Origin of the sequence: Roseateles sp. DAIF2 (genome assembly GCF_015624425.1) — a bacterium.
Lineage (GTDB): Bacteria > Pseudomonadota > Gammaproteobacteria > Burkholderiales > Burkholderiaceae_C > Kinneretia.
In genome coordinates this window covers 2,858,896-2,916,566 of record NZ_CP049919.1, presented here as the reverse complement: position 1 = coordinate 2,916,566, position 57,671 = coordinate 2,858,896, and the positions used below count along the sequence as shown (strand labels likewise).

38 protein-coding genes and 6 tRNA genes (2 of these 44 only partly in view) are annotated in these 57,671 nt (G+C 68.3%); 7 read left to right on the top strand and 37 right to left on the bottom strand.

Annotation, left to right across the window (positions count from 1 at the left end; genetic code table 11):
• Both lexA and G8A07_RS13275 read left to right on the top strand, forming a co-directional pair.
• Positions 1 to 230 carry the 3' end of a transcriptional repressor LexA gene (gene lexA / locus G8A07_RS13280; RefSeq protein ID WP_195797435.1) on the top strand. It extends 475 nt beyond the left edge of the window, so the window shows 230 of its 705 coding nt (coding positions 476-705); its start codon lies off the left edge, out of view; the stop codon is at positions 228 to 230.
• A gap of 3 nt (positions 231 to 233) precedes the next feature.
• Positions 234 to 533, top strand: a complete 300-nt coding sequence (locus G8A07_RS13275; protein WP_195797434.1) for a helix-hairpin-helix domain-containing protein — start codon at positions 234 to 236, stop codon at positions 531 to 533.
• 136 nt (positions 534 to 669) lie between these two features.
• Here the strand turns inward: G8A07_RS13275 and G8A07_RS13270 are convergent.
• From G8A07_RS13270 to G8A07_RS13155, 24 genes are all read right to left on the bottom strand, one after another.
• Positions 670 to 746, bottom strand: a tRNA-Asp gene (locus G8A07_RS13270).
• A gap of 38 nt (positions 747 to 784) precedes the next feature.
• Positions 785 to 860 (bottom strand) — tRNA-Glu (locus G8A07_RS13265).
• A gap of 36 nt (positions 861 to 896) precedes the next feature.
• A tRNA-Ala gene (locus G8A07_RS13260) sits at positions 897 to 972 on the bottom strand.
• 90 nt (positions 973 to 1,062) lie between these two features.
• Positions 1,063 to 1,139 (bottom strand) — tRNA-Asp (locus G8A07_RS13255).
• Between the two features lie 111 nt (positions 1,140 to 1,250).
• A tRNA-Glu gene (locus tag G8A07_RS13250) sits at positions 1,251 to 1,326 on the bottom strand.
• Between the two features lie 36 nt (positions 1,327 to 1,362).
• Positions 1,363 to 1,438 (bottom strand) — tRNA-Ala (locus G8A07_RS13245).
• Between the two features lie 112 nt (positions 1,439 to 1,550).
• Positions 1,551 to 2,972, bottom strand: coding sequence for a glutamate--tRNA ligase (gene gltX / locus G8A07_RS13240; RefSeq protein ID WP_195797433.1), 1,422 nt, complete (start codon positions 2,970 to 2,972; stop codon positions 1,551 to 1,553).
• Between the two features lie 4 nt (positions 2,973 to 2,976).
• A complete protein-coding gene (locus G8A07_RS13235) occupies positions 2,977 to 4,236 on the bottom strand; it encodes an O-succinylhomoserine sulfhydrylase (RefSeq protein ID WP_195797432.1) in 1,260 nt (419 codons plus the stop codon).
• The gene (gene purF, locus G8A07_RS13230) at positions 4,236 to 5,747 is read right to left on the bottom strand and encodes an amidophosphoribosyltransferase (protein WP_195797431.1); all 1,512 of its coding nucleotides are present in this window, start codon (positions 5,745 to 5,747) and stop codon (positions 4,236 to 4,238) included. Before purF ends, G8A07_RS13235 begins: the two co-directional genes overlap by 1 nt.
• Positions 5,748 to 5,806: 59 nt before the next feature.
• Positions 5,807 to 6,301 (bottom strand): CvpA family protein, encoded by a 495-nt coding sequence (locus G8A07_RS13225; RefSeq protein WP_195797430.1) that lies wholly within the window; start codon positions 6,299 to 6,301, stop codon positions 5,807 to 5,809.
• Positions 6,302 to 6,316: 15 nt separating this feature from the next.
• The gene (locus G8A07_RS13220) at positions 6,317 to 7,126 is read right to left on the bottom strand and encodes an SPOR domain-containing protein (protein ID WP_195797429.1); all 810 of its coding nucleotides are present in this window, start codon (positions 7,124 to 7,126) and stop codon (positions 6,317 to 6,319) included.
• A gap of 29 nt (positions 7,127 to 7,155) precedes the next feature.
• On the bottom strand, positions 7,156 to 8,490 hold the full coding sequence (gene folC / locus G8A07_RS13215) for a bifunctional tetrahydrofolate synthase/dihydrofolate synthase (RefSeq protein ID WP_195797428.1): 1,335 nt from the start codon (positions 8,488 to 8,490) through the stop codon (positions 7,156 to 7,158).
• Between the two features lie 78 nt (positions 8,491 to 8,568).
• Positions 8,569 to 9,441 (bottom strand): acetyl-CoA carboxylase, carboxyltransferase subunit beta, encoded by an 873-nt coding sequence (accD, locus tag G8A07_RS13210; RefSeq protein ID WP_195797427.1) that lies wholly within the window; start codon positions 9,439 to 9,441, stop codon positions 8,569 to 8,571.
• 23 nt (positions 9,442 to 9,464) lie between these two features.
• Entirely contained in the window at positions 9,465 to 10,262 is a 798-nt protein-coding gene (trpA, locus tag G8A07_RS13205) for a tryptophan synthase subunit alpha (RefSeq protein ID WP_195797426.1), read from the bottom strand.
• Positions 10,259 to 11,506 carry a tryptophan synthase subunit beta gene (gene trpB / locus G8A07_RS13200; protein ID WP_195797425.1) on the bottom strand — a complete coding sequence of 416 codons (1,248 nt, stop codon included), beginning with the start codon at positions 11,504 to 11,506 and terminating at the stop codon, positions 10,259 to 10,261. The genes trpA and trpB overlap by 4 nt, the downstream gene beginning before the upstream one ends.
• Before the next feature lie 12 nt (positions 11,507 to 11,518).
• Complete coding sequence (locus G8A07_RS13195; RefSeq protein WP_195797424.1) at positions 11,519 to 12,172, bottom strand: phosphoribosylanthranilate isomerase; 654 nt, start codon at positions 12,170 to 12,172, stop codon at positions 11,519 to 11,521.
• Positions 12,169 to 12,957, bottom strand: coding sequence for a tRNA pseudouridine(38-40) synthase TruA (gene truA, locus G8A07_RS13190; RefSeq protein WP_249937326.1), 789 nt, complete (start codon positions 12,955 to 12,957; stop codon positions 12,169 to 12,171). The genes G8A07_RS13195 and truA overlap by 4 nt, the downstream gene beginning before the upstream one ends.
• A gap of 70 nt (positions 12,958 to 13,027) precedes the next feature.
• Positions 13,028 to 15,742, bottom strand: coding sequence for a FimV/HubP family polar landmark protein (locus G8A07_RS13185; RefSeq protein ID WP_249937325.1), 2,715 nt, complete (start codon positions 15,740 to 15,742; stop codon positions 13,028 to 13,030).
• 250 nt (positions 15,743 to 15,992) lie between these two features.
• Positions 15,993 to 17,123, bottom strand: coding sequence for an aspartate-semialdehyde dehydrogenase (asd, locus tag G8A07_RS13180; protein ID WP_195797423.1), 1,131 nt, complete (start codon positions 17,121 to 17,123; stop codon positions 15,993 to 15,995).
• A gap of 109 nt (positions 17,124 to 17,232) precedes the next feature.
• Entirely contained in the window at positions 17,233 to 18,324 is a 1,092-nt protein-coding gene (leuB, locus tag G8A07_RS13175; protein WP_195797422.1) for a 3-isopropylmalate dehydrogenase, read from the bottom strand.
• Between the two features lie 4 nt (positions 18,325 to 18,328).
• Positions 18,329 to 18,979 carry a 3-isopropylmalate dehydratase small subunit gene (leuD, locus tag G8A07_RS13170; protein ID WP_195797421.1) on the bottom strand — a complete coding sequence of 217 codons (651 nt, stop codon included), beginning with the start codon at positions 18,977 to 18,979 and terminating at the stop codon, positions 18,329 to 18,331.
• 13 nt (positions 18,980 to 18,992) lie between these two features.
• On the bottom strand, positions 18,993 to 20,405 hold the full coding sequence (leuC, locus tag G8A07_RS13165; RefSeq protein ID WP_195797420.1) for a 3-isopropylmalate dehydratase large subunit: 1,413 nt from the start codon (positions 20,403 to 20,405) through the stop codon (positions 18,993 to 18,995).
• A gap of 7 nt (positions 20,406 to 20,412) precedes the next feature.
• A complete protein-coding gene (locus tag G8A07_RS13160; RefSeq protein WP_195797419.1) occupies positions 20,413 to 21,333 on the bottom strand; it encodes a LysR family transcriptional regulator in 921 nt (306 codons plus the stop codon).
• 27 nt (positions 21,334 to 21,360) lie between these two features.
• Positions 21,361 to 22,329, bottom strand: coding sequence for a tripartite tricarboxylate transporter substrate binding protein (locus G8A07_RS13155; RefSeq protein ID WP_195797418.1), 969 nt, complete (start codon positions 22,327 to 22,329; stop codon positions 21,361 to 21,363).
• A 282-nt stretch (positions 22,330 to 22,611) separates the two neighbouring features.
• Here G8A07_RS13155 and G8A07_RS27885 point away from each other — a divergent pair, with 282 nt between their 5' ends.
• Entirely contained in the window at positions 22,612 to 24,924 is a 2,313-nt protein-coding gene (locus G8A07_RS27885; RefSeq protein WP_249937324.1) for a TIGR03790 family protein, read from the top strand.
• A 31-nt stretch (positions 24,925 to 24,955) separates the two neighbouring features.
• On the opposite strand, the gene G8A07_RS13145 is transcribed toward G8A07_RS27885, so the two are convergent.
• The 7 genes from G8A07_RS13145 to scpA all read right to left on the bottom strand — a co-directional run bounded on the left by G8A07_RS13145 (position 24,956) and on the right by scpA (position 34,168).
• Positions 24,956 to 25,420 (bottom strand): VOC family protein, encoded by a 465-nt coding sequence (locus G8A07_RS13145; protein ID WP_195797417.1) that lies wholly within the window; start codon positions 25,418 to 25,420, stop codon positions 24,956 to 24,958.
• 134 nt (positions 25,421 to 25,554) lie between these two features.
• The gene (locus tag G8A07_RS13140) at positions 25,555 to 27,603 is read right to left on the bottom strand and encodes an acetyl/propionyl/methylcrotonyl-CoA carboxylase subunit alpha (RefSeq protein ID WP_195797416.1); all 2,049 of its coding nucleotides are present in this window, start codon (positions 27,601 to 27,603) and stop codon (positions 25,555 to 25,557) included.
• A 199-nt stretch (positions 27,604 to 27,802) separates the two neighbouring features.
• Positions 27,803 to 28,915: a hypothetical protein gene (locus G8A07_RS13135; RefSeq protein WP_195797415.1), complete on the bottom strand. Its 1,113-nt coding sequence runs from the start codon at positions 28,913 to 28,915 to the stop codon at positions 27,803 to 27,805.
• A gap of 106 nt (positions 28,916 to 29,021) precedes the next feature.
• Positions 29,022 to 30,554: an acyl-CoA carboxylase subunit beta gene (locus G8A07_RS13130; RefSeq protein WP_195797414.1), complete on the bottom strand. Its 1,533-nt coding sequence runs from the start codon at positions 30,552 to 30,554 to the stop codon at positions 29,022 to 29,024.
• Positions 30,547 to 31,560 carry a methylmalonyl Co-A mutase-associated GTPase MeaB gene (gene meaB, locus G8A07_RS13125; RefSeq protein ID WP_195797413.1) on the bottom strand — a complete coding sequence of 338 codons (1,014 nt, stop codon included), beginning with the start codon at positions 31,558 to 31,560 and terminating at the stop codon, positions 30,547 to 30,549. The genes G8A07_RS13130 and meaB overlap by 8 nt, the downstream gene beginning before the upstream one ends.
• Positions 31,557 to 32,000, bottom strand: coding sequence for a GNAT family N-acetyltransferase (locus G8A07_RS13120; RefSeq protein WP_249937323.1), 444 nt, complete (start codon positions 31,998 to 32,000; stop codon positions 31,557 to 31,559). The genes meaB and G8A07_RS13120 overlap by 4 nt, the downstream gene beginning before the upstream one ends.
• Positions 32,000 to 34,168: a methylmalonyl-CoA mutase gene (gene scpA, locus G8A07_RS13115; protein WP_195797412.1), complete on the bottom strand. Its 2,169-nt coding sequence runs from the start codon at positions 34,166 to 34,168 to the stop codon at positions 32,000 to 32,002. Before scpA ends, G8A07_RS13120 begins: the two co-directional genes overlap by 1 nt.
• 141 nt (positions 34,169 to 34,309) lie before the next feature.
• Between scpA and G8A07_RS13110 the strand changes: the two genes are divergently transcribed.
• Positions 34,310 to 34,957, top strand: a complete 648-nt coding sequence (locus G8A07_RS13110) for a GntR family transcriptional regulator (protein ID WP_195797411.1) — start codon at positions 34,310 to 34,312, stop codon at positions 34,955 to 34,957.
• Between the two features lie 4 nt (positions 34,958 to 34,961).
• Here G8A07_RS13110 and G8A07_RS13105 read toward each other — a convergent pair whose 3' ends face one another.
• Genes G8A07_RS13105 through G8A07_RS13095 form a run of 3 tightly spaced genes read right to left on the bottom strand, consistent with a single transcriptional unit; the run spans position 34,962 to position 37,960 of the window.
• On the bottom strand, positions 34,962 to 36,335 hold the full coding sequence (locus tag G8A07_RS13105) for a bifunctional 2-polyprenyl-6-hydroxyphenol methylase/3-demethylubiquinol 3-O-methyltransferase UbiG (protein WP_195797410.1): 1,374 nt from the start codon (positions 36,333 to 36,335) through the stop codon (positions 34,962 to 34,964).
• Positions 36,332 to 36,991, bottom strand: a complete 660-nt coding sequence (locus tag G8A07_RS13100) for an acyltransferase (RefSeq protein ID WP_195797409.1) — start codon at positions 36,989 to 36,991, stop codon at positions 36,332 to 36,334. Before G8A07_RS13100 ends, G8A07_RS13105 begins: the two co-directional genes overlap by 4 nt.
• A gap of 12 nt (positions 36,992 to 37,003) precedes the next feature.
• A complete protein-coding gene (locus G8A07_RS13095) occupies positions 37,004 to 37,960 on the bottom strand; it encodes a glycosyltransferase (protein WP_195797408.1) in 957 nt (318 codons plus the stop codon).
• Between the two features lie 563 nt (positions 37,961 to 38,523).
• Between G8A07_RS13095 and G8A07_RS13090 the strand changes: the two genes are divergently transcribed.
• Together G8A07_RS13090 and G8A07_RS13085 are read left to right on the top strand one after the other, a co-directional pair.
• Positions 38,524 to 49,311: a hypothetical protein gene (locus G8A07_RS13090; protein WP_195797407.1), complete on the top strand. Its 10,788-nt coding sequence runs from the start codon at positions 38,524 to 38,526 to the stop codon at positions 49,309 to 49,311.
• A 76-nt stretch (positions 49,312 to 49,387) separates the two neighbouring features.
• Complete coding sequence (locus G8A07_RS13085; RefSeq protein WP_195797406.1) at positions 49,388 to 49,867, top strand: acyltransferase; 480 nt, start codon at positions 49,388 to 49,390, stop codon at positions 49,865 to 49,867.
• Here the strand turns inward: G8A07_RS13085 and G8A07_RS13080 are convergent, their stop codons facing one another.
• From G8A07_RS13080 to G8A07_RS13070, 3 genes are read right to left on the bottom strand one after another with little or no spacing between them, the layout of a single operon-like run.
• Complete coding sequence (locus G8A07_RS13080) at positions 49,868 to 51,919, bottom strand: S9 family peptidase (protein WP_195797405.1); 2,052 nt, start codon at positions 51,917 to 51,919, stop codon at positions 49,868 to 49,870.
• A 42-nt stretch (positions 51,920 to 51,961) separates the two neighbouring features.
• Complete coding sequence (locus G8A07_RS13075) at positions 51,962 to 53,077, bottom strand: DegT/DnrJ/EryC1/StrS aminotransferase family protein (protein WP_195797404.1); 1,116 nt, start codon at positions 53,075 to 53,077, stop codon at positions 51,962 to 51,964.
• A complete protein-coding gene (locus G8A07_RS13070) occupies positions 53,074 to 54,045 on the bottom strand; it encodes a WxcM-like domain-containing protein (RefSeq protein ID WP_195797403.1) in 972 nt (323 codons plus the stop codon). The genes G8A07_RS13075 and G8A07_RS13070 overlap by 4 nt, the downstream gene beginning before the upstream one ends.
• A gap of 226 nt (positions 54,046 to 54,271) precedes the next feature.
• Between G8A07_RS13070 and asnB the strand changes: the two genes are divergently transcribed.
• A protein-coding gene (gene asnB, locus G8A07_RS13065) for an asparagine synthase (glutamine-hydrolyzing) (protein ID WP_195797402.1) crosses the window boundary here: on the top strand, positions 54,272 to 57,671 show its 5' portion. 68 nt of this gene lie beyond the right edge of the window; only the first 3,400 of its 3,468 coding nucleotides appear in the window; it begins with the start codon at positions 54,272 to 54,274; its stop codon lies off the right edge, out of view.

The following is a 57,671-nucleotide window of genomic DNA, read 5'->3' as shown; positions in this document are numbered from 1 at the left end:
TCGATGGCGACCTGCTCGCGGTGCAGAAGGCCAGCGAGGCCAAGAACGGCCAGATCGTCGTGGCCCGCATCGGCGATGAGGTCACGGTCAAGCGCTACCAGAAACGTCGCGACGGCATCAGCCTGCTGCCCGAGAACGCCGACTTCGAACCCATCCAGGTAACGCCGCAGGACGATTTCGCGATCGAGGGCCATGCGGTCGGCCTGATCCGCAACTCGCTGAGCTTCTGAGCGATGGCCGCAGCCGCCGCGAAGGCCCGGCATTGTGAGGACTGCGCGAGCCTCGAGCAGATTCCCAACATCGGCCCGGCCATGGCGGCCGACCTGCGCCTGCTAGGCATCCAAACGCCGCAGCAGCTGCGTGGCCGCGATGCCTTCGTGCTCTACCAGCAGCTGTGCGTGATCACCGAGCAGCGCCAGGATCCCTGTGTGCTCGACACCCTGATGGCCGCGGTCGATTTCATGCGCGGCGCGCCAGCCAAACCCTGGTGGCATTACACGGCGGAGCGCAAGCTGGTTTACGGGCAGGTTTGAACGACGCCACGGCCGATATTTACACCCGGACCCGGGCATCGCAAGGCGCGAGGAATCTCCACATGCCTTCGGCTATTGAATCCAAACCAGCAAAGAAAAAGCCCCGAGTATCTACATACTCGGGGCTTCAATATTTTGGCGGAGTGGACGGGGCTCGAACCCGCGACCCCCGGCGTGACAGGCCGGTATTCTAACCAACTGAACTACCACTCCGCAGTGGCGATGAATACCGTCTAGCGTATTCATCAAACTGGTACCTCGTAGGGGATTCGAACCCCTGTAGCCACCGTGAAAGGGTGGTGTCCTAGGCCTCTAGACGAACGAGGCAATAAAATCTACCTGAACCGCGCGCCACCAGAATTTTGGTGGAGGTAAGCGGGATCGAACCGCTGACCTCTTGCATGCCATGCAAGCGCTCTCCCAGCTGAGCTATACCCCCTTATCGGGTAACGCGCCGTTCAAGCGTATCTATTATATCTCATTTTAAATACAAACGGCCAACTTAATGGCCGTTTGCATCTGCAAACCTTGGCGGAGTGGACGGGGCTCGAACCCGCGACCCCCGGCGTGACAGGCCGGTATTCTAACCAACTGAACTACCACTCCGCAGTGGAATAAATTCGTAATCTTTTCAGATTATATATCAATAATCTGCTTCAATCACCAAGTTTATCAAACTTGTTCGTCTTTCGACGTATTTTCCAATCCAAAAAGAATTGGTACCTCGTAGGGGATTCGAACCCCTGTAGCCACCGTGAAAGGGTGGTGTCCTAGGCCTCTAGACGAACGAGGCAATATGCCTTCTTGAACTGCGCGCCACCAGAAAATCTGGTGGAGGTAAGCGGGATCGAACCGCTGACCTCTTGCATGCCATGCAAGCGCTCTCCCAGCTGAGCTATACCCCCTCAGGATCTACAGCGGCTTTTTGAATCCTTGCCTTGCGGCTTGGTTCTCCTGGCTGCTGCGATTCTTTGTGTGTCGCGCTGTTCAAGCGAGAAAAAGATTATAGAACGATTTTCAGACGCTGCGCAAGCGTTTGATGACAATTTCTTTGTCGAACAGTTCCAGCACCGCATCGACCGACGGTGTCTGCGCGCGACCGCACACCAGCACGCGCACCGGGATCGCCAGTTGCGGCATCTTCAGGCCGAAGGCGCCGATGGTTTCCTTGATCGCGGCCTGGATCGCGGCCTTGTTCCATTCGAGGTCGGCGAACTTGTCGGCCAGCGCCGCCAGCGCGGGCTTCACCGCGTCGGTGACATGCGTGGTCAGGTCTTCGGCCGCGGGCATCACCGGCGCGAAATACATGCTCAGCCAGTCGGCCAGCACCACCGTGGTCGCGCAGCGATCCTTGAACAGCGCGCAGGGGGCCACCAGGCGCGCGGCCGGTGCCGCGATGCCGCGCTTGGCCAGCTGCGCCTCGACCAGCGCGGCCAGGCGCGCATCGTCGGCCTGCTTGATGTACTGGCTATTGACCCATTCCAGCTTGGCCGGGTCCCATTGGGCCGGGCTCTTGGACAGGTGCGTGCCGTCGAACCAGCTGACCAGTTGCTCGCGCGAGAACAGCTCGTCGTCGCCATGGCTCCAGCCCAGGCGCGACAGATAGTTCAGCATCGCCTCGGGCAGATAGCCGTCTTCTTCATAGGCGGTGACGCTGACCGCGCCACGGCGCTTGGAGAGCTTCAGGCCGTCGTCGCCCAGGATGATGGGCAGATGGCCGAAGGCCGGCAGCGGCGCGCCCAGGGCCTTGAAGATATTGATCTGCCAGGGCGTGTTGTTGATGTGCTCGTCGCCGCGGAAGACCTGGGTGATCGCCATGTCCCAGTCGTCGACCACCACCGCAAAGTTGTAGGTCGGCACGCCCAGGGTGCCCTCGGGCGCGTCGGCCGCGGGCGGGCGCTGGATGATCAGGTCGTCGATCTCGCGATTGCTGATCGTGATGGTGCCCTTGACCAGATCCTCCCAGCTGACGTCGCCGTCGACCGGGTTCTTGAAGCGCACGACCGGCTTGATGCCCGCGGGCACCGGCGGCAGCACCTTGCCCGCCTCGGGGCGCCAGGTGCCGTCGTAGCGGCGCTTCTCGCCGCGCGCCTCCTGGCCGGCCTTCATCGCCTCCAGCTCCTCGGGCGTGCAGTAGCAGCGGTAGGCCGTGCCGGCGGCGATCATCTGGTCGATCACGGCCTGGTAGCGCTCCAGGCGCTGCATCTGATAGACCGGACCTTCGTCGTACTCAAGGCCCAGCCACTTCATCGCGGCCAGGATCTGTTCGACCGAATCCTGGGTCGAGCGGGCCACATCGGTGTCCTCGATGCGCAGCACGAACTGGCCGCCATGGTGGCGGGCATAGGCCCAGGAAAACAGCGCGGTGCGGGCCGTGCCCAGATGCAGGAAACCGGTCGGCGACGGCGCGATGCGGGTGCGGATTGCTTGTTGGCTCATGTGCTCAGTTCTTGTCGTTCAGCGTGGCCAGACCACGCAGCAGGTCGTCGGTGATGTCGTCCGGATGCTCGAGGCCCACCGCCAGGCGCACCAGGCCCTGGCCGATACCGGCGGCCTGGCGCTGCGCCTCGGTCAGGCGACCATGCGAGGTGGTGGCCGGATGGGTGATGATGGACTTGGTGTCGCCCAGATTGGTGGCGATCGAGATCACGCGGGTGCTGTCGATCAGGTGGAAGGCCGCGGCGCGGGCCGCCTCCGGGCCTTCGTCGCCATGGCGGCCGCGCAGGTCGAAGGACAGCACCGCCCCGCCCTGCCCGCCCTGCTGGCGCATCGCCAGCTCATGCTGAGCATGCGAGGCCAGGCCGGGGTAGTACACCCGCGCCACCTCGGGCCGGGCTTCCAGCCAGCGCGCCACCTTCAGCGCGTTCTCGCCATGCGCCTTCATGCGCACGGCCAGGGTCTCCAGGCCCTTCAGCACCACCCAGGCGTTGAACGGCGCCAGGGTCATGCCAGCGGTGCGGATCACCGGGCCGAACACATCCTTGATCAGGCGCTCGGGCCCGCACAGCGCGCCGGCCATCACGCGGCCCTGGCCGTCCAGATACTTGGTACCGGAGTGCATCACCAGGTCGGCGCCCAGCTCGGCCGGGCGCTGCAGCGCCGGCGTGCAGAAGCTGTTGTCCACCACCAGCAGCGCGCCCGCGCCATGGGCCATGTCGGCCAGCGCGCGGATGTCGCAGATGTCGGTCAGCGGGTTGGTCGGCGTCTCGGCGAAGAACAGTTTGGTCGTCGGCCGGATCGCCGCGCGCCATTCCTCAAGATCGGTCTGCGAGACGAAGGTCGTCTCGACGCCGAACTTGCCGAACTCCTTGGCGAACAGGTTGATCGTCGAGCCGAACACCGAGCGCGAGCAGACCACATGGTCGCCCGACTTCAGGAGGCCCATGATCAGCAGCAGGATCGCACCCATGCCGGTGGCGGTCGCGACCGCGGCCTCGGTGCCTTCCAGCGCCGCCAGGCGCGCCTCGAAGCTGCGCACCGTCGGATTGCTGGTGCGCGAATAGGTGAAGTCCTCCGACGCGGCGAAGCGCCGCGCCGAGGTCTCGGCGTCGGGCTGCACATAACCGCTGGTCAGGAACAGCGCCTCGGAGTTCTCGCCATGCTGGCTGGGCGCCAGCGCGGTGCGCACCGCCAGGGTCTCGGGGCGCAGGCCCGCCGGCAGCTCGGCGCGCGCCAGGCGCCGCGCCTCGTCGGTCGAGCTCATTACTGGTCCTGTCCGCTCTGCAGCGCCAGGCGGGTGCGGGCCGGGCCGTCTTCCTCGTCGCCCTGCGACTTGCGCTGCTCGCGCATGGTCTCGAAGTCCTCGGCCGAGACGTCGCCGGTGACATAGCTGCCGTCGAAGCAGGAGGCCTCGAAGCCGTTCAGCCCCGGCTGCAGCGCCGCCACGACGCGCTTCATCGCGTCGACGTCCTGGTAGATCAGCGCATCGGCGCCGATGTACTGGCGCACCTCCTCGATGCTGCGGCCATGCGCGATCAGCTCTTCCTTGGTCGGCATGTCGATGCCGTAGACATTCGGGAAGCGCACCGGCGGCGCGGCCGAGGCCAGGTAGACCTTGCGCGCACCGGCCTCGCGGGCCATCTGCACGATCTCCTTGGAGGTGGTGCCGCGCACGATCGAATCGTCCACCAGCAGCACATTGCGGCCCTTGAACTCCAGGCCGATCGCATTGAGCTTCTGGCGCACCGACTTCTTGCGCGCACCCTGCCCCGGCATGATGAAGGTGCGGCCCACATAGCGGTTCTTCACGAAGCCTTCGCGGTAGGGCTTGCCGATCTTGTGCGCCAGCTGCATCGCCGAGGGGCGGCTCGATTCGGGGATCGGGATCACCACGTCGATCTCGCTGGGCGGCATGGTCGAGATCAGGCGCTGGGCCAGGGTCTCGCCCATGTTCAGGCGGGCCTGGTAGACCGAGATGCCGTCCATCACCGAGTCCGGGCGTGCCAGGTAGACGAACTCGAACATGCAGGGATTCAGGGTCGGGCTCTGCGCGCATTGCTGGGTGTGCACCTGGCCCTGCATGTCGATGAACAAGGCCTCGCCGGGCGCCACGTCGCGGGTCAGCTTGTGGCCGGTGCCCTCCAGCGCCACACTCTCGCTGGCCACCATGAACTCGCCGTCGGCCGACTGGCCGAAGCACAGCGGGCGGATGCCGAAGGGGTCGCGGAAGGCCAGCAGGCCATGGCCGGCGATCAGCGCAATCACCGCGTACGAGCCCTTGATGCGCTTGTGCACCGCGCTCACCGCCTTGAACACCGCATCGGGCGTCAGCGGCAGGTCGCGCGCGACGCGCTCCAGCTCATGCGCGACCACATTGATCAGCACCTCGGTATCGCTCTCGGTGTTGATGTGGCGGCGGTCGATGTCGAACAGCTCCTTCTTCAGCGCATGGGCGTTGGTCAGGTTGCCGTTGTGAACCAGCACCAGGCCGAAGGGCGCGTTGACGTAGAAGGGTTGGGCCTCTTCCTCGTTGTAGGCATTGCCGGCGGTCGGGTAGCGCACCTGGCCCAGGCCGATATTGCCGGGCAGCGCGCGCATATTGCGGGTGCGGAACACATCGCGCACCATGCCGCGCGCCTTGTGCATGAAGCATTTGTTGCCCTGCATCGTGACGATGCCGGCGGCATCCTGGCCGCGGTGCTGCAGCAGCAGCAAGGCGTCATAAATCAGCTGGTTGACCGGCGCCTGGGAGATCACACCGACGATGCCACACATGGGACTGCTTCCTTGTTGTTAACTTGCTTACCAACGATCTTCGATGGCCGGGCCCTGCATCAGGCCCCGGCCGGAATGAACTTCACCAGCTCGGCCGGCAGCATCGGCGCCAGCCCGTGCAGGGTTGCATGCAGCACCGGCGCCAGCTGCGAGGCACGCCAGGTCTCGGTCTGCGAGGCCGGCGTCATGCTGACCAGCACCACCGCCAGCAGCGCAATCAGCACGCCGCGCAGCACGCCGAAACCGCCGCCCAGCAGCCGGTCCACGACCGACAGCGGCGTCGCATGGATCAGCGCCCGCACGAGCCGCGCCGTCAGGCCCCAGACCACCAGCACCGCGACAAAGCCCAGCACCAGGCCCAGCATGTGCACGGTCGAGGGGCCGAGGCGCGCGGCCGGCAGCCAGGGCTCGATCCAGGGTGCCACATAGGGACAGGCCAGATAGGCCACGATCCAGCCGACGATGGCCATCAGCTCGTAGACCAGGCCGCGCCACAGCCCCAGCAGCACCGAGATGCCCAGCACCGCCAGCAGCACGAGGTCGACCCAGCCCATGATGACCCCGCCCCGTCAGAGCGTCAGCACCGCGGTGGACAGGCCACCGCCGCGCACCTTGGCCGCCACCTTGTCGGCCTCCTCGCGGCTGGCGAAGGGCCCCACACGCACGCGGATGCGCTTGCCGTCGGCCGTCTCCACCGCCTGGGTGTAGGTCTTCAGGCCCAGGCGCTCGACCTTCATGCGCGCCTCATGCGCGGCCTTGTTGTCGGCATAGGCCCCGACCTGCACGATGAAGCGGCCCGCGCCCGCCGCCGCCGCCGAGGCCTCGGGCTTCTTGCCTTCCAGCAGGGCCTGCACGCGCGCGGCCTCCTTGCCGGCGGCGGCCTTGCCCTCGTCGGCGCTCGGCTTGGCCGCGGCCGGCGGCTCGCGCTTGGGCTCCGCCTTCGACTTGGGTTCGGGTTCCGGCTTGCTCTCGTGCTTGGGTTCGACGCGCGGCTCCGGCTTCAGCTCGGGCTTCAGCTCGGGCTTGGGCTCGGGCCGCGGCGCGGGAGCCACCACATTCTCCACCGGCGCGGCCGCCACCTCGACCGGCGGCTCCTGCGGCAGCGGTGGCTTGGCCACTGGCAGCGTCGCGGCCGGAGGAATGCTCAGCGGCGTGGCGGTTTCCTTGCGCGGGATGTCGATCGGCAGGTCCACCGGGATCGGGCGCGGCTGGGTTTCGAAGACCAGCGGGAAGCCGATCACACCCAGCCCCACCAGCAGGGCCACGCCGATCAGGCGGCGCCGGGCACGCAGGCGCAGCTGCTGGACATCGCCGCCGGCCGGCTCCGGCCTGGCCGCGGGGGCCACGTTGCGCTTGAAGAGAGACGACAGCAAACCCATGGATTCGATCGATGCGCGTGGCCGCGGCGTCAGGAGGAGGACGAAGCGGCGGGCTTGTTGGTGGAGGGCGACGCGGCGCTCATCAGGCGCGGCACGCCATTCTTGAGCACGCCACCCACGGTGTAGAAGGAGCCGAAGACCAAAATTCTATCAGCGGGGTCGGCCGCCGCCGCCGCTGCGGCCAGGGCCGACGCGGGGTCGGCATGCTGCTGCACACCGACGCCGGCGGGCGACTTCAGCTTGCCCTCGGCGCGCAGCGCCTCGAAACGCTCGGCCAGGGCCGCGGCGGTCGCGGCGCGCGGCAGGGGCAGGCCGCAGAAATGCCAGCTGTCCACCAGCGGCGCGATGCGCGCCAGGATCTCGGCCAGATCCTTGTCGGCCATCGCGCCGAACACCACATGGGTGCGCGGGAAGAAGCCCATCTGGTCCAGGTTCTGCGCCAACGCCGCCACCGCATGCGGGTTGTGCGCCACGTCCAGCACGAGGGCCGGCTGGCCCGGCACCACCTGGAAGCGCCCCGGCAGCTCCACCAGGGCCAGGCCGGTGCGCACCGCTTGCGCGCTGATCGGCAGGCGCTCATACAGGGCCTCGAACACCGCCAGCACGCCGGAAGCGTTCAGCAGCTGGTTGACGCCGCGCAGCGCCGGATAGGCCAGGCCCGAGAAGCGCCGGCCGCGGCCCGCCCATTGCCATTGCTGGCGGTCGCCGCCGTAGCTGAAGTCGCGGCCCAGCTGGCGCAGGTCGGCGCCGACCGCGGCCGCATGGGCGGCGATAGCGGCCGGCGGCACCGGGTCGCTGCAGACCACCGGGCGCCCCGGGCGCATGATGTGAGCCTTCTCGCGCCCGACCGATTCGCGGTCCGGGCCGAGGAACTCGGTATGGTCCAGGTCGATGCTGGTGATCACGCTGCAATCGGCGTCGATGCAGTTGACGGCATCCAGCCGCCCGCCCAGGCCCACCTCCAGGATCACCAGGTCCAGCGGTTCGGCGGCCAGCCGGCTCATGATGGCCAGGGTGGTGAACTCGAAATAGGTCAGCGCCAGATCGCCGCGCGCGCGCTCCACCGCCTCGAAATGCGGCAGCAGCGAGTCGGCCTCGACCGGCGCGCCGTTGACGCGGCAGCGCTCCTGGAAATGCACCAGATGCGGCTTGATGTAGAGCCCGACCTTGTAGCCCGCCTGCAGCGCGATCGATTCCAACATCGCGCAGGTCGAGCCCTTGCCGTTGGTCCCGGCCACCATCACCACCGGCGCCTCGAAACGCAGGCCCATGGCCTCGCGCAGGCGCTGCACGCGCTCCAAGGTCATGTCGATTTCCTTGGGATGCAGGCGCTCGCAGCGGGCCAGCCAGTCGTCGAGAGTCATCGTTGTCGTCACATCAAGCCAATTCAGAAACAAAGACGGCCAGGCTGTCTGGCCTGGCCGTGGCGGGCTGGGTCGGCCTCAGGCCACCGCGTCGGCGCTCTGCCGCTGCAGCATGGCCAGCTGGCGGGCGATGGTCTCGCGCAGCTCGCGGCGGTCGACGATCATGTCCACCGCGCCCTTCTCCATCAGGAACTCGGCGCGCTGGAAGCCCGGCGGCAGCTTCTCGCGCACGGTGTTCTCGATCACGCGCGGGCCGGCAAAGCCGATCAGGGCCTTGGGCTCGGCGATCACGATGTCACCCACAAACGCGAAGGAGGCGGACACGCCACCCATGGTCGGGTCGGTCAGCACGCTCACATAGGGCAGCTTCGCCTTGGCCAGCCGGGTCAGCGCCGCATTGCTCTTGGCCATCTGCATCAGCGACATCAGGCCTTCCTGCATGCGCGCGCCACCGGTGGCGGTGAAGCAGATGAACGGCACCTTCTGCTCCAGCGCGGTCTCGACGCCGCGCGCGAAGCGCTCGCCGACCACCGAGCCCATCGAGCCGCCCATGAAGTCGAACTCGAAGCAGGCCGCGACCACCGGCACGCTCATCACCGAGCCGCCCAGCACCACCAGCGCGTCGGTCTCGCCGGTGTTCTCCAGCGCTTCCTTCAGGCGATCGGGGTACTTCTTGCTGTCCTTGAACTTCAGCGCATCGACCGGCAGCACCTCCTGGCCGATCTCGTAGCGGCCTTCGCCATCGAGGAAGGCGTTCAGGCGCGCGCGCGCGCCGATGCGGTGGTGATGGCTGCACTTGGGGCAGACGTTGACGTTCTGCTCCAGGTCGGTCTTGTACAGCACCGTCTCGCAGGACGGGCACTTGATCCACAGCCCTTCGGGCACCGTGCGGCGCTCGTTGGGATCGGTCTGCTGCATCTTGGGCGGCAGGAGTTTCTCAAGCCAGCTCATGGAGGCTCTCCTTGTTCGGTGACTCAGGCGTCCAGCGCAGCGCGGATTTCGCGGATGAACTGGGCACCGGTTGCGGCGACATTATCCCTTGTCTGGGTTTCCAGCAGCTGGACCAGACGCGAACCGATCACGACGGCGTCCGAATGTTCGGCCACCGCCCGTGCCGTGGCGCCGTCGCGGATGCCGAAACCGACACCCACCGGCACCGCCACATGAGCCTTGATGCGCGGCACCATCGCGGCCACCGCCTCGGTGTCCAGATGCCCGGCCCCGGTCACGCCCTTCAGCGAGACATAGTAGACATAGCCGCTGGCCAGGGCGCCAATCTGCGCCATGCGCGCCTCGGTCGAGGTCGGCGCCAGCAGGAAGATCGGATCCAGCCCCTGCCCCTTCAACGCGGCCGCGAAGGCCTCGCATTCCTCGGGCGGGTAGTCGACGATCAGCACGCCGTCGACGCCGGCCGCCTTCGCATCGACCACGAAACGCTCGATGCCGTAGCGCTCGACCGGGTTCGCATAGCCCATCAGCACGACCGGTGTGCGCTCGTTGCCCTGGCGGAAGCGCCGCACATAGTCCAGCACGGTGACCAGGCCGATCCCGGCCTTCAGCGCGCGCTCACCGGCGCGCTGGATCACCGGGCCATCGGCCATCGGGTCCGAGAAGGGCACGCCCAGCTCGATCACGTCGGCGCCGGCCTGGGCCATCGCCTGCATCAGCTCGACCGTAGCCTCGGGATAGGGATCGCCGGCGGTGACGAAGGGAATCAGCGCCTTGCGGTTCTGCGCCTTCAGCGCGGCGAAGGTGGCGGCAATGCGGCTCATTGCGCACCTCCCTTCACCTTGTGGCCGGCCTGCGAGGGCTGGTCATAGACCTTGGCCCCCGAGAGATCGGCGACGGTGCCGATATCCTTGTCGCCACGACCGGACAGGTTGACCAGCAGCACCTGATCGGGGCTCAGGGTCGGCGCCAGCTTGATTGCGTGGGCCACCGCATGGCTGGACTCCAGCGCCGGGATGATGCCCTCGGTGCGGCACAGGCGGTGGAAGGCCGCCAGCGCCTCCTGGTCAGTGATGCCGACATACTCGGCGCGGCCGATGTCCTTCAGGTAGGCATGCTCGGGGCCGACGCCGGGATAGTCCAGACCGGCCGAGATCGAATGGGTCTCGATGATCTGGCCGTCCGCGTCCTGCAGCAGATAGGTGCGGTTGCCATGCAGCACGCCCGGCGAGCCGGCCGTCAGGGTCGCGGCATGCTTGCCGGACTCGACGCCCTGCCCCGCCGCCTCGACACCGATCAGGCGCACGCCCTCATGCGGGATGTAGGGATAGAAGATGCCGATGGCGTTGGAGCCGCCGCCGACGCAGGCGATCACAGCGTCCGGCTGGCGCCCGACCAGCTGCGGCATCTGCGTCAGGCATTCGTCGCCGATGATGCGTTGGAAGTCGCGCACCATCGCCGGATAGGGGTGCGGGCCGGCCACGGTGCCGATGATGTAGAAGGTCGACTCGACATGGGTGACCCAGTCTCGCATCGCCTCGTTCAGCGCGTCCTTCAGGGTCTTGGAGCCCGACTCCACGGGCACCACGGTCGCGCCCAGCAGGTTCATGCGGTAGACATTCGGGCTCTGGCGCTTGACGTCCTCGCTGCCCATGTAGACCACGCATTCCATGCCGAAGCGGGCGCAGATCGTCGCGGTAGCCACGCCATGCTGGCCGGCGCCGGTCTCGGCGATCACGCGCTTCTTGCCCATGCGCTTGGCCAGCAGGGCCTGGCCGATGGTGTTGTTGACCTTGTGCGCGCCGGTGTGGTTCAGGTCCTCGCGCTTCAGGTAGATCTGCGCGCCGCCGAGCTCGCGGGAAAGGCGGTCGGCATGGTAGATCGGGCTCGGGCGGCCGACGAAATGGGCCAGCTCGCGCTCGAATTCGGCGATGAACTCGGGATCCTTGCGGTAATGCTCGTAGGCCTCGTTCAGCTCGTCGAGCGCATGCACCAGGGTCTCGGCGACGAAGCGGCCGCCGTAGGGACCGAAATGCCCACGAGCATCCGGTTGGTCATAGGTCTTCATGGATGTGTCTCTTCAGGTTGGCGGCAGTGCTGCAATCTGCGCATCCGCGTCGCGGACCGCGGCACAGAACTGCCGGATCAGGGCGGCGTCCTTCAGGCCCTTGGCCTGTTCGACGCCGGAACTCACGTCAACGGCCCAGGGCCGTACCCGAAGCATCCCTTCGGCCACATTTCCGGCATGCAACCCACCAGACAAAACGACTGGAGAGGGCACGTTTCCTGGAATGAGCGACCAATCAAAAACCTTTCCACCGCCGCCATAACCCTCGACATGGGCGTCGAGCAGGATGGCTTGGGCGCAAGAGAACTGTTGGGCGAAGTCTAACAAATCAAAACCCGGCGTCATGCGCGCCGCGCGGATGAAGGGCCGCCCCGCCCGCGCGCAATCGGCCGGCGTCTCGTCGCCATGGAACTGCAAGAGCATCTGCGGCAGCGCGGCCTGGGCCTCGGCCAGCTGCGCCGCGTCGGCATTGACGAACAGGCCCACCGGCATCACGAAGGGCGGCAGGCGCTTGGCCAGCTCGGCCGCGCGCGCCGGCGTCACATGGCGCGGGCTCTTGGCATAGAACACGAAGCCGATCGCATCGGCCCCGGCCGCCACCGCGGCATCGACATCGGCCTCGCGGGTCAGGCCGCAGATCTTGATACGGGTACGGGCATGGGTCATGGCAGCCAATCCATCGCGGCGGTGCGCTCGGGCAGGTTCAGGTGGGCATCGTAGTAAGGCCCGACGAAATAGAGGCCGTCGGGGGCAAAGGTCGGCGCCGCGGCATCGCGGTTGCGCGCGGCCAGCACCTCGATCAGCCAGTCGGGATGGCGGTTGCCTGTGCCCACCGCCAGCAGGCAGCCCATCAGGTTGCGCACCATGTGATGCAGGAAGGCCGAGGCATCGAACTCGAAGCGCCAGTAGGCGCCGCGCTTGGTGATCTCGATCGCACGCAGCACCTTCACCGGCGACTTGGCCTGGCATTCGGACGAGCGGAAGGAGGAGAAATCATGCTCGCCCAGCAGATGCGTGACGGCCGCGCGCATCGCGTCGCCGTCCAGCGGGCGGAACACCCAGCCGACCGAGCCGCTCTCGATCGCCGGCCGCACCGCCGACTCCAGCAGCAGATAGGCATAGCGCCGGCCGCGCGCATGGTTGCGGGCATGGAAGTCGGCACCGGGAAAGGCGCACCACTGGATTGCGATGTCGGGCGGCAGGTAGCGGTTGGTGCCGCGCACCCAGGAGAAGGGCTCGCGCTCGACCGGCGAGTCGAAATGCACCACCTGGTTCAGGCCATGCACGCCCGTATCGGTGCGGCCGGCGCAGATGGTGCGGATCGGCTGGGCTGCGAACTTGGCCAGCGCCGCCTCCAGCGCATCCTGCACCGTGCCGCCGCCCGGCTGGCTCTGCCAGCCCTTATAGGCCTGGCCGCGATAGCTGACTCCCAGCGCCACCCTCGTCGTCAAAATTGCTCCCGGAAAAAGAAAAGCGCCCGGCCAGGCCGGGCGCTTCGCATTGTGCCTGCTCGCGCGGGACTCAGCCCAGCTCGTTGAGCATCGCCTGGACCTTGTCGCGCAGCGGGCCCTTGGCCTTGGCCATCAGCTCCTGCAGCACGTCGCGCGCGCCTTCGGTATCGCCGATCTGGCGGAACTCGTCGGCCAGCTCCAGCTGGCGCTGCAGCGGATCGCCGTCGCCATCGCCCTCCAGCGCATCGAAGGCCTTGGACAGCGGATCCTCGGCGGCCGGCTCGTCCCGCAGCAGCCCGTCGAACTCGGCCGGCAGCTCGTCGCCCAGGTCCAGGGTGGCGGTGCTGGCGGTCGGGATCGGCTCCTCCGGGGTGGCGGGCAGATCCAGGTTGATGGCCGAGAGGTCGAAGTCCAGCGAAGGCGCGGCCTCCGGCTCGGCATGCAGCGCGGAGGCCTGGGTGCTCTCCTCCTCGGGCAGGCGCAGATCGTCCAGATCGAACTCCAGATCGGTCACAGCGGCCGGGGCGGCAGCCGGCGGCGGCGGATTGTCGAGGTCGAAATCCATCGTCAGCGGTGCCTGATCGACCGTGCTGGCCAGGGCCTGGGTGGCCTGCATCGCCAGCGGCGAGACCGGCGGCACCGGCTTGTCCAGGTCCAGGTCGAGATCCAGGTCCAGCCCGCTGGGCAGGCCCGGGTCGCTGACCGGGGCGCGCTTCAGCGGCTCGGTCGCCAGATGGGCACCGGTGGCGGCGGCCACGGCAGCGACGGAGGGCAGGATGCTCTGCTGCGCGGTCTGCGGCATGGTGCTGGCACCCATCGGCTCCGGATGCACCTCGCGGCCGTCATCCAGCAGTGCGGGCGCGCCGCCGGGCTGGTACAGCGGGTTGTCCGCGTCGATCTGGCGGCCCAGCTCCTGGGCCTTGGCCCAGTCCTCGCCTTCGCCCTTGGTCTCGGCGAACAGCTGGATGGCCAGCTGTTCGAAGCCCTTGATGTCGCGGCGCTTGGCGTAGACCTCCAGCAGCTTCAGGCGGATCGCCAGGCGATCGGGATTGGAGCGCAGCGCCTCCTTCAGGATCTCCTCGGCCTGCAGGTCGCGGCCATAGGCCAGGTAGACATCGGCCTCGGCGACCGGATCGACATCGCCGATCGCGTCCAACTGGCTCAGCGAGTAGCTCATCGACGAGGCGCCGCCGGCGGCGTCGCGGGTGTCGACGCGCTGACCACCGCTGGCGCCAAAGAAGGAGTCCGGTTGCAGGCGGCTCTCGTGGAAGCCGGTGTCGGCCTTGGGCTTGCCGAAGCCCTTGCCGCCACGCAGGCGCATGAAGCCCAGGCCGCCCAGCAGCGCCACCAGCACGCCGGCGATCGGCAGCACCAGCGGGTTCTCAAGCAGGCTGTCCAGCAGGCCCGGCTCTTCCTGCGGCGCAGGTGCCGGCGGCGGGGTCAGCGGCGCGGGCTTGGAAGCGGCCACCGGCGGCTTGGAGGCGGCGACCGGCGGAGCCACCGGAGCCGGCAGCGGCGCGGCGGCCACGACCGGCGCGGGCGCCGGGGCGGGCGGCGTCGCGGCCGGGGCCGCGGCGGGCCCGGTCGTGGCGCTGCCGCCGGCGGGCTTGGTCTCGCTGGAGAGCTTCTTCAGCTCCTCCACATTGCGGGTCAGCTCGGCCACGCGGGCGGCGTCGGCCTTCTTCTCGGTTTCCTTGGACAGCTTGGCCTCGGACGCTGCGGCGCCCGGCTTGCCGGCCTTGCTGAGGGTCAGCTTGTCGGGGCTGGGCGCGGCGGCGGGCTTCCTGTCCTCGACGGCTGCCTGCACCTGGCCCTTGGCCTTGCGCTGGCTCTCGTCCAGGCGCAGCTCGGGCGCGCCGCTGGCCAGGCGCTGGCGGTAGGCGCCGAAATCGGCGCTCTGGGCCTGGATGACCTGGCGCGCCTCGTCGGTCGAGACGCTGGACAGGGTGTCGCTGCCGGGCACCTGCAGCACGACGCCGGACTTCAGCCGGTTCATGTTGTCGCCGATGAAGGCGTCCGGGTTGCTGCGGAACAGGCCCACCAGCATCTGGTCCAGCGAGATGCCGACCGGCTTGGTGCGGTTGGCCACGCGCGACAGGGTGTCGCCGGCGCGGACCTTGTATTCGCCCGGCCCGCTGGCGGTGGCCGGCGCGGGTGCCGGCTTCGGTGCGGCGGCGCGCGGGGATTCGGTCGGCGCGGGCGCGGGCGCCGGCGGCGCGGGCCGGGGTGCCGGGGCGGCGGCCACGACCGGTGCTGCCGGCGCACGCGGTGCGGCGGCAATCGGGCGGGCCTCAGATGGTGCCGAGGGCGGCACCGGCGCGGCGGCGGCCACGGCCGGCGTCACCGGCTCGGCGGGCGGTGCGGGGCGGGCCAGGTTCGGCGGATCGAACAGCAGCGTGTATTCGCGCACCAGTCGGCCGCTGGCCCAGGACAGCTCCAGGATCACATCGACAAAGGGTTCCTGCACCGCGCGGTCGCTGTTGATGCGCAGCACCTGACGGCCATCGCTGCGGCGCGTCAGCTGCACCTGGGTGCTGGTCAGCACCGAGTTGTATTCGACGCCACTGGAGCGATAGGACTCGGGTGGTGCGATGCGCACCTTCAGGGTGCCGGCCTCCTCGGGCGTCAGGGAGCTGACGTCGATCTCTGCCTTGAGGGTCTCGCCCAGCGCCGACTGCACGGTCAAACGGCCCAGTCCCAGGCCCCAGGAAGCCGTGCTGGCCAGTCCCAGGGCAGCCACGGCCACATGGGTCAGGGCAAAACGAGCGCTACGATTCAGTTTCAAGGCATCCCCCAAAGCAACAAGGCGGGCACCCTCCGGTGTCCGCCTGTCTTGACGACTGTTCTTGTGTTCCCAACAGCATTTGTCATGGCTGTTTTCCTGGCGTCTTGCGATCCGAAATCACAACAGCATCAAGCATATACGCTCAGGACCTCACGCAAAGGCTGAAATCAGCCAGGGAGACCCGGCTGATTCACCGGTCGTTACAGGCATGTGGCTTGCCGGCAACGACCGTCGGGGGATAACCCGGAGCTCAGCGATCCAGCAGGATGCGCAGCATGCGGCGCAGCGGCTCGGCCGCGCCCCACAGCAACTGGTCGCCGATCGTGAAGGCGCCGAGATATTCCGGACCCATCGCCAACTTGCGGATGCGGCCGACCGGGATGGTCATGGTGCCGGTCACCGCCACTGGGGTCAGGTCTTGCAGGGTGGCCTCGCGGTTGTTCGGCACCACCTTCACCCATTCGTTGTCGGCGGCGATCATCGCCTCGATGTCGGCCAGGGGCACGTCCTTCTTCAGCTTGAAGGTCAGGGCCTGGCTGTGGCAGCGCATCGCGCCGACGCGCACGCAGAAGCCGTCCACCGGGATCGCCGGCGAGCCGAAGCCTTCGCCGATGCCGAGGATCTTGTTGGTCTCGGCCATGCCCTTCCACTCTTCCTTGGAGGTGCCGTTGCCCAGGTCGCGGTCGATCCAGGGGATCAGCGAGCCGCCCAGCGGCACACCGAAATTGGCGGTCTCGTCGGCAGACAGGCTGCGCTGCTTGGCGATGACCTTGCGGTCGATCTCCAGGATCGCGCTCTTCGGGTCGTCCAGCAGCGCCTTGACCTCGGCGTTGAGCGTGCCGTACTGGGTCAGCAGCTCGCGCATATGCTGCGCGCCGCCGCCGCTGGCCGCCTGGTAGGTCTGGGTGCTCATCCACTCGACCAGGCCGGCCTTGTAGAGCGCGCCGACGCCCATCAGCATGCAGGAGACGGTGCAGTTGCCGCCGATCCAGTCCTTCTGGCCCTTGGCCAGCGCGTCCTTGATCACCGGCATGTTGACCGGGTCGAGCACGATGACGGCGTCGTCCTTCATGCGCAGCGACGAGGCCGCGTCGATCCAGTGGCCGTTCCAGCCGGTGGCGCGCAGCTTGGGGAACACCTCGTTGGTGTAGTCGCCACCCTGGCAGGTGATGATGATCTCGCAGCGCTTGAGCTGCTCGAGATCGAAGGCGTTCTGCAGCTTCGTCTCGTTCTTCGCCTGTGCGGGGGCGGCGCCGCCCGCGTTCGAGGTGCTGAAGAACAGCGGCTCGATCAGATCGAAATCGCGCTCGGCCTGCATGCGGTCCATGAGCACGGAGCCCACCATGCCGCGCCAGCCAACCAGTCCAACCAATGTCGTCATCGTGATACCTCTATCGCCCTAACAAAAGTTCAACAAGAAAAAACTTGAGACTCTTCTTCCCCCGGCTCGTTCGCCTGGGGGTGTAGGGGCGAGACGAACCGGAGCTGAACTAGCCCTTAATGGTTTTGGTGGTGGTGATGGCCGCAACCACGGCATCACCCATCTCGCGCGTGCCCACTTTGTGAGTGCCCTCACTCCAGATGTCCGCAGTACGCAGACCCTGGGCCAGCACGGACTGCACCGCCTGCTCGATACGAGCGGCGGCTTCGGGCTGATTGAGGGAGAACTTGAGCATCATGGCAGCGGAGAGGATTGTAGCCAAAGGATTGGCGATCCCCTTGCCCGCGATATCCGGCGCGCTGCCATGGCTGGGTTCGTACAGGCCCTTGTTGTTCTTGTCCAACGAGGCCGAGGGCAGCATGCCGATCGAGCCGGTCAGCATCGCCGCCTCGTCCGACAGGATGTCACCGAACATATTGCCGGTGACAACCACGTCGAACTTCTTCGGCGCCTTGACGAGCTGCATCGCGGCGTTGTCCACGTACATATGCTCCAGCTCGACGTCCGGATAGTCCTTGTGGACCTCGGTGACCACATCCTTCCAGAACTGGAAGGTCTCCAGCACATTGGCCTTGTCGACCGAGGTCACCTTCTTGTTGCGCTTGCGCGCGGCCTGGAAGGCGACATGGGCGATGCGCTCGATCTCCGGGCGCGAATAGCGCATGGTGTCGAAGGCCTCTTCCGCGCCCGGAAAATGCCCGTCCACCGCGGTACGGCGGCCGCGCGGCTGGCCGAAATAGATATCGCCGGTCAGCTCGCGGATGATCAGGATGTCCAGGCCGGCGACCAGTTCGGGCTTCAGGCTGGAGGCATGGGTCAGCTGCTCGTAGCAGATGGCCGGACGGAAGTTGGCGAACAGGCCCAGGTGCTTGCGCAGGCCCAGGATGGCCTGCTCGGGGCGCAGCGGACGGTCCAGCTTGTCGTACTTCCAGTCGCCGACGGCGCCGAACAGCACCGCGTCGGCATCCTTGGCCAGTTGCAGGGTCGAGTCCGGCAACGGATGGCCGGCTACCTCGTAGGCGGCGCCGCCGACCGGTGCGCTTTCCAGGGTCAGCGGCAGGTCCAGCACATTCAGGACCTTGACGGCCTCGGCGACGATTTCGGTGCCGATGCCATCACCGGGCAGAACTGCGATCTTCATCTTCTTATCCAATCAAACGATTATTGAGCCAGGGCTTGCTGGCGATGCGCTCGGCCTCATAGGCCTTGATCTTGTCAGCGTGGCGCAGGGTCAGGCCGATGTCGTCGAAGCCGTTGAGCAGGCAGTATTTGCGGAAGGGCTGGACCTCGAAGGCCAGCTCGGCGCCGTCCGGCTTCACGACCACCTGGCGCTCCAGGTCCACGGTCAGCTGGTAGCCGGGGAAGGCGAAGACCTCGTCGAACAACTGGGCGACCTGGGCCTCGGGCAGCACGATCGGCAGCACGCCGTTCTTGAAACAGTTGTTGAAGAAGATGTCGGCAAAGCTGGGCGCGATCAGCGCGCGAAAGCCGTACTGCTCTAGCGCCCAGGGCGCATGCTCGCGGCTGGAGCCGCAGCCGAAGTTCTGGCGCGCGATCAGCACCGAGGCGCCGGCATAGCGCGGCTGGTTCAGCACGAAGTCCGGATTCGGCTTGCGGCTGGCCGGGTCCTGACCGGGCTCGCCATGGTCCAGGTAACGCCATTCGTCGAACAGGTTCGGGCCGAAGCCGCTGCGCTTGATCGACTTCAGGAACTGCTTGGGGATGATCGCGTCGGTGTCGACATTGTCGCGATCCATCGGGGCCACCAGGCCCTTGTGCACGGTGAACTTTTCCATGATCTCGGTTTCCTCAGGCAATGCGACGGACGTCGACGAAATGGCCCTGCATCGCGGCCGCGGCGGCCATCGCCGGGCTGACCAGATGGGTGCGGCCGCCGGCGCCCTGGCGCCCTTCGAAATTGCGGTTGCTGGTGGAGGCGCAGCGCTCGCCCGGCTCCAGCCGGTCGGCGTTCATCGCCAGGCACATCGAGCAACCCGGCTCGCGCCACTCGAAGCCGGCGGCCTTGAAGACCTGGTCCAGGCCTTCGCGCTCGGCCTGTTCCTTCACCAGGCCCGATCCCGGCACCACCAGGGCCAGCTTGACGTTGCTGGCGATCTTGCCGCCCAGGCGGCGCACGACGGCGGCGGCCTCGCGCATGTCCTCGATGCGGCTGTTGGTGCAGGAGCCGATGAAGACCTTGTCGATGCGGATGTCGGCCAGGGCCTTGTTGGGCTCCAGATTCATATAACTCAGCGCCCGCTCGATCGCGCCGCGCTTGACGGCGTCCTTTTCCTTGTCGGGATCCGGCACCCGGTCCTCGATCGACAGCACCATCTCGGGACTGGTGCCCCAGGTGACCTGCGGCTTGATCTGGGTGGCGTCCAGCTCGACCACCTTGTCGAACACGGCGCCGGCGTCCGAGTGCAGGCCGCGCCAGTAGGCCACGGCCTGCTCCCATTCCACGCCCGTGGGCGTGAAGGGGCGGCCCTTGACGTAATTGATCGTCGTCTCGTCCACCGCCACCAGGCCGGCGCGCGCGCCCGCCTCGATGGCCATATTGCAGACGGTCATGCGGCCTTCCATGGAGAGCGCGCGGATCGCCGAGCCGCCGAACTCGATCGTGTAGCCGGTGCCGCCGGCCGTGCCGATCTTGCCGATGATGGCCAGCACGATGTCCTTGGCGCCGACGCCGGGCATGACCTGGCCCTCGACCTTGATCAGCATGTTCTTGGCCTTCTTGGCCAGCAGGGTCTGGGTGGCCAGCACATGCTCCACCTCGGAGGTGCCGATGCCGTGCGCCAGCGCGCCGAAGGCGCCATGCGTGGAGGTGTGACTGTCGCCGCAGACGACCGTCATGCCCGGCAGGGTGGCACCCTGCTCCGGGCCGATCACATGGACGATGCCCTGGCGCTTGTCGCTCATCTTGAACTGGGTCAGCCCAAAGCGGTCGCAGTTCTTGTCCAGGGTGTCGACCTGCAGGCGCGAGACCGGGTCGGCGATGCCTTCGCTGCGGTCGGTGGTCGGCACGTTGTGGTCGCTGACCGCCAGATTGGCCGAGAGGCGCCAGACCTTGCGGCCGGCCAGATCCAGGCCCTCAAAGGCCTGCGGGCTGGTGACCTCATGCACCAGATGGCGGTCGATGTAGAGCGTGGCCGTGCCGTCTTCCTCGGTGTGGACCACATGCTCATCCCAGAGCTTGTCGTAAAGGGTGCGTGCTGTCATGGCTGGCTTACCTCTTGGTCTTCATCATTGGATCGTCGTTCCTGCTCGCCGGGCATAGCGCGTCGACGAAACGTTGCACGACGGTGGGCAGGCGCTCGGCGCGCGCCACACCCAGAACATAGTCGCGCTGCGCCCAGGCTTCATCCAGGCGCAGCATCTTCACCGCGAACACCTTGGCGAAGCGCTCGGCCGGCGCCTGCGGCAGCACCGCCACGCCCAGGCCAGCTTCGACCAGTTGGGCGATCGCATCGAAGCCGCGCACCTGCAGCCGCGCGTTCAGCGTGCGGCCGCGCGCCAGCGCCTGTTCGCGCATCAGCTCCTGGGCGCTGGCGCCGGCATGCAGGCCGATCAGATCGTAGTCCAGCAGCGCATCAAAGCTGACCGCGGCCTGGCGCGCCAACGCATGCTGGCGCGGCACCAGCACCGCCAGGCGCGCTGCCCGGTAGGTCCAGGTCTGCAGCCGGTTGTCCAGCAGCGGCGGGGTGAACACCGCCACATCCGCCCTGCCCTCGGCGACGGCCGCCTGCGCCTCGGCGCTGGTCAGGTCTTCCAGGCTGATGCGGATCTGCGGATGGGCCTGGCTGAAGGCGGCCAGATCCGGTGGCAGGCATTCGGCGATCGAGCCGGCATTGGCGACGATGCGCAGATGGCCCTTGATGCCGCGCGCGAACTCCATCACCTCGCTCTCCAGCGCATGCAGCGAGGCATGCAGGGAGCGGATATGGCGCACCAGGGCGCGGCAGGCCTCGGTCGGCTCGACGCCGCGCGCGCGGCGCTCGAACAGCTGCACGCCCAGGCGCGCCTCCAGGTCCGACAGGCGCTTGCTCGCCGCCGCCAGCGCCAGATGCTCACGCTCCGCCCCGCGGGTGATCGAGCGGTTCTGCTCGATCGCCAGCACGAGGTTCAGGGTGGTCAGGTCCAGGCGCATTGGAGGTGGCGGTAGCTTGGTGCTTTTTTACTCGGGCGCAATGCCGGCGGCCTGCACCGCCTTGGCCCATTTGACCGTTTCCTTGGCGGCATAGACGCCCAGTTCGGCCGGCGTGCTGGGCGTCAGCTCGAAGCCCGAGGGCGCCAGCCTGGCCTGCACGCCCTTGTCGCTCAGCGCCGCGCGCACCCATTGGTTCATCTTCGCGACCATCGGCTCGGGCGTGCCGGCGGGCGCGTACATCGCGAACCAGGCGGTCATCTCGAAGCCCGGCGCGGCGCCCTGGGTCATCGGCGGCACGCCCGGCAGCATCGGATGGGGCTTGGCCGAGGTCACGGCCAGCGCGCGCAGCTTGCCGGCCTTGACTTGGGGCACGCCGGAGGCCAGGTCGCCGAACACCAGCTGGATCTGGCCGCCGATCGCATCCGTCATCGCCGGCTGCACGCCCTTGTAGGGCACATGGATCATCGCCAGCTTGTGGGCATGCACGAAGGCATGGCCGGGAATCAGGCTGCCGCTGGAGCCCGAGCCCCAGGCCAGCTTGTCCGGATTGGCCTTGATATGGGCCACCAGCTTGTCGGCCGTGTCGGCCGGCACCGCCGGGTTGACCAGCATGATGAAGGGGATCTCGCCCAGGCGGGTCACCGGCACGAAGTCCTTGATCGGGTCGTAGGGCAGGCGGCGGTACAGCGAAGCGTTGGCCGCATGCGTGGTGCTGGTGGCGATCAGGAAGCTGTAGCCGTCGGCTGAGGCCTTGGCGGCCTGGCCGGTACCCAGGGTGCCGTTTGCGCCGGGCTTGTTGTCGACCACGATGGACTGGCCGGCGGCCTTGCCCACATGCTCGGCCACCACGCGGGCCAGCTGGTCGGTGGCGCTGCCGGCCGGAAAGGGCACGATCCAGGTCAGCGGGCGCTGCGGCCAGCGCTTGTCCGGCGTCGCCAGCGCGGGCTGGCCGCCGATCAGCGCCAGGCCCAGGGTCATCATTAGCAGCCGCTGCATCAGCGGACGGCGTCGCAGAAAGGAGGCTTGATGGGGATTCATGCCGCACTGTAGTCTTCGTGGAGACATGCATTCTCCGACAAATACAAACAGAGCCTTCGCGGCACGCGAAATATCACCCAACTGCGGCAGAATCCCGCCGAGACGAGCTCAGGCCCGGCATGAGCGCAGCCAGCCGCCGCCGGTAGCTCCTTCGACTCATCGGCGGCACCTCGGCCGCTGGGCGGCGCGTCATCGCCCGACACTAAGCTGAAGCGCTTCGACATCATCCGCCGAAGCTCCATGCCCAACAACAAGTCTCTTGCCTGCGCGGCCCTTCTGCTGGCAGCCCTCCTGCCGATCCGCGCTGCAGCCGATTGCGCGACGCCGGACGGCTCGCCGACCGTTCGGTTTGGCACCTACGACTCCGCCATCCACAACCGGGCGGTCGATGGCAAATGCACCATCGATGACCTGCTTGACGACGAGCAGCCTTGGGGCAGCCAGCAGGCATTCCTGGACCATGCCGGTAAGGTTTTCAACGGCCTGCTGAAGGACAGTCTGATCAGCCTTGATGAGCGCGATCGACTGATGAGCGCGGCGCAGGCATCGGGCGTCGGCAACCGACTGATGGTCAAGCTGATCGCCTTCAACGATTTCCATGGGGCGATCAAGGCCGGAGAAGGCGCGGCAAGCAACCCCGGCGCGGCTCGCCTGGCAAGCCGAATTCGAGCCTTGAAAGCCGCCAACCCGCTGCACGCAGTCGTCTCCGCGGGAGATCTGTTCGGCGCCAGCCCCTTGAGCTCGGCCCTGTTCAGGGACGAGCCGACCATCGAGGTGATGAATCGCATCGGCATCGACTTTGCCGTCACCGGCGTTCACGAGTACGACGGAGGTCGGGACGAGCTACTGCGGCTACAACAGGGCGGCAACCACCCGAGCAGCGGCTTCTCCGGACGGGGCCGGTCGGCCGACCGGCGTCCCGATGGCCAGTTCGCCGGTGCCGCCTTCCAGCTTCTGGCCGCCAACGTCATCGACACCACCAGTCATAAGCCCTGGCTGCCCGCCGTAGGCTACAAGGAATTCATGGGTCACAAGATCGCCGTGATCGGCATCGCTCGCCGGAGCACCCCGGCCCATGTGCCGGACACCGGCATGGCCGGTCTGGAGTTCTGGGACGAGGCCGAAACGGCCAACGCCCTGGTGCCCGGCATCCTGGCCCAGGGAGTCAAGAGCATCGTCCTGCTCGTCCATGAGGGCGGGCTTGTCGCCGGCGGTGGTTCAAGCAATGCCTGCAACGGACTCTCCGGCCCGATCGTGGATATCGTCGGCCGATTGGATCCCGAAATCGACCTGGTAGTCTCCGGAGGTACTCACCTGGCCTACTCGTGCAACGTCAACAACCGCGCCGGACGCCCCGTTCCCGTTACCTCGGCGGGCCATCACGCCAGCCATCTGAGCGACATCGACCTCACGCTGGACACGAGCAGCGGCCATGTGGTGGCGGTATCCGCCAAGAACCATGCGGTCAGCACTGACGACCCGGAGACACCGGAGATCCAGGCCATCGTCTCCCATTACGCCGCGCTGGCTTCGGCCAGCCCTGCCGTAGGGCGGATCACGGCGGAAGGACTGGGTCTGGTCATCAACACCAACGACCCCTATTCGGTCAGCGTCGGCGAGTACTACGCCAGCCGCCGAGGCATACCCGAGGCCAACATCGTCCGGGTCGGCTTGCCGACCACGACGACGATCAGCCGGGCCAGCTTCGAAGCCCTGGCCTCCGAGCTGAGAAGCCGCCTGCCCGACACGGTTCAGGGCCTGGCGCTGGCATGGGTCAAGCCCTATGCGGTCGAATGCAACTCAATCACCTCGGCCCTGACCATGGGCTTTCAGCCCGAGATCTGCAGCAGCCCGCATGCCTGCACGGTGAGCAAGGCATCGCCCTACTTCAGCTACACCGGTGCCATGCCGTTCACCGACATCGGCCAGCGGCCCAGCATGCTGATCGCGGCCCGCAGCATCGAGAGCGCCAAGGCATTGATCGATCGCGGCATCGCGGCCGACCAGAGCATGCCCGCCGACCACCTGCCCTCGGCCAAGGCCTACTTCATCAAGACCTGGGATGGTTTTCGCAATGTACGCCAGGGCGATTTCCCAGCAGCGGGCCCCATCGGCCCCTGGGGGCTGACGGTCCAACGCGAAAGCCTGAACAGCGGCTACACCCAGGCGCCGATTTCCGAGGTGCTGATCTACCAGACCGGTCTCACTCGCGTGGACGGCCTGAACCAAGTTCAATGGCGCCCCGGAGCCCTAGCCGATCACCTGACCTCGTTCGGCGGCCGGCTGGATGCGGCGCCGGGCAGCGGACAGATGAGCGCGCTCGAATGGATCGAGTCCGGTGCCACTGCGAGCTATGGGACGGTCACCGAGCCCTGCAATTACAACGCCAAGTTCCCCCATCCGCGTCTGCTGACGCGCAGCTATATGCAGGGCGCCACGGCCTTGGAGGCCTATTGGAAGAGCGTCGCCTGGCCGGGCCAGGGGGTGTTTGTCGGCGAGCCGCTCGCCGCCCCTTTCGCTCCCTTGCTGGAACTGCCATCGGGCCGCCCCTGACTCGGGGGCAGCGACCGGTTCTCAAGAGCTGTCAAGCCAGCGCCGCCACCACCTCCGGCGGCGCCTGCACCAGCTCGATCAGCACGCCCTCGCCCCCGATCGGGAACTCGTCGTTGCTCTTCGGATGGATGAAGCAGATGTCGTAGCCGGCCGCGCCCTTGCGGATGCCACCCGGCGCGAAACGCACGCCGTGGGCCGTCATCCACTCGACCGCCCTGGGCAGGTCGTCCACCCACAGGCCCACATGGTTCAGCGGCGTGGCATGCACGGCCGGCTTCTTCTCGGGATCCAGCGGCTGCATCAGATCGATCTCGACCTTGTGCGGCCCGCTGCCGATCGCGCAGATGTCCTCGTCGACGTTTTCGCGCTCGGAGACGAAGTTGCCGGTGACTTCGAGGCCCAGCACATCGACCCACAGCTTGCGCAGGGCCTGCTTGTCGGGACCGCCGATCGCGATCTGCTGGATGCCGAGGATCTTGTAGGGCTTGTTTGTCATTTCATTCCTTGCTTGAGCAGACAGTCCAAAGCTAGCGGGCCGAGGTCGCAACTCAGCGGCGCCCGAGGATCCGGCTATGCCGGGCCTGCGGGCGCGCCCCCTTGAGGGGGCCGGCAAAGCCGGTAGGGGGTGGGCTATTCAAATCTCAGGATCGGCTGATCCACCGACAGGCTCTCGCCCGTCTTCGCCAGCACCTCGGCGACCTTCACATCGCGCTCGGCGGTCAGGATGTTTTCCATCTTCATCGCCTCGATCACCGCCAGGCGCTCGCCGGCCTGCACCAACTGGCCCGGCTGCACCGCGACCTGGACCAGCAGGCCCGGCATCGGCGACAGCAGCTGCTTGCTGGTATCGGGCGGCGCCTTGTAGGGCATCAGGGTCTGCAGCTCGGCGGCGCGCGGCGACAGCACGGTCACCTCGATCGCGCGGCCGTTGTGCTGGATACGGTAGGCCAGTGGGTTCTTCGGCGTACCGCGCTCGGCCTGGGCGGTGAAGGGCCGGCCGTTGACCGTGCCGGCGATGCGGATGTCGTTCAGGCGCGAGGCGCTGACGATGCGGTAGCTGCGCTCGCCGACGCGGACCTGGGCCTCGCCCAGGTGACCGACGAACTCGTCGATATGCAACGCATGGCGGCTGCTCTTGCCGCCGCCCTCATGGACCAGGGCCACATAGTCGTGCCCGATCTTCACCTCATGGCCGGGCAACTGGCCGGTGATGCCGGCCTCGCGCTCGCGCGCCTTGCGGCGGATGAAGCCGGCCAGCGCGACCAGGAAGTCCGGATCGTCATGCGGCACATCCTCGGCCTTGAAGCCACCGGCGTAATGCTGGGCGATGAAGCCGGTGTTGAAATTGCCCGAGCCGAAGTCCGGATGCGCCAGCAGGGCCGACTGAAAGGGGATGTTGCTGGAGATGCCGCGGATCACGAAGCCGTTCAGCGCCTCGCGCATCTTGGCGATCGCCTCGGCGCGGTCCTGGCCGTGCACGATCAGCTTGGCGATCATCGAGTCATAGAACATCGGGATCTCACCGCCCTCGTAGACGCCGGTATCGACGCGCACGCCGAAGCGCCGTTCGGGCGCGCCCTGCTCCATCGAGGTCTCGGGCGGCTGGTACTTCACCAGGCGGCCGGTCGAGGGCAGGAAGTTGCGGAAGGGATCCTCGGCATTGATGCGGCACTCGATCGCCCAGCCCTCGCGCTTGATGTCCTGCTGCTTGAAGGACAGCGCCTCGCCCGCGGCGACGCGGATCATCTGCTCGACCAGGTCCAGCCCGGTGATGCATTCGGTCACTGGATGCTCCACCTGCAGCCGGGTGTTCATCTCCAGAAAGTAGAAGCCCTGATCCTTTCCGACCACGAACTCCACCGTGCCGGCGCTCTGGTACTTCACGGCCTTGGCCAGCGCCACCGCCTGCTCGCCCATGGCCTGCCGGGTCGCCTCGGAGATGAAGGGGCTGGGCGCCTCCTCGATCACCTTCTGGTGGCGGCGCTGGATCGAGCATTCACGCTCCCACAGGTAGACCACATTGCCCTGGCCATCGCCCAGCACCTGGATCTCGATATGGCGCGGCTCCTCGACGAACTTCTCCATGAAGACGCGGTCGTCGCCGAAGCTGTTCCTGGCCTCGTTGCGGCAGCTGCTGAAACCCTCGAAGCACTCCTTGTCGTTGAAGGCTACGCGCAGGCCCTTGCCGCCGCCGCCGGCGCTGGCCTTGATCATCACCGGGTAGCCGATGCCCTGGGCGATCTCGACGGCCGCCTCGGGCGTCAGGATCGGCTCGTTGTGACCCGGGATGGTGTTGACCTTGGCCTCGTTGGCCAGCTTCTTCGAGGCGATCTTGTCGCCCATCGCCGCAATGCTGTAGTGCTTGGGGCCGATGAAGATCAGCCCCTCCTCTTCGACGCGGCGTGCGAAGTCCTCGTTCTCGGACAGGAAGCCGTAGCCCGGGTGGATGGCCTCGGCGTCGGTGCTCTTGGCGGCGGCGATGATCTTGTCGGCCACCAGATAGGACTCGCGCGAGGGCGCCGGTCCCAGCAGCACGGCCTCGTCGGCCAGCTCGACATGGCGGGCGTCCTTGTCGGCCTCGGAATAGACGGCCACCGTCTTGATGCCCATCTTCCGGGCGGTCTTGATGACGCGGCAGGCGATTTCACCCCGGTTGGCGATGAGGATCTTCTTAAACATTCTTGGCTCCCGGGGTGAACTCGCCTGCATGCCCGGCTGCGCCGGTCACCATGCAATTTGTCGCTGACGCGACCGCGCCTGTGGCGCGAGCACCCCGGTTGGCGATGAGAATCTTCTTAAACATGAGGGGCTCCGGCAATGACCGCGGCACGGCTGCTTGAGGTCAACAAGTTCTTGGACATGGGTGCTATACCTTCGGTCACGGGATCTGCCCATCGCTTAACGGTGTCGGCAGGCGCAGCCAATCGCCGCAATCCGCTTCCGCGCAGGCCTGGGCGGCCACTAGCTGCAGCTGGGCGGCATCCTTGAAGGGCTGCTCGCCGCGCCGCCCCTGCACGCGCACCGCCAGCAATCGGGCGCCGGGCTTCCACTGGGCCAGGCCCTCGCCGTCCAGCACGGCATAGACGGATCCATAGCGATGACCGGTGTCGCGCGCGCTCACCGTGGCCTGCTTGGCGCTCAGCACCTCTTCGAGCTGCACCTGCGTCACCACCACCCGCCCCTCGTAGCGGAACGGGTTCTGCGCGATGTCGCTCAGGCTGGCCCAACCCTGGGCCTGGTGCTGCTGGAAGAAGCCGCGCAGGCGGCGCTGATTACCCTCCTGCTCGCCCTGTCGCTGCTGCTTGGCCTGCTGCTGGCGCTGCTGCAGCGCGGCGCTGTTCGTGTAATGCTGTAGGGCCTCGCCGGCGACCGTTGACACATGGGCCTCGGCCACCACGCTGATCGGGTTGCCGAAGCGGTCGGTTTCGAGATCGGGCGTAAACACGCTGCGCACGCTCAGGCGCTGGCGCTGCGATTCCGAGCGCGTCGGGTCGCCCTTGCGGCCCAACTCGCTCCCGCAGCGCGCCTTCAGCTTGTCGACCGCCGAGCGCAGCAGGGCCTCGGCATTGCGCTCCTCCGCCATCGCGGCCATCGGCGCGTTGACGACCCAGAGCGTGCGCGGCTGGCAGGGGTCGGGATGATCGGTCAGGTCGCCGCGCGCATCCACCTTGAGCCGCGTCGCGGGCAGGCCGTCGAGCGCGGGCAAGGGGCCGAGATCGAACAGCGCGGCGTCACGCCCCCATTCGCGTGCGCTCAGGCCGGCATCCGGCGCCGGCAGATAGACGCCGCCGCTGAATCGCCCTTCCCAGACAACCTGCTTGCTAGGGGCATGGCGCAGAGTCCAGGCCGCGCGCCCCTTGCCCTCCGCCAGGCCGTTCTTGCAGGCGCCCTGGTACTGGAACAAGTAGTCGTTGCTCGCCAGATAGCCCTGCGCGACGACGGCGCATCCGCTGCCTGCATCCTTGATCGTGCCCGCCTGCGCCGACGTCACCGCGCCGAGCACTACGACTGCCAGGCCGAGCGCACGACGCCAGGTTAATATGGAGACGGCAAAAAGCTTCGGTGCTGACATCATGGTGTTGCTCCCAGGTCGGATCTCAGAGCGGGATATTGCCGTGCTTGCGCCACGGGTTGTCCAGCTTCTTGTCCTTCAGCATCACCAGCGAGCGGCAGATGCGCTTCCTGGTCTCATGCGGCTGGATCACGTCATCGATGAAGCCGCGCGCGCCGGCGACGAAGGGGTTGGCGAAGCGGGCCTTGTACTCGGCCTCCTTGGCAGCCAGCTTGGCTGGATCGCCCTTGTCCTCTCGGAAGATGATCTCCACCGCGCCCTTGGCGCCCATCACCGCGATCTCCGCATTCGGCCAGGCGAAGTTGACATCGCCGCGCAGATGCTTGGAGCTCATCACGTCGTAGGCGCCGCCGTAGGCCTTGCGGGTGATCACGGTCACCTTGGGCACCGTGCATTCGGCATAGGCATAGAGCAGCTTGGCGCCATGCTTGATGATGCCGCCGTACTCCTGCGAGGTGCCGGGCATGAAGCCGGGCACGTCGACGAAGGTGATCACCGGGATGTTGAAGGCGTCGCAGAAGCGCACGAAGCGCGCCGCCTTGATGCTGCTCTTGATGTCCAGGCAGCCGGCCAGCACCAGCGGCTGGTTGGCGACGATGCCCACCGTCTGGCCCTCCATGCGGGCGAAGCCGGTCAGGATGTTCTTGGCGTAGTCGGGCTGCAGCTCGAAGAAGTCACCGTCATCGACGACCTTCAGGATCAGCTCCTTCATGTCGTAAGGCTTGTTCGGGTTGTCCGGCACCAGGGTGTCCAGCGACAGGTCCAGGCGGCTGCCGGGGTCGCCGCTCGGGCGCGTCGGCGCTTTTTCGCGGTTGTTCAGCGGCAGGTAGTTGAAGAAGCGCCGCAGCATCAGGATCGCCTCGACATCGTTCTCGAAGGCCAGGTCCGCGACGCCGCTTTTTCCCGTGTGGGTGGACGCGCCCCCCAGCTCCTCGGCCGTGACCTCCTCATGCGTCACGGTCTTCACCACCTCGGGGCCGGTGACGAACATATAGGACGAGTCCTTCACCATGAAGATGAAGTCGGTCATCGCCGGCGAGTAGACCGCGCCGCCGGCACAGGGGCCCATGATCATGCTGATCTGCGGGATCACGCCCGAGGCCATCACATTGCGCTGGAACACGTCGGCATAGCCGCCGAGAGACGCCACGCCTTCCTGGATTCGCGCGCCGCCCGAGTCGTTCAGGCCGATCACCGGGGCGCCGACCTTCATCGCCTGGTCCATCACCTTGCAGATTTTCTCGGCATGGGCCTCGCTGAGCGCGCCGCCGAAGACGGTGAAGTCCTGGCTGAAGGCGAAGGCGATGCGGCCGTTGATCAGGCCGTAGCCGGTGACGACGCCGTCGCCCGGGATCTTGTTGTCCTCCATGCCGAAGTCCACGCAGCGGTGCTCGACGAACATGTCCCATTCCTCGAAGGAGCCCTCGTCGAACAGCAGTTCGAGCCGCTCGCGCGCGGTCAGCTTGCCCTTGGCATGCTGGGCCGCGATGCGCTTCTCGCCGCCGCCCAGCCGCGCCTTGGCGCGCTTGTCTTCGAGCATCTGCTGGATGTCATGCATGGTGTTCGTCTCCGGAGAATTTGCTGAGAAGCAGGCGGGCAGCGGTCGAGGCCGCCAGCGAGCCATTCAATACCTGGGCCGTCGTCTCGGCCAGCACGGCGCGCACCGCGGGCGCGCGGGAAAACTGTTCGCGCAGGCCGGCATGGATGCGCTCCCACATCCAGGCCTGGGCCTGGGCCTGGCGCTTGGCGGCGAAGCGGCCGTTGGCCTGCTGCACGGACCGGAAGGCCTCGACCTCGGCCCAGAAGCGTTCGATGCCATCGGCCTTCAGCGCCGAGAGCTGGATCACCTTCGGATGCCAGATCGCCTGGTCGTGATGCGCATGCTCGGGATGGCCGTGCAGCCCGTACAGGCGCAGGGACGAAGCGATCTGCGCCTGCGCGCGCGTCGCGGCGGCGGCATCCAGGTCGGCCTTGTTGATCACGACCAGGTCGGCCAGCTCCATCACGCCCTTCTTGATCGCCTGCAGGTCGTCGCCGGCATTGGGCAGCTGCAGGAGGCAGTACATGTCCGTCATGCCCGCCACCGCGGTCTCGCTCTGGCCGACGCCGACCGTCTCGACGATCACCAGGTCGTAGCCGGCCGCCTCGCAGACCAGCATCGCCTCGCGCGTCTTCTCGGCCACGCCGCCCAGGGTCCCGCTGCTGGGGCTGGGGCGGATATAGGCGCGCTCGTCCATCGACAGGCGCTCCATGCGCGTCTTGTCGCCCAGGATCGAGCCGCCCGAGACGCTGCTGCTGGGGTCGACCGCCAGCACCGCGACGCGATGCCCGGCCTCGATCAGGGCCAGGCCCAGGGCCTCGATGAAAGTGCTCTTGCCCACGCCCGGCACGCCGGAGATGCCCAGGCGCAGCGAGCGGCCGCTGCGCGGCAGCAGCTCGGTCAGCAGTGCATCGGCCTGGGCGCGGTGGTCGGCCCGAGTCGATTCCAGCAGGGTGATGGCCTTGGCCATCGCGCGTCGCTGGGCCGGGCCGGGGCTTCCGGTGATGGCGGCGGCCAGGTTCATGCCTGGGATGCCTTCCAGCGGTAGTCGATGTCGAACTCGCTCTCGCCAACCGCGGTGAAGCCATGGCGCAGGTAAAAGCGGTTCGCGTCGCTGAGCTTCAGCGCCGACAGGGTCACGTCTTGCCCCTGGCGCTTGACCCAGTCCAGCGCCCAGGCACCAATGCCCTCGCCCTGATGGCCCGGCAGGATGTAGAGATGTTCCAGCTTGACCGAACCATCGGCCGCGGGCTTCAGGGTCACGAAACCGATGCGCTCGCCGTCACGCTCGATATGCCGCATCGCCGCCGGCTCGAACTGTGCGGCCAGGCGCTCGCGGGCGCGCTGCGCATCGAAGCGGCCCAGCCGCTCCAGGCTCTCGCGCAGCGCCGCGATGCGCAGGGCGACCATGGCCTCGAAGTCCCCGGCCGCGACCGGCGTCAGCGCCAGCTGGACCGGCGTCATCAGACCGCCACCACCGACTTGCGGATCTGCTCCAGCACGTCCTTGGCGCTGGCCGGGATCGGCGTGCCGGGGCCGTAGATGCCCTTGACGCCGGACTCATAGAGGAACTCGTAGTCCTGCTGCGGGATCACGCCGCCGACGAAGACGATGATGTCATCCGCGCCCTGCTCCTTCAGCGCCTTCAGGATGGCCGGCACCAGGGTCTTGTGGCCGGCGGCCAGGGTCGAGACGCCCACCGCGTGCACATCGTTCTCGATCGCCTGGCGTGCGCATTCCTCGGGGGTCTGGAACAGCGGGCCCATGTCGACGTCGAAGCCCAGGTCGGCATAGGCGGTCGCCACCACCTTGGCACCGCGGTCATGGCCGTCCTGGCCCAGTTTGGCGATCATCACGCGCGGGCGGCGACCCTGCTCCTCCGCAAAGGCCTTGATCTCGTCCTGCAGCTTGGCCCAGCCCTCGGCGCTGTCGTAGGCCGCGGCGTAGACGCCGGTGACCTTCTGCGTGTCGGCGCGATGCCGGCCGAACACCTGCTCCAGCGCGTCGGACACCTCGCCGACCGTGGCGCGCAGGCGGATCGCCTTGATCGCCAGATCCAGCAGATTGCCTTCGCCGCTGCGTGCGGCCTCGGTCAGCGCAGCCAGCGCGGCCTGGACCGCCGCAGCATCCCGCTTGGCCTTGATCTCATTCAAGCGCGCGATCTGGCTGTCCCGCACCTTGACGTTGTCCACGTCCAGGATCTCGATCGGGTCCTGCTTGGCGAGCTTGTATTTGTTGACGCCGACGATCACGTCCTTGCCGCTGTCGATGCGCGCCTGCTTCTCGGCCGCGCTGGCCTCGATCTTCAGCTTGGCCCAGCCGCTGTCCACCGCCTTGGTCATGCCGCCCATCGCGTCGACCTCCTCGATCAGCGCCCAGGCCTTGTCGGCCATCTGCTGGGTCAGGCTCTCCATCAGGTAGCTACCGGCCCAGGGGTCGACGACATTGGTGATGTGGGTCTCTTCCTGGATGATCAGCTGGGTGTTGCGCGCGATGCGGGCGCTGAACTCGGTGGGCAGCGCGATCGCCTCGTCCAGCGAGTTGGTGTGCAGGCTCTGCGTGCCGCCGAACACCGCGGCCATGGCCTCGATGGTGGTGCGCACCACATTATTGTAGGGATCCTGCTCGGTCAGGCTCCAGCCCGAGGTCTGCGAATGGGTGCGCAGCATCAGGCTCTTCGGGTTCTTGGCGTCGAAGCCCTTCATGATCCGGCACCAGAGCAGGCGCGCGGCCCGCATCTTGGCGATCTCCAGATAGAAGTTCATGCCGACGGCCCAGAAGAAGGAGAGGCGCCCGGCGAACTCGTCCACGTCCAGCCCCGAGGCGATCGCCGTCTTCACATATTCCTTGCCATCGGCCAGGGTGAAGGCCAGCTCCAGCGCCTGGTTCGCGCCCGCTTCCTGCATGTGATAGCCGGAGATCGAGATCGAGTTGAACTTCGGCATGTTCCGCGCGGTGTAGCCGATGATGTCGCCAATGATGCGCATCGAGGGCTCGGGCGGGTAGATATAGGTGTTGCGGACCATGAACTCCTTCAGGATGTCGTTCTGGATGGTCCCGCTCAGCTTGTCCTGCGACACGCCCTGCTCTTCCGCCGCCACCACATAGCCGGCCAGCACCGGCAGCACCGCGCCATTCATCGTCATCGAGACGCTGACCTTGTCCAGCGGGATGCCGTCGAACAGGATCTTCATGTCCTCCACCGAGTCGATCGCGACGCCGGCCTTGCCGACATCGCCGGTCACCCGCGGATGGTCGCTGTCGTAGCCGCGGTGCGTGGCCAGGTCGAAGGCCACCGACACGCCCTGCCCGCCGGCGGCCAGCGCCTTGCGATAGAAGGCATTGCTTTCCTCGGCGGTCGAGAAGCCGGCGTACTGGCGGATGGTCCAGGGCCTCACCGCGTACATGGTCGCCTGCGGGCCGCGCAGGAAGGGCTCGAAGCCCGGCAGGGTGTCGGCATGCGGCAGGCCCGCGGTGTCGGCCGCGGTATAGAGCGGCTTGACCGTCAGGCCCTCGGGCGTCACCCAGTTCAGCGCGGCCACATCGCCGCCCGGCGCCGACTTGGCGGCGGCCTTGTGCCATTGCTCCAGGCTGGCGGCGGCGAACTCGGACGGATTCTTGGACTCGGACATGGTTGACGGCTCCTGCGATCCGGGCATCATACCGGACTCGTGATTCATAATTATGAATTCAAAGCTGACTAGAATCTGATCCGCCATCGGCCTCGAGCCGCCATTCGCCCGCCTTCGCCCCGCCCGCTTCTTTCTTCCTCCATGACCCTGACCGCCCCGCTCGCTCCCCGCGCCCTCTACCAGGAGGTGGCCGAGCGCCTGCGCCAGCAGATCTTCGGCCGCGAGCTGGAGCCGGGCAGCTGGATCGACGAGCTCAAGCTCTGCGCCGAGCTGGGCATCAGCCGCACGCCGCTGCGCGAGGCGCTGAAGGTGCTGGCGGTCGAGGGCCTGGTGACGATGAAGGTGCGGCGCGGCGCCTATGTCACCGAAATGAGCGAGCGCGATGTGCGCGAGGCCTACCAGCTGCTGGCCCTGCTGGAGAGCGACGCCGCGGCCCGGGTGGCCGAGCGCGCCAGCGCGACCGAGCTGGCCGAGCTGCAGGCCCTGCACGAGCAGCTGGAGACCCAGGTGGCGCAGCGCGACGCCTTCTTCGCGACCAATGAGCGCTTTCATCTGCGCCTCCTGGAGATCGAGGCCAACCGCTGGCGCCAGCAGATCGTCACCGACCTGCGCCGCGTGATGAAGCTGAACCGCCACCACTCGCTGTTCAAGCAGGGCCGGCTGGCCGAGTCGCTGGCCGAGCACCGCGCGATGATGGCCGCGCTGGCCCGCCGCGACGCCGAGAGCGCCGCGCGCCTGGTGCGCGAGCATTTCGAGAATGGCCTGAGCGCAGCGACGCCCGGCGAGTGAAGCGTCAGGCGGGGACGGCGCGCACCACGTACTGCATCGGCAGCGCGTCCCGCACCGCCCCCTCCGGATCGCGGCCCAGCGCGATCGCCATCGCGCGGATCGCCGGCAACACCTGCTCGCGCGCCGGCTCGTCGAACACGCGCGGCAGCCCGGCCTCGATGCGGAAGCCCGCCGACTGGAACAGCTCGAACAGGGTCACGCGGGTGAACCAGCGCAAATGGGTGCGGTCCAGCAGGCCGGTGTCCTCGTAGCGGAACTCGCCCAGCGCCAGCCGCGCCTGCAGGCTCCAATGCTGCGCATTCGGCACGCTGGCGACCACGCAGCCATGGGCCGGGATCACCTTGCGGATGCGCGACAGCACCTTCCAGGGGTCGCGCAGATGCTCCAGCACATCGCCGAACACCCAGCAGTCGCGGTCGCGGTACTCATCGAACAGGCTCGCGCTGCCACCCTCGATGTCCAGCGCGACCACGCCGTCGCAGTAGCGCCGCGCGATTTCGGCGGCCTTGGGGTCCAGCTCCAGGCCGAGGTAATGGCAGTCCGGCCGTTCGCGCTTCACCACATGGGCCAGGGCCCCGGTGTTGCAGCCCACCTCCAGCACCGCGCGGGCCGTGGCCGGCATCAACGCATGCAGGTCCGGGTTGTGGCCCTGCGGCGGCGCCTCGGGCGCGCGAGCCGGCGGCGCGGGCTGGCCGGCGGCCTGCCTGGCCTGCACCTCGGCCATCCATTCTTCCAGGTGGTAGCCGCCGGTGGCCTGGCTGGTGCCCATGCCGATATGGTCGACATAGACCTTCTGCGTGCCCATCAGCACATCGTTCTTGGCCCAGTCCACATTGCGCAGCAGCTCGGAGCGGCCCGCGTCGTGCAGGGCCAGCATCGGGGCCACCATTGGCGCGCCATGCTTGATCGGCAGCGGCCATTGCCGCATCACCTCGACATTGCACAGCATGCAGGGCGGATGCAGATAGTCGACCGCGCCATAGCCATAAGGGATGTCGAAGCCCTCGCGGTTCACATAGGCCACGCCGCCGGCGCCATAGTCCTCGGGGCCCAGCTGCTCGGCCAGCGACTCCAGGAAGCCGTCGCGCAGCACCACGATGTCGGTGTCCATGAACAGCACCCGGCCCTGCAGGCCCAGGTGCTGGATCGCCCAGGCCATGCCGGGGCCATGGTGGATGTTGTAGCCCATCGCATGCAGCTGGACGTTCTCGAAGTCCGCCACCAGGGCCGCAATCTCGGCCGCCGGCCCCGGCTCGGAACCGTCCACCACATGCACCGGGTTCGGGTAGAAGCGCCGCAGCGAGCTCAGCAGCCCGCGCAGCAGGTGCGGCGCGTTGTAGGACACCGCGACGACCGGAATCTGATGGATCGGGTTCATGCAGACTTGCCTTCCTCTTGCTGCGTCTTCGCGCGGCCGATCACGGCCGCCGGGTTGCCGGCAATGATGCTCAGGGGCGGCGCCTCGAAGCCGGGCGGCACGACCGCGCCGGCCGCGATCACCGAGCCGGCGCCGATCTTCGCGCCCTTCAGGATCGTGACGCGCGAACCGATGAAGACATCGTCGCCGATCTCCACCGCCGCCGGCCGCGGATCGGGCTGGCGGCGCCGCTCGAGCACCAGGTCGTGCGAGTTGCTGTCCATCACATGCAGCTCCGGCCCGATCAGGCAGCGCGCGCCGAAACGGATCGCCGCGCCCTCGGAGATCAGCACGCAGCGGTTGTTGAACACCGTGTCCGGCCCGATCTCGATCAGCGAGTCCGGCGTGCGCGCCTCGACATAGCTGGCGCCGTAGCTGCCCGGCGAGCGTGGCACGCCGAACACCGCCGTGCTCGCCAGCCGCAGCCGACCCTGGCCCTTGAAATGGGTCGGCGTCAGCAGGTTCAGCAGACGCTGGCCCTCGCCGAAGATCTCGATGCGCGTGCGGTCCGAGACATGGAAGAAGTAGTGCACCAGCAGCAGCCGCACCCAATGGTCCAGCTCAAAGGGGTTGCTGCGGCCGATCGCGGCGCGCAGGCGTTCGAAACGTTGTTGCATGCCAGGCCCGCCTCAGAACTGGTGCAGGCGCAGGAAATCGCCCCAGGCCGCCTCGAACAGCGGCCCGGCCTCGGCATCGCCGCCCGCCAGCCGCGCCAGCAGGCCCGCGAAGGGCACCATGTCGGGCTGCTCGGCATAGCGCTGCTGCAGCGCCAGCGCGATGCCCTGATAACACTGGCGCGCCGCCGCCTCATCCAGCCGGCCCAGCTTGTGGGCGCCGCGCGCCAGCGCCGCATAGCCCAGGTGCGCGGCCTTCATGTGTTTGCCGAAGAACTGGGCCGAATGGCCCTCGCCACCGGTGCGGAAAGCGCCCAGCCGCTCCTGCAGATAGGCCACCGGCTCGCGCAGGCTGACATCCAGGAAGAAGCCCAGGTCCCACAGCCCCGCGTAGGAGACGCCGGCAAACTCATGCGTGAACAGCAGCTCCGCATGCTCGCGGCGGAACAGGCAGTTGGAGAACTCGCCGAACCAGTTCTGGCACAGCGGCACGGTGCTGGCGAACATCGCGCTGGCATCCAGCGCCAGCATGCGCTGCTCGGCACGCCAGACGCCCGGCGGGATCGGCATGCCCTCGATCGGCTGACCCTGTTCGTTGGCGTTCCAGCGCGCACTGATGCTGGCGCCGAAGCGGCCGCGCGCATGGGCTTCCAGGTGCCGGTCGAAGAAGTCCGGGTAGAGGATGTCGTCATCCAGCAGCAGATGGCCCAGCTCGGTACTGCCGCCCCAGAGCCGGATCAGGTGCTTGAAATTCTCGTAGGCGCCGGCGCGCGGCCCGCGCACCAGCTCGATCGGCAGGCGGCCGCGCAGCCGGGCCATCGCCGGCGAGGCCAGCAGCTCGCCGAACTCGCCGTTCGGGCTGTCGTCGGAGACGATGATGCGGTCGCAGAGGCGCGACTGGGTGCGCAGCCCGGTCAGCAGCTCCGCCATGTATTTGGTCTTGTAGGCGGGGATCAGGGTGGTGATTTGCATGGGCGAACGCTCGCATCCCTTGGACTGGGCGATGCCGCATTACACAGCCCGCATGTGTCGGCCCATAAATTAATTAGGCAACAAATGCTCCAGTTTTTGCCGCGATTGCCGATAGCGCCCCGCCCCTAGCATCCCGCCATCATTCAGCCGTGATGGATTTGGCATGAGCCTTCCCCACCGCCCGGCAGTTCCGCCCGGGCAGGATTTCCAGCCATGACCCGGTGGCAGCCCCCAGCGCCGCCGTCCGCCTGTCGCCCCGCGGCGCCGGGTGCCATCCCCTGCCGCGCCTCAAGTTTGGCGCGCAGACACCGAAAAAACGATCCAAGTGCAAGGCTTTTGTCGGCCCCCGTCCCCCGCGGATGGGCGCCCGCGGAGCTCTGCGCCTGGGCAGTTTTTCTCGATTACGGCGGGGCCGTGCGACCGACCCGATGCGAAAAGCGGTCGCTGCGAAGGAACACCAGTAACCTTGCCGGGCTGCGTAGAACCGCCCGGTCCGGACTGAACAAACCAGCCGTCTCTGAGCAGTCGGGGCGAACCAGCAATAAACAAGTAGTGAGCGAACCATGGCCTCTTTGATCCCGAATCTTTCGACAGCTCAGATCGCTGCGCTGACCACCCAGACCCTGGCCAAGCTCACCACGGAGGATTGGGCCGCCTTCAGTTCCGACCAGATCGCCGCGCTGACCACGCGCCAGGCCTTCTCGCTGGGCACCTTCGCGATCAACGCCCTGTCCAGCGACCAGATCGCCAAGTTCCAGAGCGAGGACATCCGCGCCTTCAACACGGCCGCGATCCGCGCCCTGTCGACCGACAAGCTCGGCGCGATGAACTCCGACCAACTGGGCGCCCTGCACACCGGCCAGATCGGCGCGCTGACCACCACCCAGATCGGCGGCCTCGGCACCGATGACCTGAACGCGCTGAGCAGCGACCAGTTCCGCGGCTTCAGCTCTTCCCAGATGGGCGGCCTGCGCACCGACCAGATCGCCAAGCTGGAAAGCGACGACCTGCGCGCCCTGAACACCGGCGCGCTGCGCGCCCTCTCCAGCGACCAGCTGGGTGCGCTGGGCTCCGACCAGATCGCCGCGCTGAGCAGCAACCAGGTCGGCGCGCTGACCACCTCCCAGGTCAAGAGCCTGGCCAGCGACGACCTGAACGCGCTGACCAGCGACCAGTTCCGCGTGCTGAACTCGGCCCAGATCGCCGCCCTGAGCACCGACCAGCTGAAGGCCGTCACGACCGACGACCTGGCCGCCATCTCCACCGGCGCGCTGCGCGGCCTGACCTCGGCCCAGATCGCCGCGCTGACGACCGACCAGATCGTCGCGCTGACCACGGCCCAGGCCGCCACGCTGAGTTCGGCCCAGGTGCTGGGCCTGCGCACCGACCAGATCGCCAAGCTGGAAAGCGATGACCTGCGCGCCCTGAACACCGGCGCGGTGCGCGCCCTCTCCAGCGACCAGCTGGGTGCCCTGAGCAGCGACCAGATCGGCCAGCTCGGTACCAACCAGGTCGTATCCCTGACCACCGCCCAGATCAAGGGCCTGGCCAGCGACGACCTGAACGCTTTCACCACCGACCAGTTCCGCCTGTTCAACTCGGCCCAGATCGGCGCCATCGGCACCGACCAGCTGAAGACCCTGACCAGCGACGACCTGACCGCCATCGGCACCGCCGCGCTGCGCGGCCTGTCCTCCAGCCAGATCGGCGCGCTGACCAGCGACCAGATCCAGGCGCTGACGACCGCCCAGGCCGCCAGCCTGACCTCGGCCCAGGCCGTCGGCCTGAGCAGCGACCAGATCGCCAAGCTGGAAAGCGACGATCTGCGCGCGCTGAACACCGCCGCGCTGCGCGGCCTGAGCACCGACCAGCTGGGCGCCCTCACCTCCGACCAGCTCGCCAGCCTGACCACCAACCAGGTCAATGCGCTGAGCTCGTCCCAGCTGCGCGGCCTGTCCAGCGACGACCTGAACGCCTTCACGACCGACCAGTTCCGCGCGATGAGCTCGGGCCAGGTCGCGGCCCTGGGCACCGACCAGATCAAGACGCTGACGACCGACGACCTGTCCTCGATCAGCACCACCGGCCTGCGCGGCCTGAACTCGGCCCAGCTGGGCGCGCTGTCTTCCGACGGCATCGTCGCGCTGACCACGGCCCAGGCCGCCTCGCTGGGCTCGGCCCAGCTGCAAGGCCTGACCTCCGACCAGATCGCCAAGCTGGAAAGCGACGATCTGCGCGCCCTGAACACCGCCGCGCTGCGCGGCCTGAGCACCGACCAGCTCGGCGCCCTGGGCTCCGACCAGATCGCCAGCCTGACGACCAGCCAGGTCGCCTCGCTGAGCACCGGCCAGCTGAAGGGCCTGGGCAGCGATGACCTGAATGCCTTCACGACCGAGCAGTTCCGCGCGATGAACTCCGGCCAGATCGGCGGCCTCGGCACCGATCAGGTCAAGACCCTGACCACCGACGACTTCGCCGCGATCGGCACCGCCGCACTGCGTGGCCTCAATTCCGCCCAGGTCGGCGCGCTGACCAGCGACCAGGTGCAGGCCCTGTCCACCGCCCAGGCCGCCTCGCTGAGCTCGGCCCAGGTCGTGGGCCTGGGTTCGGACCAGCTCGCCAAGCTTGAGAGCGATGACCTGCGTGCCTTGAACACCGCCGCCCTGCGTGGCCTGGGCACCGACCAGCTCGGCGCCCTGACCTCCGACCAGCTCGCCAGCCTGACGACCGGCCAGGTTGCCAGCCTGACCTCGACCCAGCTGAAGGGTCTGGGCAGCGATGACCTGAACGCCTTCACGACCGAGCAGTTCCGGGCGATGAGCTCGGGCCAGATCGGCGCCCTGGGCTCCGATCAGGTCAAGACCCTGACGACCGACGACCTGTCGGCCATCAGCACCGCCGGCCTGCGCGGCCTGAACTCGGCCCAGCTGGGCGCCTTGACCAGCGACCAGATCGTGGCGCTGACGACCGCCCAGGCGGCCAGCCTGACCTCGGCCCAGATCACCGGCCTGGGCTCCGACCAGATCGCCAAGCTGGAAAGCGACGACCTGCGCGCGCTGTCCACCGCGGCCCTGCGCGGCTTCTCCAGCGACCAGATCGCCGCCCTGACCAGCGACCAGCTGAGCCAGCTGTCGACCGCCCAGATCGCCGCCCTGGCCACCCTGCCGAACCAGTTCGGCGGCCTGGACAGCAATGACATCCGTGCCCTGACCACGGCGCAAGCCGCGGCCCTGACCTCGGCCCAGCTCAAGGCCCTGTCCACCGCCCAGATCGCGGCCTTCGAGACCGATGACCTGCGCGCGCTGAACACCGGCGCCCTGCGTGGCCTGGGTACCGACCAGCTCGGCGCCCTGGGCTCCGACCAGCTGGGTGCGCTGACCACCAACCAGGTCAACGCGCTGACCTCGACCCAGATCCGCGGCCTGGCCAGCGATGACCTGAACGCCTTCACCACCGACCAGTTCCGTTCGATGAGTTCGGGCCAGATCGGCGCCCTGGGCACCGATCAGATCAAGACCCTGACCACCGACGACCTGTCCTCGATCAGCACCGCCGGCCTGCGCGGTCTCTCGTCGAGCCAGATCGGCGCCCTGACCTCGGACGGCATCGTTGCGCTGACCACGGCGCAAGCCGCCTCGCTGGGCTCGGCCCAGCTGGTCGGCCTGACTTCCGACCAGATCGCCAAGCTGGAAAGCGATGATCTGCGCGCCCTGAACACCGCCGCGCTGCGTGGTCTCGGCACCGACCAGCTCGGCGCCCTGGGCTCCGACCAGATCGCCAGCCTGACCACCGGCCAGGTGGCCAGCCTGACCTCGGCGCAGCTGAAGGGCCTGGGCAGCGATGACCTGAACGCCTTCACGACCGAGCAGTTCCGCGCGATGAACTCCGGCCAGATCGGCGCCCTGGGCACCGACCAGGTCAAGACCCTGACCACCGATGACCTGTCGGCCATCAGCACCGCCGGCCTGCGTGGCCTGAGCTCCAGCCAGATCGGCGCGCTGACCAGCGACCAGATCGTCGCCCTGACCACGGCTCAGGCGGCGTCGCTGACCTCGGCTCAAGTCACCGGCCTGGGTTCCGACCAGATCGCCAAGCTGGAAAGCGATGATCTGCGTGCGCTGAACACCGCGGCCCTGCGCGGCCTGGGCACCGACCAGCTCGGCGCCCTCGGTTCCGACCAGATCGCCAGCCTGACCACCGGCCAGGTCGTGTCGCTGACCTCCGGCCAGCTGAAGGGTCTGGGCAGCGACGACCTGAACGCCTTCACGACCGAGCAGTTCCGCGCGATGAGCTCGGGCCAGATCGGTGCCTTGGGCTCCGATCAGGTCAAGACCCTGACCACCGACGACCTGTCGGCCATCAGCACCGCCGGCCTGCGTGGCCTGACGTCCAGCCAGCTCGGCGCGCTGACCAGCGACCAGATCCAGGCGCTGACGACCGCTCAGGCGGCCAGCCTGACCTCGGCCCAGATCGTCGGCCTGAGCAGCGACCAGATCGTCAAGCTCGAGAGCGACGACCTGCGCGCCCTGTCCACCGCCGCGCTGCGCGGCCTGAGCTCCGACCAGATCGCGGCCCTGACCTCGGACCAGATCGCTCAGCTCTCCACCGCCCAGGTGGCCGCGCTGGCGACCCAGCCGAACCAGATCGGCGGTCTGGACAGCAATGACATCCGCGCCCTGACCACGGCACAAGCCGCGGCCCTGACCTCGGCCCAGCTGAAGGCCCTGTCCACCGCCCAGGTCGCGGCCTTCGAGACCGATGACCTGCGCGCCCTGAACACCGCCGCCCTGCGCGGCCTGGGCACCGACCAGCTCGGCGCACTCGGCTCCGATCAGCTGGCGGCCATGACCACCAACCAGGTCAATGCGCTGACCTCGACCCAGATCCGCGGCCTGGCCAGCGATGATCTGAATGCCTTCACGACCGACCAGTTCCGCGCGATGAGCTCGGCTCAGATCGGCGCCCTGGGCACCGATCAGATCAAGACCCTGACCACCGACGACCTGTCCTCGATCGGCACCGCCGGCCTGCGCGGCCTGAGCTCCACCCAGGTCGGCGCGCTCTCGTCCGACGGCATCGTTGCGCTGACCACAGCGCAAGCTGCCTCGCTGGGCTCAGCCCAGCTGGTCGGCCTGACTTCCGACCAGATCGCCAAGCTGGAAAGCGATGATCTGCGCGCACTGAATACTGCCTCGCTGCGAGGTCTGGGCACCGACCAGTTGGCTGCGCTGACCAGCGACCAGATCGCCAGCCTGACCACCGCCCAGGTCGCCAGCCTGACATCGGCGCAACTGAAGGGTCTGGGCAGCGATGACCTGAACGCCTTCACGACCGAGCAGTTCCGCGCGATGAACTCCGGCCAGATCGGCGCCCTGGGCACCGACCAGGTCAAGACCCTGACGACCGACGATCTGTCGGCCATCAGCACCGCCGGCCTGCGTGGCCTCACCTCCAGCCAGATCGGCGCGCTGACCAGCGACCAGGTCCAGGCGCTGACGACGGCCCAGGCCGCGTCGCTGGGCTCGGCCCAGGTCGTGGGCCTGGGGTCGGACCAGATCGCCAAACTGGAAAGCGACGATCTGCGCGCCCTGAACACGGCGGCCCTGCGTGGCCTGGGCACCGACCAGCTCGGCGCCCTGACCTCCGACCAGCTCGCCAGTCTGACGACCGGCCAGGTCAGCAGCCTGACCTCGACCCAACTGAAGGGCCTGGGCAGCGATGATCTGAACGCCTTCACCACCGAGCAGTTCCGGGCGATGAGCTCGGGCCAGATCGGCGCCCTGGGCTCCGACCAGGTCAAGACCCTGACCACCGACGACTTCGCCGCGATCGGCACCGCCGCGCTGCGTGGTCTCAACTCCAGCCAGATCGGCGCGCTGACCAGCGACCAGATCGTCGCCCTGACCACGGCACAGGCCGCGTCGCTGACCTCGGCCCAAGTCACCGGCCTGGGTTCCGACCAGATCGCCAAGCTGGAGAGCGACGACCTGCGCGCGCTGTCCACCGCGGCCCTGCGCGGCTTCTCCAGCGACCAGATCGCCGCCCTGACCAGCGACCAGCTGAGCCAGCTGTCGACCGCCCAGATCGCCGCCCTGGCCACCCTGCCGAACCAGTTCGGCGGCCTGGACAGCAATGACATCCGTGCCCTGACCACGGCGCAAGCCGCGGCCCTGACCTCGGCCCAGCTCAAGGCCCTGTCCACCGCCCAGATCGCGGCCTTCGAGACCGATGACCTGCGCGCGCTGAACACCGGCGCCCTGCGTGGCCTGGGTACCGACCAGCTCGGCGCCCTGGGCTCCGACCAGCTGGGTGCGCTGACCACCAACCAGGTCAACGCGCTGACCTCGACCCAGATCCGCGGCCTGGCCAGCGATGACCTGAACGCCTTCACCACCGACCAGTTCCGTTCGATGAGTTCGGGCCAGATCGGCGCCCTGGGCACCGATCAGATCAAGACCCTGACCACCGACGACCTGTCCTCGATCAGCACCGCCGGCCTGCGCGGTCTCTCGTCGAGCCAGATCGGCGCCCTGACCTCGGACGGCATCGTCGCGCTGACCACGGCGCAAGCCGCCTCGCTGGGCTCGGCCCAGCTGGTCGGTCTGACTTCCGACCAGATCGCCAAGTTGGAAAGCGATGATCTGCGTGCCTTGAACACCGCCGCGCTGCGTGGTCTCGGCACCGACCAGCTCGGCGCCCTGGGCTCCGACCAGATCGCCAGCCTGACCACCGGCCAGGTGGCCAGCCTGACCTCGGCTCAACTGAAGGGCCTGGGCAGCGATGACCTGAACGCCTTCACGACCGAGCAGTTCCGTGCGATGAACTCCGGCCAGATCGGCGCCCTGGGCACCGACCAGGTCAAGACCCTGACCACCGATGACCTGTCGGCCATCAGCACCGCCGGCCTGCGTGGCCTGAGCTCCAGCCAGATCGGCGCGCTGACCAGCGACCAGATCGTCGCCCTGACCACGGCACAGGCGGCGTCGCTGACCTCGGCCCAAGTCACCGGCCTGGGTTCCGACCAGATCGCCAAGCTGGAAAGCGATGATCTGCGTGCGCTGTCGACGGCCGCCCTGCGTGGCTTCTCCAGCGACCAGATCGCCGCCCTGACCTCGGATCAGATCGCCCTGCTGTCGACCGCCCAGTTCGCGGCCTTGGCCACCCAGCCGAACCAGTTCGGTGGCCTGGACAGCAACGACATCCGCGCCCTCACCACGGCCCAGGCCGCGGTGCTGAGCTCGGCCCAGCTGAAGGCCCTGTCGACCGCCCAGGTCGCGGCCTTCGAGACCGATGACCTGCGCGCGCTGAACACCGGCGCGCTGCGTGGTCTTGGCACCGACCAGTTGGCCGCGCTGGGCTCCGACCAGATCGGCGCGCTGACCACCAGCCAGGTGAATTCGCTGACCTCCACCCAGGTGGCGGGCCTGCGCAGCGACGACCTGAACGCGTTGACCACCGAGCAGTTCCGTGCGCTGAGCTCGGCCCAGGTGGCCTCGATCGGCACCGACCAGGTCAAGACCCTGACCACCGACGACCTCGCCGCCATCGGCAGCGCGGCCCTGCGTGGCCTGAGCTCGACCCAGCTCGGCGTGCTGAGCAGCGACCAGATCCAGGCGCTGACCACCGCCCAGGCGGCCTCGCTGAGCACCGCCCAGATCGCCGGCCTGACCAGCGACCAGATCGCCAAGCTGGAAAGCGACGACCTGCGCGCGCTGAACACGGCCACCCTGGCCAAGTTCGGCACCGACCAGCTGGCCGCGCTGACCAGCGACCAGATCGCCAGCCTGACCACCGCCCAGGTCGCCAGCCTGAGCTCGGCCCAGCTGAAGGGCCTGGCCAGCGATGACCTGAACGCCTTCACTACCGACCAGTTCCGCGTGATGAGCTCGGCCCAGGTCGCGGCGATCGGCACCGACCAGCTGCGCACCCTGACCAGCGACGACTTCGGCGCGATCAGCACCGCGGCCTTCCGCGGCCTCGGCTCCGCCCAGCTGGGCGCGCTGACCTCGGACCAGATCGTCGGCATGAGCACGGCCCAGGCCGCCTCGCTGACCTCGGGCCAGATGGCCGGCCTGACCTCTGATCAGATCGTCAAGCTGGAAAGCGATGACCTGCGCGCCCTGTCCACCGCGACCCTGCGCGGCTTCTCGTCCGACCAGTTCGCCGCGCTGAGCAGCGAGCAGATCGGCCAGCTGAGCACGGTCCAAGTCAGCTCGCTGAGCACCGCCCAGCTCGCCGGCCTGTCCAGCGACGATGTGCGCGCCCTGAGCACCGCCCAGGCCGCCGCGCTGAGCTCGGCCCAGCTGAAGGCCCTGTCGACCGACCAGGTCGCCGCGCTGGAGACCGATGACCTGCGTGCCATCGGCACCGCCGCGCTGCGCGGCCTGGACAGCGCGCAACTCGCCGCGCTGAACTCCGACCAGATCGGCGCGCTCAGCACCGGCCAGGTCAATGCGCTGACGACGACCCAGATCGCCGGCCTGCGCAGCGATGACCTGAATGCGCTGCGCACCGATCAGTTCGCCGCCCTGGGCTCGGCCCAGATCGCCGCGATCGGCACCGACCAGGTCAAGACCCTGACCACCGACGACCTCGCCGCCATCGGCAGCGTGGCCCTGCGTGGCCTGAGCTCGACCCAGCTCGGTGTGCTGAACAGCGACCAGATCCAGGCCTTGACGACGGCCCAGGCCGCCACCTTGAGCTCGGCCCAGATCGCCGGTCTGACCAGCGACCAGATCACCAAGCTGGAAAGCGACGATCTGCGCGCCCTGTCGACCGCCGCGCTGAGCAAGTTCAGCACCGACCAACTGGCCGCCCTGACCAGCGACCAGATCGGCCAGCTGACCACCGCCCAGGTCGCCAGCCTGACCTCGGCCCAGCTGAAGGGTCTGGCCAGCGATGATCTGAACGCGTTCACGACCGAGCAGTTCCGCGCCCTCGGCTCGGCCCAGGTGGCCGCGCTGGGCACCGACCAGGTCAAGACCCTGACCACCGACGACCTGTCGGCCATCAGCACCGCCGGCCTGCGCGGCCTCAGCTCCGCCCAGCTGGGCGCGCTGAGCAGCGATGGCATCGTCGCGCTGACGACCGCCCAGGTCGCCTCGCTGGGCTCGGCCCAGGTCATCGGCCTGGGTTCCGACCAGATCGCCAAGATCGAGAGCGACGACCTGCGCGCCCTGTCGACCGCGGCCCTGCGCGGCCTCTCGAGCGACCAGTTCGCGGCCCTGAGCAGCGATCAGATCGGGCACCTGAGCACCCTGCAGGTCGCCTCGCTGAGCACCGGCCAGATCGCCGGCCTGGCCAGCGATGACCTGAACGCGTTCACGACCGAGCAGTTCGCCGCCCTCGGCTCGGCCCAGATCGCCGCGCTGAGCACCGATCGCATCAAGACCCTGACCACCGACGACCTCTCGGCCATCGGCACCGCCGCGCTGCGCGGTCTGAGCTCCGCCCAGCTGGGCGTGCTCGGCACCGACCAGATCGTCGCGCTGACGACCAACCAGGTCGCCTCGCTGAGCACCGCCCAGGTCGCCGGCCTGACCTCCGACCAGATCGCCAAGATCGAAAGCGATGATCTGCGCGCCCTGTCGACCGCCGCGCTGTCCAAGCTCGGCACCGACCAGTTCGCGGCACTGACCTCCGAGCAGATCAGCCTGCTGACCGGTCAGCAGGTCAGCGCGATCACCTCGGCCCAGATCGCCGCGATGGGTTCGGACGACCTCAACGCGATGACCACCGACCAGTTCGCGCGCTTCACCTCGGTGCAGGTGGCCGGCATCAGCACCGACATGATGGCGGCGCTGCAGACCGACGACCTGCGTGCGCTGAGCCTGTTCGCGGTGCGCGGCCTGTCCAGCGCGCAGCTGAACGCCCTCACCTCCGACGAGGTCGGCTCGCTGACCGCGCTGCAGGTGCAGGCCCTGGGCACCAGCCAGCTCGCCAACTGGGCGACCGAGGATGTGCAGGCCCTGACCAGCGGCCAGATCGCCGGCTTCAGCTCGGCCCAGATCGGCGCGCTGACCAGCGATCAGATCAAGACCTTCGCGACCGATGAGCTGCAGGCGCTGAGCACCGCGGCGATCCGCGGCCTGGCCTCGGAAGACCTGGTGGCGCTGAACTCCGACCAGATCGCGGCGCTGACCACGGCCCAGGTCGCCACGCTGAGCTCGGCCCAGATCGCCGGCATCGAGGCGGCCGACATCGACAATATGGGCACGGCCCAGATCCACGCCCTGTCGACGGCCGCGCTGCGCGCCCTGAGCACCGATCAGTTCTCGGCCCTGACCAGCGACCAGATCGGCGCGCTGAGCAGCGCCCAGATCGGCGCCCTGCGCACCGACCAGATCGTGCTGATGGCCACCGACGAGATCGCGGCCCTGGGCACGGCGCAGGTCGCGTCCTTCAGCTCGGCCTCGATCTCGGTGCTCAGCACCGACCAGTTCCGCCAGCTCGGCTCGGACGACATCAAGGCGCTGACCACCAGCCAGATCGCCGGCCTGACGACCGACCAGATCCGCAGCCTGACCTCGGATCAACTGGACGGCCTGGAGTCGCAGGACATCACCGCGATGTCGATGGATCAGGCCTTCGCCTTCACCTCGGATCAGGTGCAGTCGCTGTCGGACGAGCAGTTCAACGCCTATGTGATCACCTCGCCGATCGTGCTGGACCTGGACGGCAACGGCATCAGCACCCGCTCCGCCGCCCAGGGCGTCAACTTCGACCTGAACGGCAACGGCACGGTGAACCGCTGGGGCTGGGTGGGCGGCAATGACGGCCTGCTGGTGATGGACCGCAACGGCGACGGCAAGATCAACGACGGTCGCGAGCTGTTCGGCTCCGGCACGGTGCTGGCCAGCGGCCATCAGCGCGCCGACGGCTTCACCGCGCTGCGCGAGCAGGACAGCAACCACGACGGCAAGATCACCGACGCGGACGCGCACTTCAGGGACCTCAGGGTCTGGGTGGACGCCAACCACGACGGCAAGACCGACGCGGGCGAGCTGAAGACCCTGGGCGAGCTGGGCGTCACCGAGCTGAACCTCAGTGCGCAGGTCGGCAAGGAGGTCGACAACGGCAACCTGCTGGGCCTGGTGTCCGACTACAAGACCGCGGACGGCAAGACCCATGCGATGACCGACGTCTGGTTCGCCAAGGACACCAGCGTGGCGCCGACCAAGGTCGAGCTCAGCCTGGGCGACGTGCTGGCCGGCCCGACCGGCAACCTGCTGGGCGGCGCCCCGGTCGGTGGCGCCAGCACCCAGCCGCCGGCGACGCCGCAGGCCTCGCACCTGCTGATCGGCAAGCGGCCGGAGGATGACGACGCGAGCAAGATCACGCCGCTGATCTGACGGGCCGACCGGCCCCCAGGAGACGCCCCGCTGGACCGACCCGGTCCGCCGGGGCGTCTTGTCTTATGCTGCCGGCATGAGCGACGACACCCACATCCATCCCAGCGCCGACGTGCAGAGCCGCGACATCGGCGCCGGCACCACGATCTGGCAGTTCTGCGTCGTGCTGGCCGGCGCGCGCATCGGCCGCGACTGCAATATCAACGCCCAATGCCTGATCGAGAACGATGTGCGGCTGGGCGACCGGGTCACGGTCAAGAGCGGCGTGCAGCTGTGGGACGGCCTGACGGTGGAGGACGATGTCTTCATCGGCCCCAACGTCGCCTTCACCAATGACAAGTACCCGCGCTCCAAGCAGTACCCGGACAACTTCCAGCGCACCCGCATCGAGCGCGGCGCCTCGATCGGCGCCAATGCGACCATCCTGGGCGGCGTGACGATCGGCGCGGGCGCCCTGATCGGCGCCGGCAGCGTCGTCACCCGCGATGTGCCGGCCGGCGAGCTGTGGGTCGGCAACCCGGCGCGCTCGCGCGGGCCGGCCGACCGCGACGGCTGATCAGCCGGTCTTTCTCTTCGCCGGGCGGCGTGCCGGCGCGGCCTCGTGCCGCTCGATCCAGTCCAGGAACTCGCGGTACCAGAGCCGCGAATTGCGCGGCTTCAGCACCCAGTGGTTCTCGTCCGGGAACCAGAGCAGGCGCGCGTCGACGCCGCGCGCCTTCAGCGTGTTGTAGTAGGCCAGGCCGTTGCAGTCCGGCACGCGGTAGTCCAGCGCGCCATGGATCACCAGGGTCGGCGTCTGCATCGCCGCGGCGGCCGCATGCGGGCTCTGCGCCAGCACCTTGGGCATGTCCTGCCAATACAGGGCCTTCAGGTCCTTGGGCCGCTGCGGATAGGAATCGGCGCTGAAGGTCGCGATGCGGTCGAACACGCCGGCATGGCAGACATAGGCGCGGTAGCGGCCCGGCTTCACATGGCCGTTCATCCAGGCCACCATGAAGCCGCCATAGCTGCCGCCGGTGGCCGAGAGCCGGTGCTGGTCGGCCCAGGGCTGGGCCAGCAGCCAGTCGCTGGCGGCTTCGATGTCCTGGCTCTCCAGCTGGCCCTGGCGGCCCATGATGCTGTCGCGGAAGGCGAAGCCGAAGCCGCTGGAGCCGTGGTAGTTGACCTGGGCCACCACATGGCCGCGCGCGGCCAGCACATGCGGGTTCCAGCGGTAGCTGAAGGTGTCGCCGGCCGCCGCGAAGGGGCCGCCATGGATCACCTGCAGCAGCCCATGCCGGCGCCGCGCATCGAAGCCCGGCGGGAAGGTCAGCCACATCTGCACCGGCTCGCCCAGCGCGCCGGTGAACAGCTGCTCGCGCACATCGCCCAGGCGGCGCTGCGCCAGCAGTTCGTCGTTGAAGCGGTCCAGCCGCAGCGGCTCGGCCTCCAGGCCATGCCGCGCCAGCAGCCGCACCGGATGGCGCGCGCTGTCGCAGCCCAGCGCCAGCAGCTCGCCGGCCAGGTCGAAGCCCTGCACCCAACCGCCCTCATGCACCACGCGGCAGGCACCGCTGGCCACATCCAGGCGCCACAGATGGCGGCGCCCGCGTTGCTCGGCCGCGAACAGCAGCGCATCGCCCGCCGCACTCCAGCGCAGCGGCGCATCGACCTCCAGGTCCCAGCCGCGGCCGCCCAGGCGCTTCCAGCCGAGGCCTGGCTCCACCAGGGCCGGCTGCGCCAGCGCGGTATGGTGCTTGCCGACATGGGCCGCGGTGATCGCCAGCGCGCGGCCGTCGCCGCGGTAGCACGGCGCGCCGATGTCCCAGGCCGGCTCGTCGACCAGGCGGCTCAGGCGCCGGCCGCGGACCTCCAGCTCGCCCAGCGCCAGGCGGTTGCCCAGGCGCGGCTCGGCGGCCGGGTCGAACACGAAGGCGACGCGCCGGCCATCCGGGCTGATGTCATAGACCGAGGCGCCGCCGTTGTCGCGCGGCAGCTCCAGCTCTGTACCTTCGAACAGGTCGCGCACCTGGCCGCTGGCCAGGTCCAGCAGCAGCAGGTGCAGCACCCGGCCCATCGGGATGTTGTGGTCCCAGTAGCGGTAATAGGCCTCGCTGGTCGCGTAGCCGCTTTCCTTGCGCTCCTCGAATTCCTTGAAGCGGCGCGCCTGCGCGGCCGCGCCCTTCAGCTCCGGCCAGACCCAGGCGGAGAACAGGATGCCGCGGCCGTCGGGCAGCCATTTGAAGCTCTCGATGCCCGGTGCGAAATCGCTGGCGCGCTGCGCCTCGCCGCCGTCCGGCGCGATCAGGTACAGCTGCGGCGTCTCGTCGCGCCGCCCCTCCTGCTCGCGTTTGGCCAGGAACGCGATGCGCTCCCCGGTGGGCGACCAGACGGGCTGGCCGTCCTTGTCGCCGCAGGCGGTCAGCCGGCGCGGCACGGCACGGCCGTCGGTGGCCATCAGCCACAGGCTGCTGCTGTTCTTGTTGTCCTCCATCGAACTGCGCGTGACGCTGCAGACCAGGCTGGCGCCGTCCGGCGACAGGGAGGGGGCGCCGATGCGCTCGAAGGCCCAGAGGTCCTCGACGCTCAGCGGCGGCTTCGCGGGATGCTTGCGGGTTGTGGTGCTCATGGCGCCGCAGTGTCGCAAATTGCGACGCCCGGCAGCGCGGCTTCAGACCGAGGCGCGCACGGCGGCGATCACCCGGTCCACCTGGGCCTCGCTCATGCCGGGCCACAGCGGCAGGCTCAGCACCTCGCGGTGCATCGCCTCGGCGATCGGGAAATCGCCCTCGCCATAGCCCAGCTCGGCATAGGCCGGCTGGCGGTGCGGCGGCACCGGGTAATGGATCAGGGTGCCGATGCCCCGCTCGGCCAGGCGGGCCTGCAGCGCCTCGCGCTCGGGATGACGCACGACGAACAGATGCCAGGCCGGCTCGGCCCAGGCCGGCACCACCGGCAGCTGCAGGCCGGTGCCGGCCAGGCCGTCCAGCAGGCGCGCGGCGATCGCGCGGCGCTCCTCGGTATCGGCCGCCAGCGCCGGCAGCTTGGCCGCCAGCACCGCGGCCTGGATCTCGTCCAGGCGCGAGTTGAAGCCCTTGACCTCGTTGTGATACTTGATGCGCGAGCCGTAGTTGCGCAGCACCTTGATGGTCTCGATCAGGCCCGCGTCGGCGCCGGTGACGCCGCCGCCGTCGCCCATCGCGCCCAGGTTTTTGCCCGGGTAGAAGCTCCAGGCCGACAGATCGGCCAGGCCGCCGACCGGGCGGCCCTTGTAGCGCGCGCCATGGGCCTGGGCGCAATCGTCCAGCAGCTTCAGGCCGCGGCGCGCGGCCAGCGCCGCCAGCGCATCCATGTCGGCCGGCTGGCCGTACAGATGCACCGGCAGCAGCACCTTGGTCCGGGCGGTGATCGCGGCCTCGACCCGGGCCGGGTCGAGATTGAAGGTCTGCGGGTCCGGCTCCACCGGCACCGGCCTCGCGCCGCATTGGCTGACCGCCAGCCAGGTCGCGATATAGGTGTTGGAGGGCACGATCACCTCGTCGCCCGGACCGACGCCCAGTGCCAGCAGCGACAGGTGCAGCGCATCCAGGCCGTTGGCCACGCCGGCGGCCAGCGGTGCGCCGCAATGGGCGGCCCAGGCGGTTTCGAAGGCGGCCAGCTCCTTGCCGAGCAGGAACCAGCCGCTGCCGGCCACGCGCGCCAGCGCCGCGTCGATCGCAGCCTGCGAACGCCGGTAGACCGGCTGCAGGTCGAGGAAGGGGATCGGGTTCGGTGGGGTCGTGTTCATGCCTTCGCGCCCCCGCGCACCTCGGCCAGGAACTCGTCGTAGTTGCGGATGTAGTCGCCGGCCTCGTAGCGGTCCGAGGCCAGCACCAGCAGCACCGCGTCGGGGCTGAACTGGTACTGGATACCCCAGACCATCGGCGGGATGTGCAGGCCCAGCTGCGGGCTGTCCAGCGTGACCTGGTCGCGGCGCTCGCCGTCGTCGACGACGATGCCCAGCGATCCCTTCACGCAGACCAGGAACTGGTGGCAGGCCCGGTGCGCATGCTCGCCGCGCACCTCGCGGCTGGGCACGTCGTAGACCATGAAGAAGCGCTCGGGCGTGAACGGCAGATGCGCGCCGATCTCGCCGAAGGACAGCGCGCCGCGCAGGTCGACGATCTTGGGCAGGCGGTGCAGCCTCGCGCCGCGCGCCTGCAGCTCCGGCACCGCCGCGCCGGCCTGGCTGACCGCCAGGCCCGGGCCGGGCAGCGTGACCTCGGGCGTGTTGGCGTAGCCGGTGATATAGGCCGGGTTGCCGGCCACGATCGCATTGGGCGGCACGTCGCGCGTCACCACCGCGCCGTCGCTGACCAGGGCGCCGGCGCCGATGGTCACGCCGGGGCGGATGGTCGCGCCCGAGCCGATGCTGGCGCCGGCGCGCACCCGGGTCTCGACGAAGCGCTCGGGCCGCTGCTTGCTGCGCGGGAAGGGATCATTGGAGAAGGTGACATTCGGGCCGATGAAGACATCGTCCTCGATGCGCACGCCGTCCCACAGCTGCACGCCGCATTTGACGGTCACGCGGTCGCCCAGCACCACATCGTTCTCGATGAAGACATGGTCGCAGAGGTTGGCGTCGCGGCCGATGCGCGCGCCCGGCAGCACATGGCAGAAGGCCCAGACCCGGCTGCCCGCGCCGACATGGGGCGTCTCCAGCAGGGCCATCGGGTGGACTTGGACCCCTTCCGGGGCCGGATTCGTTTGCGTCATTGTGGTGGGGCTCAGTGGCGGCCAGGCGCAACGATAAGCGATCCCGCCCCGGGGCAAAGCGCCGGACAGCGCGGGAATCCCGGCGGAACTCCGCCCCGGGGCCGGCGGCGAACCCCGATTTGGCCGGTCATGCCCCGGTACTTCCGCACATGGCGGCGCGGGGCGGCTCCCATAATCGCTGCCATCTGAGGACAAGCGCCCTGGCGGCGACGGGAGAGATTCGGGCATGTGCGGTATCGCGGGCATCTGGCTCAAGCAAGGGGGCGACGCGGCGCGGCTGGACCGCGCGATCGCACATTTCGGCGCCAGCCTGCAGCACCGCGGCCCGGACGCCTTCGGCGTGCACCGCAGCGGTGACCATGCCGCCTTCGTCAATCTGCGCCTGGCCATCGTCGACCGCGGCGCGGCCGGCAACCAGCCCTTCTACGCACCCGGCAAGCGCCAGGGCATCGTCTACAACGGCGAGGTCTACAACTGGGCCGAGCTGCGCGCGCCGCTGGAGGGCCGCTTCCCCTTCGCCAGCCATACCGACACCGAGGTGGTGCTGGCCAGCTGGCTGGCCCAGGGCGAGGACGCGCTGGCGGCGCTGAACGGCATGTTCGGCCTGTGCCTGTGGGACGAGGAGCGCGAGAGCTTCCTGCTGGCGCGCGACCGTTTCGGCGCCAAGCCGCTCTATGTCTACGAGGACGAGCATTGCATCGCCTTCGCCTCCGAGCTGAAGGCGCTCCTGGGCCTGCCCGGCCTGGACCTGAGCCTGGACCCGATCGGCTTCCAGGACTACCTGGCCTTTCGCTACAACCTGGCGCCGCGCACCCAGTTCAAGCGCATCGAGAAGCTGCCGGCCGGTCATCTGCTGCGCTTCGAGCGCGGCCAGCGCGTCGCGCTGCGCCGCTTCGCCGCGCTGGAGGTGCGCGAGCCGCAGGCCGACCGCCCGGCGGCCGACTACCTGGACGAGCTGGATGCGCTGCTGACCCGCTCGGTGCGCGGCCAGCTGATGGGCGAGGTGCCGATCGGCGTGCTGCTGTCCGGCGGCCTGGACTCGAGCAGCATCGCCGCCTATGTGCACAAGGCCGGCGCGCGGCTGAAGGCCTACAGCATCGGCTTCCCCGAGGTCAACGAGTTCGCCTTCTCGCGCGATGTCGCGCGCCAGTACGAGCTGGACTATGTGGAGCTGAGCATCACCCAGGACGAGCTGCGCTCCGGCATGGACCGGGTGCTGCGCGAGATCGACGAGCCGATCGCCGATCCGGCCTGCTTCGCGCTGTCGCGCCTGTGCCAGCGCATCGCCGAGGACGTGACCGTGGTGCTGTCCGGCGAGGGCGGCGACGAGCTGTTCGCCGGCTACAGCCACCACCAGCTGGCCCTGCACCAGCAGCAGCTGGGCCATGACCAGGCCTTCGCGCATTTCTTCCATCAGAGCGTCTACAACCTGGAAGCCAACCAATGGCTGAAGGACAAGGGCCAGCCGCTGCAGCATCTGCGCTACCGGCCGCTGTTCGACCAGTCGGACTCGCTCTTGAGCGGCATGCAGAACTTCGAGCTGCACACCTGGCTGCCCGAAGACCTGATGATGAAGGCCGACAAGATCGCGATGGCCCATTCGCTGGAGGGGCGCTTCCCCTTCTTGGACAACGAGGTCTTCGCCTTCGCCGCGCGCCTGCCGCGCGAGATGAAGATCCCCGCCCCCGGCGCCTCCAAGCAGGTGCTGCGCCAGTTGATGGCGCGCCAGCTGCCGGCCTCGGTGGTGGAGCGCCGCAAGATGGGCTTCACGGTGCCGCCGGCCTTCTTCCTGGCGCCGCTGCACGACCGGCTGCGCGCCGCGATCGCCGCGCTGCGCGGCACCGAGCTGGCCGAGGTGCTGGACCTGGACGAGATCGCCGCCACCTTCGCGCGCTACTACGCGGGCGAGCCGCTGCCGGTGTTCAAGGCCTGGCATCTGGCGGTGCTGCTGCTGTGGTGGGCCGAGGTCTTCCCCGGCTACAAGCCCGCCGCCATGCCCTCTTTTCCTCCTTCTTCCTCCTTCGACAAGCTGCCCACGCCGATGAGCCCCACGCCCCCCACCTCCGCCGTCCATCATGTGCTGTGCGACGGTGGCCTGAGCAACCGCTTCAATGCGCTGATCTTCGCGCTGGTGCTGCGCAACAAGTTCGGCGGCGACTGGCGCATCTCCTGGCCGCGCAACAACTGGTGCGGCGCCGCCTTCGATGAGCTGTTCGCCTGCGAGCTGCCGGTCGATGAGTTGTCGATCGAGCATTTCAAGGCCCATGAACAGCAGCATGTGCTGCTGATGCACGAGAACCAGATCGGCTTCTCGCCCGAGCATCTGGTGATCAACCGCCAGCTCAGCAGCTACGAGGCCTATGCGCCCTACTTCGCCTCCGGCCGCAGCGTCGTCTACTTCAACAACCTGATCCCCGGCTTCGCCAGCCCCGAGGACCTGGCCGAGGCGCTCCAGCAGCTGCGCCCGAACGCCGAGGTCGAACGCCGCGCGCTGGAGTTCAGCCGCGCGCAGGGCATCGACGCCCAGGTGCTGGGCCTGCATATCCGCAAGACCGATTTCGGCGACAAGGTCGACGACGAGGCTCTGTTCCAGGAGGTCAAGAACAGCCCGCGGCGCTTCTTCGTCTGCTCCGACTCGGCCGCGGTCAACGAGCGCTTCGCCGCCCTGCCCAACTGCGCGGTGTTCGCCAAGACCAGCTTCCCGGAGAAGCTGGTGGCCGAGGCCGCCTGGCAGCACTGGACCCAGGATGCCGAGGGCCGGCGCTTCCCCTTCAACATCTTGCGCCCCTCCACCGCCGTGGTCGAGGGCCTGATCGACCAGCTGATTCTGTCGAGGACCACCATCATGAGCACCTCTCATTCCACCTTCCTGCACACCGCGCAGCTGTTCCACAAGAACAGCTTCCTCGACCCGTCCAGCGCGGTGACCCCGGTGGTGGCCCCGCCGCCCCCGGCGCCAGAGCGCCCGGTCACGCAGACGGACCTGCTGGAGCTGCTGAACCTGATCCGTCCCTGGCAGATGAGCAGCGACCACAAGGTGCGCATCGGCTCGAACGCCGACGGCGGCTATGTGATGCCCTCCTCCTCGCGGCGCAGCAATGCGGTGCTGTCGATCGGCATCGGCAACGAGGTCAGCTTCGACGAGGAGCTGGCCGCCGCCGGCGCCCGCGTGCTGCAGTTCGACCACACGATCGAGGCCTCGCCGAGCCGCCACCCCGGCTGCGAGTTCCATCGCCTGGGTTGGGGCGCGCGCGATTCGCATCCGCTGGTCTCGCTGGCCAGCATGGTCAAGATGCTGGACTGGGGCCAGGCCCGTCACCCGATCCTGAAGTTCGATACCGAGGGCGCCGAGTGGGACTGCCTGGGCCAGGCCAGCAGCGACGACCTGGCGCGTTTCGAGGTGCTGACCGGCGAGTTCCACGACTTCCACCAGCTGGTCGACCGCCAGTTCTTCGACCGCGTGCAGGCCGTGTTCCAGAAGCTCAACAAGACGCATCGCGTGATCCATCTGCATGCCAACAATGCCGGCGGCATGGTGATGCTGGGCGGCGTGCCCTTCCCGCGCCTGCTGGAGCTGACCTGGATGCGCCTCGGCTCGGCCACCTTCCACGGCCATTCCAACGAGC

Excerpts from the sequence above, each read along its gene's own strand:
- G8A07_RS13275 (WP_195797434.1), top strand. The coding sequence starts at position 234 with ATGGCCGCAGCCGCCGCGAAGGCCCGGCATTGTGAGGACTGCGCGAGC.
- gltX (WP_195797433.1), bottom strand. The coding sequence starts at position 2,972 with ATGAGCCAACAAGCAATCCGCACCCGCATCGCGCCGTCGCCGACCGGT.
- G8A07_RS13235 (WP_195797432.1), bottom strand. The coding sequence starts at position 4,236 with ATGAGCTCGACCGACGAGGCGCGGCGCCTGGCGCGCGCCGAGCTGCCG.
- purF (WP_195797431.1), bottom strand. The coding sequence starts at position 5,747 with ATGTGTGGCATCGTCGGTGTGATCTCCCAGGCGCCGGTCAACCAGCTG.
- G8A07_RS13225 (WP_195797430.1), bottom strand. The coding sequence starts at position 6,301 with ATGGGCTGGGTCGACCTCGTGCTGCTGGCGGTGCTGGGCATCTCGGTG.
- G8A07_RS13220 (WP_195797429.1), bottom strand. The coding sequence starts at position 7,126 with ATGGGTTTGCTGTCGTCTCTCTTCAAGCGCAACGTGGCCCCCGCGGCC.
- folC (WP_195797428.1), bottom strand. The coding sequence starts at position 8,490 with ATGACTCTCGACGACTGGCTGGCCCGCTGCGAGCGCCTGCATCCCAAG.
- accD (WP_195797427.1), bottom strand. The coding sequence starts at position 9,441 with ATGAGCTGGCTTGAGAAACTCCTGCCGCCCAAGATGCAGCAGACCGAT.
- trpA (WP_195797426.1), bottom strand. The coding sequence starts at position 10,262 with ATGAGCCGCATTGCCGCCACCTTCGCCGCGCTGAAGGCGCAGAACCGC.
- trpB (WP_195797425.1), bottom strand. The coding sequence starts at position 11,506 with ATGAAGACCTATGACCAACCGGATGCTCGTGGGCATTTCGGTCCCTAC.
- G8A07_RS13195 (WP_195797424.1), bottom strand. The coding sequence starts at position 12,172 with ATGACCCATGCCCGTACCCGTATCAAGATCTGCGGCCTGACCCGCGAG.
- asd (WP_195797423.1), bottom strand. The coding sequence starts at position 17,123 with ATGACGACATTGGTTGGACTGGTTGGCTGGCGCGGCATGGTGGGCTCC.
- leuB (WP_195797422.1), bottom strand. The coding sequence starts at position 18,324 with ATGAAGATCGCAGTTCTGCCCGGTGATGGCATCGGCACCGAAATCGTC.
- leuD (WP_195797421.1), bottom strand. The coding sequence starts at position 18,979 with ATGGAAAAGTTCACCGTGCACAAGGGCCTGGTGGCCCCGATGGATCGC.
- leuC (WP_195797420.1), bottom strand. The coding sequence starts at position 20,405 with ATGACAGCACGCACCCTTTACGACAAGCTCTGGGATGAGCATGTGGTC.
- G8A07_RS13160 (WP_195797419.1), bottom strand. The coding sequence starts at position 21,333 with ATGCGCCTGGACCTGACCACCCTGAACCTCGTGCTGGCGATCGAGCAG.
- G8A07_RS13155 (WP_195797418.1), bottom strand. The coding sequence starts at position 22,329 with ATGCAGCGGCTGCTAATGATGACCCTGGGCCTGGCGCTGATCGGCGGC.
- G8A07_RS27885 (WP_249937324.1), top strand. The coding sequence starts at position 22,612 with ATGCCCAACAACAAGTCTCTTGCCTGCGCGGCCCTTCTGCTGGCAGCC.
- G8A07_RS13145 (WP_195797417.1), bottom strand. The coding sequence starts at position 25,420 with ATGACAAACAAGCCCTACAAGATCCTCGGCATCCAGCAGATCGCGATC.
- G8A07_RS13140 (WP_195797416.1), bottom strand. The coding sequence starts at position 27,603 with ATGTTTAAGAAGATCCTCATCGCCAACCGGGGTGAAATCGCCTGCCGC.
- G8A07_RS13130 (WP_195797414.1), bottom strand. The coding sequence starts at position 30,554 with ATGCATGACATCCAGCAGATGCTCGAAGACAAGCGCGCCAAGGCGCGG.
- meaB (WP_195797413.1), bottom strand. The coding sequence starts at position 31,560 with ATGAACCTGGCCGCCGCCATCACCGGAAGCCCCGGCCCGGCCCAGCGA.
- G8A07_RS13120 (WP_249937323.1), bottom strand. The coding sequence starts at position 32,000 with ATGACGCCGGTCCAGCTGGCGCTGACGCCGGTCGCGGCCGGGGACTTC.
- scpA (WP_195797412.1), bottom strand. The coding sequence starts at position 34,168 with ATGTCCGAGTCCAAGAATCCGTCCGAGTTCGCCGCCGCCAGCCTGGAG.
- G8A07_RS13110 (WP_195797411.1), top strand. The coding sequence starts at position 34,310 with ATGACCCTGACCGCCCCGCTCGCTCCCCGCGCCCTCTACCAGGAGGTG.
- G8A07_RS13105 (WP_195797410.1), bottom strand. The coding sequence starts at position 36,335 with ATGAACCCGATCCATCAGATTCCGGTCGTCGCGGTGTCCTACAACGCG.
- G8A07_RS13100 (WP_195797409.1), bottom strand. The coding sequence starts at position 36,991 with ATGCAACAACGTTTCGAACGCCTGCGCGCCGCGATCGGCCGCAGCAAC.
- G8A07_RS13095 (WP_195797408.1), bottom strand. The coding sequence starts at position 37,960 with ATGCAAATCACCACCCTGATCCCCGCCTACAAGACCAAATACATGGCG.
- G8A07_RS13090 (WP_195797407.1), top strand. The coding sequence starts at position 38,524 with ATGGCCTCTTTGATCCCGAATCTTTCGACAGCTCAGATCGCTGCGCTG.
- G8A07_RS13085 (WP_195797406.1), top strand. The coding sequence starts at position 49,388 with ATGAGCGACGACACCCACATCCATCCCAGCGCCGACGTGCAGAGCCGC.
- G8A07_RS13080 (WP_195797405.1), bottom strand. The coding sequence starts at position 51,919 with ATGAGCACCACAACCCGCAAGCATCCCGCGAAGCCGCCGCTGAGCGTC.
- G8A07_RS13075 (WP_195797404.1), bottom strand. The coding sequence starts at position 53,077 with ATGAACACGACCCCACCGAACCCGATCCCCTTCCTCGACCTGCAGCCG.
- G8A07_RS13070 (WP_195797403.1), bottom strand. The coding sequence starts at position 54,045 with ATGACGCAAACGAATCCGGCCCCGGAAGGGGTCCAAGTCCACCCGATG.